We start from the raw sequence: 55,731 nt of genomic DNA on the forward strand, positions 1-55,731 counted from the left end.
GCTGATCAGAGAAGCCACCGCGGCCGACTGGCCGGGCATCTGGCCCTTCTGGCACCGGATCGTCGCCGCCGCCGAGACGTACGGCTGGGACCCCGACACCTCGGAGGCAGCGGCCCGCGCCCTGTGGATGAGCCCGGCGAAACGTGTCTACGTGGCCGAGGACCCCGCCGGCACCGTCGTCGGCTCCGCCTATCTCACACCCAACTACGGAGGGCCCGCGGCCCGGGTGGCCAACGCGGGTTTCATGGTCGACCCCGACCGCGGCGGCCAGGGCATCGGCCGCGCCCTCGCCGAGCACGTCCTCGCCGAGGCCCGGGCGCACGGCTACCGGTCCATGGTCTTCAACGCCGTCGTCGAGACCAACCCCGCCGTCGCCCTGTGGACCTCCCTCGGCTTCACGATCCTCGGCACGGTCCCGCGGGCCTACGACCACCCCGTCCACGGACCTGTGGGCCTGCACATCATGTACCGCGCCCTCTGAACCGGTCGGCGGTCAGCCGAGCGGCGCCGTCCGCCGCCACGGCCGGAGCGTCTCCAACTGCCCGGCCACGTCCAGCAGGACCGCCTCCGAACCCGGCCGCCCCACCAGCTGAACGGCGCACGGGGTGCCCGAGGGCAGGGTGCCTAACGGGACCGTCAGCGCCGGCCAGCCGGTGAGGTTCCAGGCCGGGGTGAACGGCGAGTGGTGGGTGTCGGCCAGGACGTTGCGGAACCAGCCCCGCTCGTGCCACGGCGCCGCCGCGGGGGAGCGGCGGGCCAGCGCCGGGGTGAGCAGCAGGTCGTACTCGGCGAAGAACGGGGCGAGGCGGGCGCGCAGCCGGTCGCGGGAGTCGCTCACCCGCACCCCGCGCAGGAAGCGGCGGCCTATCGCGGCGTGCACCCGGGTCCGCCGCGCCAGCAGCGCGGGGTCCAGGTCCGCCGCGTCCACGGCCGTGCCCGCGGTCCAGTACCGCAGCGCGGTGACCCCGAGGGACGCCGGGTACGGCGGCTCGGCGCGCCGCACCCGGTGCCCGACGCCCGCCAGCAGCCCCGCCGCCTCGGCCACCGCGTTCGTGTACGACCTGCTCACCGTCACCCCGGCCAGCGGACTGCGCCGCGAGACCGCGACCCTCAGCGGCGGCCGCTCACCGGTGCCCGCGAACTCCTGCCCCGCCAGCACAGAGAGCATCAGCCGAGCGTCCTCGACCGTGGTCGCCAGCGGCCCGTTCTCCGACATGCCGAACCAGTCGCCGTGGCCGATCCCGGCGGGTACCACCCCGAACCCCGGCTTGATGGTGACCAGGCCGCAGTTGGCCGCCGGGATGCGCAGCGAGCCCATGCCGTCGTTCCCCACGGCGACCGGCACCAGCCCCGCGGCGACCGCGGCGGCGCTGCCGCCCGAGGAGCCGCCGGCGCTGCGGGTGGTGTCCCACGGGTTGCGGGTGCTGCCGTGGGCCCCCTCGGTCGTGCCGAACACACACAGCTCGGGCACGTGCGTCAGACCCACCACCACGGCGCCCGCCGCCCGCAGCCGGGCCACGGTGACATGGTCGGCCTCGGCGGGCGTGTCCGGTGTCGCCGCCGAACCGTCACGGTGGGCCTCGCCGCACACCGCCAGATTGTCCTTGACGGCCAACGGCACCCCGGCGAGCGGGAGTTCGGCGAGGCCGGCACGGGCCGCGACCTCGTCCGCCTCGGCGAGCGCCGCGTCCGCCCGGACCTTCCGGAAGGCGCCGATCCGTCCGTCGAGCCGTGCGATCCGCTCCAGGTGCCCGGCCACCACCTGCCTGGGGGTGACCCGCTTCTCCCGTACGGCGGCGGCGATCTCGGCGGCGCTCCGGCCGACCCAGTTGGTCACGGGCACTCCCAGGGGTGCGGAAAGGGGCTTGTTCGTCGGTGTGAAACGGCACTCTGCCGCCCCCCGGCCTCCACGTCGAGTCCACTGGCCCCACACCCGCGACCCGGCGGACTAACTCCCCACCTGCGCGCGCAGCCACTCCTCCACCTCCCCCACATGAGCGGCCGCCGCGGCCCTCGCCGCCTCCGGATCCCGGGCGGCGAGGGCCCGGTGGATGGCGGCGTGCTCCCGCCGTGTCCGCGCGAACGCCCCCTCCTCCTCGTAACCCCGCCACACCCGGGCCCGGAACGTCCGCGACGACAGCCCCTCCAGGATGGCGGCCATCGTCCCGTTCCCCGCGGCTCCCGCGATCACCTGGTGGAACGCGAGATCGTGCGCGAGGATCTCCTCGGGATCGTCCGTCGCGTTCATCGCCGCCAGGTGCTCCTCCACCTCGGCCAGCTGATCGGCCGTGATCCGCGCCGCGGCCAGCGCCGTGGCCGTCGACTCCAGGACCCGCCGCACCTCCAGGAGTTCCACCAGCCGCGGCCCGCGGGACAGGTCGGCGACCACCCCGAACGTCTCCAGGAGGTCACCCGCCTCCAGCTGGGTGACGTAGATGCCGGAACCGTGCCGGGCCTCCAGGACGCCCAGCACCGTCAAGGCCCGGATCGCCTCGCGCATGGAGCTGCGGGACATGCCCAGCTGGGCGGCGAGATCCCGCTCCGTGGGCAGCCGTTGGCCGGGCTCCAGACGGCCCTCCGCGATCATCGCCTTGATGCGCTCGATGGCGCGCTGCGTCACCGTGCCCTTCTGGGGCGCCGTCTCGTCCACACCGCTCCTCCTGTTGCCGGTGCGCCGAAGTCTAACCAGCCAGGTGGTCCGACCACTATTGCCCGTACGGCGGGAAAATCGCGTCTGACGGGTGTTGAAACCGTCGAGTGGTCTGATAAGTATGCGGTCATCTGCTCGAACACGCTCGATGAGGAGCTGCCCGATGCACGGCAGAACACTGAGGAAGCGGAACCGGTCCCGGATCATCGGCGCGACGGCGCTGGCCGTCGGTGCCTCGCTCGCGCTCGCCGCGTGCGGCAGCACCAAGGACACCGGCAGCGACAGCGCCCAGGGCGGCGGCACCGGCAAGGTGGGGGTGGTCCTGCCCCTGCTGACCTCGCCGTTCTGGCAGTCGTACAACGACTACGTGCCCAAGATGGCGAAGTCCGAGGGGGTCGAGGCGCTGAAGACGGTCAACTCCAACAGCGACCCCTCGCAGCAGATCACCGACATCAACAACGAACTGAACCAGGGCGTGAAGGGCCTGGTCGTCGCCCCGCTGGACAGCGCCGCCATCGAGGCCGGCCTGGACCAGGCCGAGCGCAAGGGCGTACCGGTGGTCGCCGTGGACGTGGCGCCCGACAAGGGCAAGGTCGCCATGGTGGTGCGCGCCGACAACGTCGCCTACGGCACCAAGGCCTGCGACTACCTCGGGCAGCACGTGACCAGCGGCAAGGTCGTACAGATCATGGGCGACCTCGCCTCGGTCAACGGCCGGGACCGCTCCGAGGCGTTCCGCTCCTGCGTGAAGAAGAAGTACCCGAAGCTCAGGGTCCTGGAGATCCCGGCCAAGTGGGAGTCCGACACGGCCGCCTCCCAACTGGGCACCCTGCTCAACGCCAACCCCGACATCAAGGGCATCTACCTGCAGGCCGGCGGCGTCTACCTCGCGCCCACCCTGCAGACCCTGAAGGCCAAGGGCATGCTCAGGACCGCCGGGCAGAGCGGGCACATAGTGATCGTCTCCAACGACGGCATCCCGCAGGAGTTCGACGCCATCCGCAAGGGCCAGATCGACGCCACCGTCTCCCAGCCCGCCGACGCCTACGCCAAGTACGGCATGTACTACATCAAGGCGGCGATGCAGGGGAAGACGTTCGCGCCGGGCCCGACCGACCACGACTCCACGATCGTCAAGCTGCCGAACGGCATCCTGGAGGACCAGTTGCCCGCGCCCCTGGTCACCAAGGACAACGTGGACGACCCGAAGCTGTGGGGCAACACGGTCAAATGATCACGCCACTTGTTGAGGCTCGGGACATCGTCAAGCGGTACGGCCCCACCGTCGCGCTCGCCGACGGCCGGCTCACCGTGCTGCCCGGCGAGTCCCACGCCCTCGTCGGCCGCAACGGCGCCGGCAAGTCCACCCTGGTCAGCGTCCTCACCGGGCTCCAGGTCCCGGACGAGGGCACGGTCCGCTTCGACGGCGAACCCGCGCCCCCGCCGGCCGACCGGGACGCGTGGCGGCGCAAGGTCGCCTGCGTCTACCAGAAGCCCACCGTCGTCCCCGAGCTGACGGTCGCCGAGAACCTCTTCATCAACCGGCAGCCCCTGCGGCGGGGATTCATCAGCTGGCGACGGCTGCACCACGAGGCCGCGGCGCTCCTCGACACCTGGGACGTCCGGGTCGACCCGGAGGCCCGCACCGCCGACCTCAAGGTCGAGGACCGCCAGATGGTCGAGATCGCCCGGGCGCTCAGCTTCGGAGCCCGGTTCATCGTGCTGGACGAGCCGACCGCCCAGCTCGACAACCGCGAGATCGAGCGGCTGTTCGGCCGGATGCGGGCACTCCAGGACTCCGGCGTGACCTTCCTGTTCATCTCGCACCACCTCCAGGAGGTGTACGAGGTCTGCCAGACCGTCACCGTGCTCCGCGACGCCCGCTGGATCATCACCGCCCCCGTCGCCGACCTGCCCAGGGCCGCCCTGGTGGAGGCGATGGCGGGGGAGGCCGTCACCCGGCAGGACCAGCGGGCCCGGGACGCGGTGCCCGCCGGGGCACCCGTGGTGCTCAGCGCGCGGGGACTCAGCTCCGAGTCGTACGACGGCATCGACCTCACCGTCCGCAGCGGGGAGGTCGTCGGACTCGCCGGCACCAGCGGGAGCGGCAAGATCGAGCTCGCCGAGACCATCGCGGGGCTGCGCACCCCGACCGGCGGCACCGCCCGGGTGGCGGAGCGGCCGCTGCCGTTCGGTGACGTGCGCGCCACGCTCGGGGCCGGGGTCGGCTTCGTGCCCCGCGACCGGCACGACCAGGGCCTGGTCGCCGGGATGAGCATCGGCGACAACGCCACCATGACCGTGCTCGACCGGCTCGGCCGCGGCGGTTTCGTCGGCACCGACCGCAAGCGCGGCTTCGCCACCGGGCTCATCGAACGCCTCGACATCCACGCCGAGGGCCCCGACCAGCCCGTCTCCGACCTGTCCGGAGGCAACGCGCAGAAGGTCGTCATGGCCCGCGCCCTGGCCTCCGACCCCCGGCTCCTGGTCCTCGTCAACCCCACCGCGGGCGTCGACGTGAAGTCCAAGGAGTCCCTGCTGGCCCGCGTGGACGGCGCCCGCGAGGACGGCACCGCCGTGCTGGTCGTCTCCGACGAACTCGACGACCTGCGCCGCTGCGACCGTGTCCTCGTCCTCTTCCACGGCCGGATCGTCGCCGAGCACCCGGCCGGCTGGCACGACCACGAGCTGATCGCCTCCATAGAAGGAGTGGACTCCATGCCCCCGGGAGCTGACTCCCCGTCCGAAGGAGTGGACCATGGCTGAGACCAAGGCCCCGCCGCTCACCCCGGTGCGCTCCCCGGACCCGCGCGCGGCCCGCACCGTCATCCTGCGCCGCGCCCGTGAACTCGCCCTCGTCCCCGCCCTGCTGCTGCTCATGGTGCTCGGCGCGGTGGTCAACGACTCGTTCCTCACCGAACGCAACCTGATCTCCATCCTCGGCGCCTCCGCGGCCCTCGCGATGGTCGTGCTCGCCGAGTCGCTGGTCCTGATCACCGGCAAGTTCGACCTCTCCCTGGAATCGGTCGTCGGTATCGCGCCCGCGGTCGGCGCGCTGCTGGTGCTGCCGTCCGCGGAGTCCGGCTGGGGCACCGGGTTCCCCGCCGCGCTCGCCATGGTGGCGATCCTGGCCGTCGGTGCCGCGGTCGGCGCCTTCAACGGCATCCTGGTCGTGAAGTTCAAGCTGAACGCCTTCATCGTGACGCTCGCGATGCTGATCGTGCTGCGCGGTGTGCTGGTCGGCGCCACCAAGGGCAAGACCCTGTTCGGGATGCCCGACAGCTTCTTCACCCTGGCCACCACCACCTTCCTGAACGTCCCGCTCTCGGTGTGGCTGGCCGCGGTCGCCTTCGCGGTCACCGGACTCGTCCTGAAGTACCACCGTGTCGGGCGCGCCCTGTACGCCATCGGCGGCAACGCCGACGCGGCGCGCGCCGCAGGCATCCGCGTCGACCGGGTGATGCTCGGGGTGTTCGTGGTCGCGGGGGTCCTCGCCTCCGTCGGCGGCATCATGCAGACCGGGTACGTGGGCGCGATCAGCGCCAACCAGGGCAACAACATGATCTTCACGGTGTTCGCCGCGGCGGTGATCGGCGGCATCAGCCTGGACGGCGGCAAGGGCACCATGTTCGGCGCCCTGACCGGCGTCCTCCTGCTGGGTGTCGTACAGAACCTGCTCACCCTGGCGCAGGTGCCGTCGTTCTGGATCCAGGCGATCTACGGCGGCATCATCCTCGTCGCCCTCATGATCGCCCGTGTCACCACGGGACGGGCCCAGGACTGACCGGCCCGCGCCCCGCCCCTCCCCTGACCGAAAGGCAACCCGTGTCCGCGAGTCCCGCCCGCGTCATCGCGGTCGACACCCACGACATCCGTTTCCCCACCTCGCGCGAGCTCGACGGATCCGACGCGATGAACCCGGACCCCGACTACTCGGCGGCCTATGTCGTGCTGCGCACCGACGCCGCCGACGGGCACGAGGGACACGGGTTCACCTTCACCATCGGGCGGGGAAACGACGTCCAGGTCGCCGCGATCGACGCGCTGCGGAACCATGTGCTCGGCCGCTCCGTCGACGAGATCTGCGACGACCCCTCGGCCCTCTACCGGGACCTGATCGGCGACAGCCAGCTGCGCTGGCTCGGACCCGAGAAGGGCGTGATGCACATGGCGATCGGCGCGGTGATCAACGCCGTGTGGGACCTCGCCGCCCGCCGCGCCGGGAAACCGCTGTGGCACCTCCTCGCCGACGCCGAACCGGAGTGGATCGTCCGCCAGATCGACTTCCGCTACCTCACCGACGTCCTGACCCCCGAGGAGGCCCTCGCCATCCTGCGCCGGGGCCGCGAGGGCGCCGGTGAGCGCCGGGCCCGACTCCTGGAGCGCGGCTTCCCCGCCTACACCACCTCGGCCGGCTGGCTCGGCTACGACGACGAGAAGCTCAGCCGGCTCGCCGCCCAGGCGGTCGCCGACGGCTTCCGCCAGATCAAGCTGAAGGTCGGCGCCGACCTCGCCGACGACATCCGCCGCTGCCGGGTCGCCCGCGCGGTCGTGGGGCCGGACATCCGGATGGCCGTCGACGCCAACCAGCGCTGGGACGTCGACGAGGCGATCCGCTGGACCAAGGCCCTCGCCGAGTTCGACCCGTACTGGATCGAGGAGCCCACCAGCCCCGACGACATCCTCGGCCACGCGGCCGTCCGCCGGGCCGTCGCCCCGATCCGGGTCGCCACCGGCGAACACGTCCAGAACCGGATCGTCTTCAAGCAGCTGCTCCAGGCCGGCGCCCTCGACGTCGTCCAGATCGACGCGGCCCGGGTCGGCGGCGTCAACGAGAACCTCGCCGTCCTGCTGCTCGCCGCCAAGTTCGGCGTCCCGGTCTGCCCGCACGCGGGCGGCGTCGGACTGTGCGAACTCGTCCAGCACCTCTCGATGTTCGACTACCTCGCGGTCTCCGGCACCACCGAGGACCGGGTCATCGAGTACGTCGACCACCTGCACGACCACTTCCTCGATCCGGTGGTGATCCGGGAGGGTCACTACACGGCACCCACCGCACCGGGCTTCTCGGCCGCCCTGCGACCGGAGTCCGTCGCGGTGTACACCTATCCCGGCGGCACCTTCTGGGCCGCCGACGCGCAGACCCAGAAAGGACAGGCGGCATGACCGACTTCGCGGGCCTGAAGGCCCTGGTCACCGGCGGCGCCTCCGGGATCGGGCGGGCCACCGCCGAACTCCTCGCCGAGCGCGGCGCCCAGGTCGCCGTCCTCGACCTCGACCCGTCCGCCGTCGAGAAGCCGCTGCTCGGCTTCCAGGCCGACGTCACCGACGACACCTCCGTGCGCGCGGCCGTGACGAGCGCCGTCGAGGCCCTCGGCGGACTCGACGTCCTGGTCAACAACGCGGGGATCGGCGCCCAGGGCACCGTCGAGGACAACGACGACGACGAGTGGCACCGCGTCTTCGACGTCAACGTCCTCGGCATGGTCCGCACCACCCGCGCCGCCCTCCCGCACCTGCGCCGCTCACGGCACGCGGCCGTCGTCAACACCTGCTCCATCGCCGCCACCGCCGGGCTGCCCCAACGCGCCCTGTACAGCGCCACCAAGGGCGCGGTGTACTCCCTCACCCTGGCCATGGCCGCCGACCACGTCCGCGACGGCGTGCGCGTCAACTGCGTCAACCCCGGTACGGCGGACACCCCGTGGATCGGCCGTCTCCTGGACAGGGCTCCCGACCCGGCCGCCGAACGCGCCGCGCTGGAGGCCCGCCAGCCCTCCGGCCGCCTGGTCTCCGCCGCCGAGGTCGCCGGCGCGATCGCCTACCTGGCGAGTCCCCTGTCCGGCGCCACCACCGGCACCTCCCTGGCAGTCGACGGCGGATTGCAGGGCCTGCGGCTCCGCCCGGCGGGACAGTGAGCACCCTCGGCCGAAGCGGCGTCCGGGTCAGCCCCCTCGGCCTCGGCGCCGCCGTGATCGGCAACCTCTACACCGAAGTCCCCGACCAGCAGGCGCACGACACGGTCGCCGCCGCCTGGCAGCGGGGCATCCGCTACTTCGACACCGCCCCGCACTACGGCCTCGGCCTGTCCGAACGGCGCCTGGGAGAGGCGCTGCACGGGTACGACCGGGACTCCTACACGCTGTCCACCAAGGTCGGCCGCCGACTGGAACCGGCCGCCGGCACCGGCGACGACCTCGCGCAGGGCTTCGCCGTCCCCGACACCCACCGCCGGGTCTGGGACTTCACCGGCGACGGCATCCGCCGCACCCTGGAGGCGAGCCTGGACCGGCTCGGCCTCGACCGGGTCGACGTCGTCTACCTCCACGACCCCGACGACCACGCCGAACAGGCCTTCCACGAGGGCTACCCGGCACTGGAGCGACTCCGCTCCGAAGGGGTCGTGGGCGCGATCGGCGCGGGCATGAACCAGACGGCGATGCTCACCCGGTTCGTCCGCGACACCGACGTCGACGTGGTGCTGTGCGCCGGCCGCTACACCCTCCTCGACCAGAGCGCCCTCGCCGACCTGCTGCCGGCCGCCGCGCGGCGCGGTACCTCCGTGGTGATCGGCGGCGCCTTCAACTCCGGTCTGCTGGCCGACCCGAAACCGGACGCGACCTACGACTACGCCCAGGCGCCGGACGACCTGCTGTCCCGCGCCCTGCGTCTCAAGGCACTCGCGGAACGGCACGGCACCACCCTGCGGGCCGCCGCCCTCGCCTTCTGCGCCGCCCACCCGGCCGTGGCGAGCGTCCTGGTCGGCGCCCGCTCGGCGGCCGAGGTCGCGGACGCGGCGGGGCAGTTCGCCGCGCCGGTCCCGGCCGCCTTCTGGCAGGAGCTGCGCGACACCGGGCTGCTGCCCCCCGACGCTCCCGTACCCACCGAGGAACGGCCATGAGGATCGCCCTGCACACCAAGGTCCGCCCCGACCGCGTCGCCGACTACGAGGCCGCCCACCGCGAGGTCCCCATCGAACTCACCGACGCCATCCGCGCCGCCGGTGCCACCTCCTGGACGATCTGGCGCAGCCGCACCGACCTCTTCCACGTCCTGGACCGCGCCGACTACGGCCGCCTCCTCGCCGAACTGGAGAAGCTGCCGGTCAACCTCGCCTGGCAGGCCCGGATGGCCGAACTCCTCGACGTCGTCCACGACTACTCCGAGGCGGGTGCGCAGGCCGGCCTGCCCGTCGTGTGGGAGCTGCCGTGACCGTCGACGCCCACCACCACGTCTGGGACCTCTCGGTACGGGACCAGGACTGGCTCACCGGGCCCGAACTCCAGCCGCTCAGGCGGAACTTCACGGTCGCGGACCTCGAACCCGAGGCGCGCGCGGCGGGCGTCACCCGCACCGTCCTCGTCCAGACGGTCACCGTGCCCGAGGAGACCCCCGAGTTCCTGGTCCTCGCCGACACCCACGACCTGGTCGCCGGAGTCGTCGGCTGGACCGACCTGACCCGCCCGGACGTCGCCGACGAACTCGCCCGCCTCCGCGAGCTCCCCGGCGGTCGCCACCTGAAGGGTGTCCGCCACCAGGTCCAGGGCGAGCCCGACCCGCGGTGGCTGCTGCGCCCCGACGTCCACCGGGGACTCGCCGCCGTCGCCGACGCGGGCCTCGTCTACGACCTCGTGGTGCTGCCCCACCAGCTCCCGGCCGCCGCCGAGGCCGCGCGGTCGCACCCGCGGCTCACCTTCGTCCTCGACCACCTGGGCAAACCCCCCATCGCCGCGGGCACCACGGAACCGTGGGCCACCGCGGTACGCGCCCTCGCCGCCCTGCCCAACACCGTCTGCAAGCTCTCCGGCATGGTCACCGAGGTCGACCCCGCCTCCTGGACCCTGGACGACCTGCGCCCGTACGCCGAGACCGTGCTGGACGCCTTCGGCCCGGACCGGCTGATGGCCGGTTCGGACTGGCCGGTGTGCACCCTGGCCGGGAGCTACGCCGAGGTCCTCGACGCCGCACGCCGGCTGATCCCCCCGGCCGCACACACCGCCGTCTTCGAAACCACCGCCACCCGCGTGTACGGCCTGTGAACCGACCGGCCGCGGGGGAGGCTACGGCCGTCGTGCCGTCCCCGCCAGGCGGGTCGGTGGCATGAACTCCCGTACATGGGTGCGTTCCCAGCACGCGCCCGTCTCCCGCAGCTCCCGCCAGGTCGTGTAGCGGTAGCGGAAGAGACGGGCCCGGACGAAGCGCGGGGGTTCGCCGGGCGGGAACGGGGAGCGGCGCAGCAGCCGCAGGGTGTCGCGGTCCTCCTCCAGGAGGCGTTCCACCAGGCCGCCGAACCAGTCGCCGGCGTAGGCGGGGGACAGGGCGGCGAACCACATCAGCCAGTCCAGGCGGAGGTGGTAGGGCGCGAACTGGCGCGGCCAGTGCCGGGGATCGCCCGGCTTGCCCTTGAACTCGTACTCCCGCCAGTCGGAGTCCTCGCGCGGGGTGCCGTCCCGGGTGCCCTCCACCACCACCTCGTACCGGATCCGGCTGACGCTGCCGAAGGCGCCGTAGGTGTTGACCAGGTGGAGCGGGTCGAAGGACCGGTTCATGACCTGGCGGCGGGAGACCATGTTCACCACGGGACGGTGGCTCAGGAACAGGATGAGCGCGGTCACGGCGAGGACGACGACCTCGAACCAGAGCGGGGCCGGGGGAGCGGTCGTGCGCTCCGTGGGCAGCCGCAGCGCCGACAGGGCCACGACGACGGTGATCCAGTTCAGCCAGGAGAAGTTGCCGGACGCCACCAGCCACAGCTGGGTGAGGATCATCAGGGACGCGGCGGCCGTCGCGATCGGCTGCGGGGTGAACAGCAGGAAGGGGACGACCAGTTGGGTGACGTGGTTCGCGGCCACCTCCGCCTTGTGCACCGGTCCCGGCAGGTGGTGGAAGAACCAGCTCAGCGGACCCGGCATCGGCTGGGTCTCGTGGTGGTAGTGCAGACAGGTCAGCTTGCGCCAGCAGGCGTCCCCGCGCATCTTGATCAGGCCCGCCCCGAACTCCACCCGGAACAGGACCCAGCGCAGCAGGAAGAGGACCACGACCGGCGGGGCCACCTCGTCGTTGCCGAGGAACACGGCCAGGAAGCCGACCTCCAGGAGCAGTGACTCCCAGCCGAACGCGTACCACGTCTGGCCGACGTTCACGATCGACAGGTACAGCGCCCAGGGCACCAGCCACAGCAGCATCCCGGCCCAGAGCGGGAGTTCGGAGTCGGCGCCCGCCAGCAGCGCCACCGCCACCGCACAGCCCGTCCAGGCGCAGCCCGCGAAGAGGCGGTCCGAGTACCGCAGGTGGAAGAGGCTCGGTGCGCGCCGGAAGGGGACCCGCGCCACGAACCTCGGGATCGGCAGCATCCCGCGTTCGCCGAGCAGGGCCCGGAACTGGAGCGCCGCCGTCAGGAACGCGAAGAGGTACACGCCGGCCAGGGCCCGCTGGAAGACCAGCCGGCTCAGCCAGTACCCGGGTGCGGTGAACCAGTCCACGGCCGTGCGCTCCTGCCTGTGCCCCGTGTCGGGAAGGGGCCCGTCACCCTGTGTACCTCGCGTCCGCGCTTGTGTAACCCGGGCGAGTGAAGAAGACAATAGGGATGAATTGCCCGTCCTGGGTTCCCCTGGCATGGTGGCCCCATGGCTGATCGGGGAGCGAGCGCTCCGTCACTCCCGGACGACTGGCCCGCCCACCCGGACCACCCGATCCTGGCACTCAACGGCCTGGGCACCTTCGACTGGGACCTGGACGCCGGTCTGTTCCACCTGGACGCCCAGGCGTACGAGGTGTTCGACCTGCTCCCCGAGGAGTACGACGGTCGTCCCGAGGGCCTCGGGGTGCGGGTGCCCCTGTCGGAGGGCAGCCGCCTGGACGCGGTGGTGTCCCAGGCCATCAAGGACGGCAGCGAGAACTACGGGGCGTACTTCCGGATCCGCCGCCGCGACGGCACGCTGCGCTGGACCCACACCCAGGGCTACATCCGGCGCGACGGGACGGGCCGCCCGCGCCGGGTCGTGGGCGTCGTCCGGGACGCCACCCGGGAACTGGAGGACAGCGAGGCGCACAGTCCGCGCGCCGCCCAGGACGAGGCGCTGCGGCAGCAGAGCAACGTCGTCCAGGTCATCACCGCCGCGCTCGCGCACGCCCGCAGCGTCCAGGACGTCATCGACGCCCTCAAGGACGCCCGCATCCCCAACCTGGGCGCGACCAGCCTGGTGATGGGCCTGGTGGAGGCCGGCCGGATCCGGCTGGTGGCGGAGGGGCCGGTGGGCAGCTTCGTGCCCGGCACCCGGATCACCCGCGTGGAGGAGCCCTACCCGATGAGCGAGGTGGTGCGCACCCTCACCCCGCGCTTCATCGAGTCGGCCGAGGACTTCGCCGCGAGCTACCCGATCCTGTGGCCGCACATCACCGGCCTGCGCATCACCTCGGCCGCCTACCTGCCGCTGATCGCCCAGGCCCGCCCGATCGGCGCCATGGGCCTGCTCTACAACGACCGGCACGGCTTCTCCGACGAGGAACGAGCCGTCCTGGTCGCCCTCGGCAGCAGCATCGCGCAGAGCCTCCAGCGGGCCATGCTCTACGAGCAGGAGAAGGACCTCGCCCAGGGTCTCCAGCAGGCGATGCTGCCGCGCACCATTCCGAGCGTGCGCGGCGCCGACGTCGCGGTCCGCTACCGCTCGGCGAGCGCGGGCGGCTCCCTGGGCCGGGACATCGGCGGCGACTGGTACGACCTGATTCCGCTGCCCGGGGGGCGGGTCGGCGCGGTCATCGGCGACGTCCAGGGCCACGACACGCACGCCGCGGCCGTCATGGGCCAGCTGCGCATCGTGCTGCGCGCCTACGCCGCCGAGGGGCACGCCCCGGCCACCGTGATGGCCCGCGCCTCGGTCTTCCTGGACGAACTGGACACCGACCGCTTCGCCACCTGCCTGTACGCCGAGGCCGACCTCGCCACCGGCGTCGTCCAGGTGGTCCGCGCCGGGCACATCGACCCGCTGGTCCGCGGCGCCGACGGCGGCTGCCGCCGGGTGCCCGTCGAGGGCGGGCTGCCGCTCGGCCTGTCCGCCGAGTTCGGGAGCCTGGAGTACCCGGTGTCCACCCTGGAGCTGGATCCCGGCGAGACCCTCCTGCTGTGCACCGACGGGCTCGTCGAGACGCCCGGCACCGACCTCGGCGACGGGATGCGGGCCCTGTCCGAGCAGGTCGCCGCCGGACCCGGGGACGTACGGGAGCTCGCCGACCGGCTGATCGAGATCGCCGAGGAGCGCGGCGGCGACGACGACGTGGCCCTGCTCCTGCTGCGCCGCCGCGGCCAGGACAGCACCCAGGCCGTCGGCCGCCTCCAGCAGCACGTGGCCTCCGGTGACCCCGAGGCGCTCAGCCTGGCCCGGCACATGATCCGCGCAGCCGTCCGGGCCTGGGGCGCCGAGGACCGCGCCGACGAGATCGAACTCGTCGCCGACGAGCTGATCACGAACGCCCTGATGCACACCGAGGGCTCCGCGATCGTCACCCTCAGGGTCCTCGGCGGCAGCGAACGCCGGCTGCGCGTCGAGGTCGAGGACTCCTCCAGCGCCCTGCCGCGCCGCCGTGAGGCGGGCGAGAACGGCGTGTCCGGGCGCGGGCTGCTGCTGGTCGACATGATGACCGACGCCTGGGGCGTGGAGGCACGGGGCGGCGGCAAGGCGGTGTGGTGCGAGTTCCGGATGCCGAAGCCGAAGAGGACGGACGCGGCCTGACCCCGTCGGCCCCGGGTGGCACTCTGGACACATGCCCGAACTGCCCGAGGTGGAAGCGCTCAGGGACTTCCTGACCGAGAACCTGATCGGCCACGAGGTCATCCGCGTGCTGCCGGTCGCCGTCAGCGTCCTGAAGACGTACGACCCGCCCGTCGGCGCCTTCGAGGGCAGCGAGGTCGTCGCCGTGCGCCGGCACGGCAAGTTCCTGGACATCGAGGGCGACGGCGGCCTGCGGTTCGTCACCCACCTGGCCCGCGCGGGCTGGCTCCAGTGGAAGGACCGGCTCCCGGACGGGCCGCCCCGGCCCGGCAAGGGCCCCCTCGCCCTGCGGGTGGCCCTGGAGACCGGTGCGGGCTTCGACCTCACCGAGGCCGGCACCCAGAAGAAGCTCGCCGTGTACATCGTCCGCGACCCGCGGGAGGTTCCCGGCATCGCCCGGCTCGGCCCCGACCCGCTCGCCGACGGCTTCGACGAGGCCCGGCTCGCCGCCCTGCTCACGGGCGAGCGGCGGCAGCTCAAGGGCGCCCTGCGCGACCAGAGCCTGATCGCCGGGGTGGGCAACGCCTACAGTGACGAGATCCTGCACGCGGCGCGGATGTCACCGTTCAAGCTGGCCGCGTCCCTGACACCGGAGGAGGTCCACGGCCTCTACGAGGCGCTGCGCGGCACCCTCGGCGAGGCGGTGGAGCGCTCCCACGGCCTGGCGGCGGGCCGGCTCAAGGCGGAGAAGAAGAGCGGGCTGCGTGTCCACGGCCGGACCGGCGAGCCCTGCCCGGTGTGCGGCGACACCATCCGCGAGGTCTCCTTCAGCGACTCCTCGCTGCAGTACTGCCCGACCTGCCAGACGGGCGGCAAGCCGCTCGCGGACCGCAGGCTGTCCCGGCTGATCAAGTGACCGGCGGTCATTTGGGGTCGACGGTCACGAGGCGGTGTCCGTCCGCGCTGCGCACCTCGTAGTGGTCGATCTCGTCGGGGTGCATCGAGGAGCCGCCCGCCATGGTGCTCACGCGGCCGTCGTGGTCCCGTTCCGCCCAGGTGGTGACGATCTGCTCGGAGCCGTCGTTGCCCACGGCGATCAGGCGGCAGGAGCGCGGCCCGTTCGCGTCCTTCACCTTCAGCTCGACCTCGGTGCCCGAGTCCGTGTCCGCCTCCTTCACCTGCGCCCACACGCCCGACTGCGCGTCGGTGGTGGCGGCGACCTGCACGGTCGGGACGGTCTCGTGCCCCGCGTAGGCCATGATGCCGGGGCCCGCGACCGCGAACACCACCGAGGCGGCGAGGCCGTACAGCAGCCTGCGGCGCTTGGCGCGGTGCCGGGTGGCGACCTCGGCGAGCAGTTTGTCCAGCAACCGGGGACCGGGCTGGGCCATGGGGTGCACGAAGCGCGGCGTGGCCCTGCGGTAGAGCATCAGCTGCCGTGCGGCGGGGCCGAACTCTGTCACGTGGGCCGCGCAGCGGGCGCACTCCATGAGGTGGTCCTCGAAGCGGAAGGCCTCCGCCTCGTCCAGCACGCCGAGCGCGTACGCGCCGACGTCGCGATGCCTTTCCAGGGACCTCATGCCGAATCCTCGTGCCGAAGGGTGGGGTGGGGTTACTCGTTGCTCCTTGCTCCCACCCGTACGCAGTCGGCAGAGGATTCACTCAAGGCACGTACAGAATCGTAACCAACGGATTCGGAGCGGCCGGGCCCGCGGATTGGTCCTGAATCAAAAAAGATGGATGGCGAGGTGTCCGAGGGGCAGACCGAGCCGCCAGGCGGCGGTCCACACCTTCGGTCCGTCGTCCTCGCCGAGCACGGAACCGCCGCCCGGCACCGCGTCCAGGTCTGGCGCGAGCAGCTCCGTCTCCTCCAGCCAGCGCCAGGCGGCCGCGGCCAGCTCCAGGTCCGGTGCCGGACCGCCCGACCGGGCCGACTCGGCGGCCACCGCGGCCATGCGTGCGCGAACCCACTCCTGCCACGGCTGGTCGTACGCCGTGAGCGAAAGCCAGGTCTCCAACTGGGACACGACCCGGATGCCCGACAGTTCGCCGTCCGTGTCGGAGAGGAAGATGGTCAGCGCCAGCGCGTCACGGCCGGCTCTGAACTCGAAGGACGTCGGTGGCATGAGATCGCCGGTGCGCAGCAGCTCGTCGGCGATGTACTCGGCGTACAACCAGGCCATCGGGACCGCCAGTTCCCCGCTACCGGCCCCGCCCGTGCTCTCTTGACCTCTGTGCAGCATCCCGTCCTGCCTTCCTCCGGTGCGCGCGTGGCCCCGACCCCGGGTCCGTCCCTCTCCCAGTGCGGAACACGGATGAAGACAGCTGATTGCTCAAACACGGTCCGCAGCAAGGCGCTTTGCGAAGGCTTTGCCTGGCTTGCGGTTTCAGCGCAGGTCGGGTGCGTAACCGGGAAGGACCCGGCGCAGGGCGCGCAGCGCGTAGTACGCCCGCGACTTCACGGTACCGGGCGGGATCCCGAGCGCCTGGGCGGCCTCCGCCACACTCGCCCCCTGGAAATACACCAGCACCAGGACGTCACGGTGTTCCGGAGTGAGAGTCTTCACAGCCTCGCGGACGTCCAGCGTCGCGACCGCGCGGTCGGCGTGGTCGCCGACCGCCCGGGTGTTCTCCAGGACGGCGTCGTGCACCTCGGGCGGCCGGGCCTGTCGCGCCCGGCGCGCGTCGATGGCGAGCCGTCGGCCGACGGTGAGCAGCCAGGGCAGCACGGAGTCGAACTCGTCGGCGCGCAGCGCCTCGGGGTGCTGCCAGGCGCGTACCAGGGTCTCCTGGACCAGGTCCTCGGCGCGCTGCCGGTCCCCGTCGCTGAGCCGCAGCAGCAGCGCGAAGAGGGGGCGGCCGTGCTCGCGCTGGAGCGCGGCGAGCTCGTGCTCGGCGGTCGTCGTCCCGGCGTGCCGCCCGTCGGGAAGCCCGTGGGGAAGGGTGGTTCCGGCCGTCATGGCCGTATGGCATCGCAGGGCCGGGCCCCGGGACAGGGGGCGCACCGGGATCTGCGACGGACGGTCGATCGCGTCGGCGAACGGTGCGACGAACGGTCCCTCGCCCCCCCCGTACCCGACCCGGATGGGTCAATCGGGGCGCCTGAGTTGTTTGGGGCTCCGCCCACCTTCGTACCCATTGATCTGTAAATAGGACAAGGCTTGCGACTCTGGGGTGCTCCTGATGATCAATCGCAGACGCCAGGCGGCCCTGGCCCTGACCGCCCTCCTCGCCACCGCGGCCGCCTGCACGAACCACGAACGGCAGGAGCGGGCGACGCCCTCGGGCCGGCCTGCTCCCACCGCCGCCGCCGGGGCGTTCACCCTCGTCGCCTCCGGTGACGTCATGCCGCAGAAGTCCGCGATCGAGCACGCGAACTTCGACGCGGGCACCAGCGGCTACGACTTCCGCCCGATGCTCGCCGGGGTGGCGCCGGTGGTCTCCCGCGCCGATCTGGCGCTCTGCCACCTGGCGACGGTCACCGCCGCCGACGGCGGCCCCACCGGCCTGACCTCCCCGCCGCAGCTCCTCCAGGGCCTCGCCGCCGCGGGGTACGACGGCTGCTCCACCGCCTCCGACCGCGCCCTGGACGACGGCGCCGCCGGTGTCCGCCGCACCCTCGACGTCATGGACCAGGTGGGCCTGCGGCACGCCGGCACCGCCCGCACCGAGGCCGAGGCCGGCACGCTCACCCTGCTGAAGGCCGGCCGTGCCAAGGTCGCCCAGCTCTCCTACACCTACGACGTCAACGGCAACGAGCTGCCGCCCGGCCAGCCCTGGGCGGTCGGCCTCCTGGACGAGAACCGCATCCTCGCCGACGCCCGCGCCGCCCGGCGGGCCGGCGCCGACGTGGTCGTGGTCTCCGTGCACTGGGGCACCGACGGGCAGGACGCCCCCGACGAACAGCAGCTCGCCCTCGCCGGCCGGCTCACCGCGGCGCGGACCGGCGGCCGCCCCGACATCGACCTCATCCTCGGCACCCACGCCCACATCCCGCAGGCCTACGAGAAGGTCAACGGCACCTGGGTCGTCTACAGCCTCGGCGACCAGCTCGCCGGTGAGCTCAGCAACAGCCAGGGCCGGCCGGACCCGCGCGGCAACGAGTCCACCATCGCCCGCTTCACCTTCACCCCGCCCGCCCGGCCGGGCGGGCGCTGGGAGGTGGCCAGGGCGGAGTTCATCCCGCAGCTGTACGACCTCGACGCCGGCCGGGTCGTCGACCTCGACGCGGCCATCGCCAGGGGTGCCGACTACACCGCCGCCCGGGACGCCATCCGGGACGTGGTGCTCAGCCGCGGGGCCGCCAAGGACGGGCTGGTCATGGGGGAGTAGCGGCGCGCGGCGGTGCCCGTCACTCCACGTCGACGTGGTCGAAGGCCGCCAGCAGCTGCTTGAGCACGCGTACGCACGCCGTGATCTCGGCGCCGGTCAGATCGCCGCCGACCTGCCGGTTCAGGGCGTGCTCGCGGGCGAGGACCGCGGTGATGGTCGCCCGGCCCTCCTCCGTGAGGCGGATCAGCGAGGAGCGCTGGTGCGCCGGGTTGGGCGTGACCTCGGCCCAGCCGCGGGCCGCCGCGTCGTTCACCATGCGCTGCACGAACTGCCGGCTCAGCGCCATGATCCGGCCCATCTGGGGCACCGTCATGGGTCCGTACCGGCGCAGCAGGTCCAGCACCGAGCGCACCCCGACGGAGGCCCCCTCGATCCCCTCGCCCTGTTCGAGCTTGCGGAAGGCGCGCCGGTACAGCGGGCCGATCAGATCGAACACCTCGGTGATGCGCTCGCCCAGCTCGTCGGGGGCGAGGGGCTTGTCGATGTCGTTCACCCGGCCATGATGCACCCCGATCGACATGACAACCCAGTTGTCAAAATCCCGCGATGATGACACCTTGGTTGTCATGAACGATATTGCGGACGTCCGCTTCTTCCCGTCCTCCGACGGCGACCTCGCCTACCTCGACACCGGCTCCGGCGACCCGGTGGTGCTGCTCCACTCCGGGTTCGTCGACCACCGCTTCTGGTACCGGCAGGTCCCGGCGCTCGCCGCCGAGTACCGGGTCGTCGCACCGGACGTGCGCGGTCACGGCTTCTCCGCCAACGCGAGCAGGCCGTTCCGCTGGGCCGACGACCTCGCGGAGCTGCTGCGCCACCTCGACGCGGGGCCCGCCGTCCTGGTCGGCGTCTCGATGGGCGGGGTGATCGCCACCGACACCGTGCTGGAACACCCGGAGCTGGTCCGCGCGGTGGTCACCTGCGGGGCCGCCACCGGCGATTTCCGGTACACGGACCCCTGGCACACCGGCCTCCAGGCCGAGTACGCCCGCACCCTGGCCGCCGGTGACATCGACGGCTGGCTCGACGCCTTCGTCCGCGTCGTGGCCGGCGAGCACCGCACCCTGGCCGACGTGGACCCGGAGATCCCGCGCAGGCTGCGGGAACTGGCCCTGGGCACCCTCTCCAAGCACACGCCCGACGAACCGGACCGGCTCGTGCCCGTCACCGGCTCCTGGCCCCGGGTACCGAAGATCGACGTCCCGGTGCTCACGATCAACGGCGGCCTCGAACCCGCCGACCTGCTCGCCGCCGCCGAGCGCCTGGCCCGCGAGGTCCCCGACGGCCGCGCCGAAGTCGTCGAGGGCGCCGACCACTATCCCAACCTGGAGAAACCGCAGGAGTTCAACGCCCTCCTGCTCGACTTCCTCCGGTCGCTCTAGGCCCTGTCGTCACATTCCTGTCGTCGCCCGTAGGGCGGCCCTGCGGCGTCAGGTGCGTGCTCTGGGGGTCCACTTGGGTCTGGGCCCGGTGCGGCGAGTGGGGTCCCCCCGGCCGGAGGCTGGGGGAGCGTGCATGGCGTCGCGGGGCAGGCGGGAATGTGACGACAGGGCCTAACGCCCGGCCAGCCGTGACCTCTTGTACGAGTAGCCGAAGTAGATCACGCACCCGACCACGAACCAGACCGCGAACCGCACCCAGGTCTGCCACTTCAGGAAGGTGATCAGCCAGAGCGAGAAGAGCACACCCAGCGCGGGCACGAACGGCATCCACGGCGTACGGAAGCCGCGCGGCAGGTCCGGCTGCCGGTAGCGCAGCACGATCACCGCCACGCACACCACCACGAACGCCAGCAGGATGCCGATGTTGGTGAGCTCGGCCGCCTCGCCGATCGGCACGAACCCGGCGAGCAGGGCGGAGGCCACCCCGACGATCCAGGTCACCCGGGTCGGTACGTGCCGCGTCGGGTGCGTCTTCGCGAACCAGGCGGGCAGCAGGCCGTCCCGGGACATCGAGAACCAGACCCGGGTGACACCGAGCATGAACGTGAACATCACCGTGAGGATGCCGATGATCGCGCCCACCGCGATCACGTCCGCGAGCCCGCTCAGCCCCACCGACTTGAACGCCGTCGAGAAGCCGCTCTCCGGGTCGATGTCCTTGTAGTTCTGCATGCCCGTCAGGACCAGACAGGCCGCCACGTACAGCACCATAGAGATAGCCAGCGAGTAGATGATCGCCTTCGGCATGTGCCGTTGCGCGTCCTTCGACTCCTCCGCCGCCGTCGACATCGCGTCGTACCCGAAGACGGCGAAGAACACGGTGGCCGCGCCCGTGAACGCCCCGGTGACACCGAACGGGAAGAACGGGTGGTAGTTGGCCGTGGTGATGTGGAACACGCCGACACCGACCACCAGCAGCACCACCAGCACCTTCAGGACGACCACGAACGTCTCGAAGCGGGCCGCGCTGCGGATGCCCTGGTTGAGCAGGTAGGCGATCAGAAGACACAGCACGGCGGCGAACAGGTCGACGCGATGCCCGGCGCCGGTCCCGGGGGCGCCGAGCATCCAGTGCGGCAGGTTCGCGCCCATCTGCTCGACCAGGAAACTGAAGTAGCCCGAGATGCCGATCGCCACCACCGCCACGATCGCCGTGTACTCGAGCAGCAGGTCCCAGCCGATGAACCAGCCCGCGAACTCGCCGAGCACCGCGTAGCCGTACGTGTACGCCGACCCCGCCTTGGGGATCAGCCCGGCGAACTCGGCGTACGAGAGCGCCGCGCAGGCGCTCGCCACACCGGCGATCAGGAACGAGACCAGCACCGCCGGCCCCGCCGTCTCGTTGGCGACCGTGCCGGCCAGGGTGAAGATGCCCGCGCCGATGATGCCGCCCACGCCGATCGCGGTCAGCTGCAGCAGCCCGAGCGACCGGTCGAGCCGCGCCCCCTCGGTGACCTCCGTCTCCTCGATGTGTTCGATGGGTTTGCGACGGAGAATTCCTTCGCCCATGCGGAGCTTGGCCATGTGCCTCACCTCTTCGCCGATCGCGAACGGCTGACGGCCGATCATGATGGCTCAGCGGCGTCACGGACGGAAGACGCCACGCACGGTCTCGGCCCAGCCGGGCGTCCAGGTCCGGGCCGCGGCGCCCGGCGGCCGGGTGGCCGTGAGATGGGCGCGCAGCGCGACCAGCCCCGGGTGCGGGTTGGCGGTGGTCCACACCAGGGAGTGCGGGTAGACGGGAGTCGGGTCGGTCAGCGGGATGCGGCGCAGTCCGTGCCCGTCCGGCCAGGCCAGCTCGGTGCGCTCGCTGACGAGGGTCGCCAGGCTGCCGGAGCCGGCGAGCGCGTCCTGCAGCGCCCCGGAGAAGTTGGGGCCCGAGGCGTCGATGGTGAGCCCGAACTCGGCGGCGAGGGACGCGTAGTACGCGGCCCACTCGGTCCCCTCCACGATGCCCGGCATCCAGATCCGGTGCCCGGCCAGCTCCCCGGGGGTGACCGAGCGGCGGCCGGCCAGGGCGTGCCCGGGGCCGGTGAGCAACTGGACCGGCTCGTCGTACACCCGGACGGACTCGACGCCCCGGGGCAGCGGGCGGCCCGGCATGGCGACGGCACGGAAGGACGCGTCCACCGAACCGGAGCGCAGCGCGGTGAGCGCCGAGTCCACGTCGAACAGGGTGACGACGTCCAGGGGGATCTCCGGGTGCGCCTCGTGGAACCCGCGCAGCAGCGCCGCGGGGGCCAGCCGCGCTCCGATCACGTCGACCCGCAGCGCGCGCCGCCCCGGCCGTACGGAGGCCGCCGCCCGTTCCGCGGCGAGCAACAGCTCACGGGCGTGCGGCAGGAAGGTCAGGCCGTCCACGGTCAGGTCGGCACCCCGGGCGGTACGGGTGAACAGCCGCACACCCAGCTCCCGCTCCAGGGCGGCGATCCGCTTGGAGACGGCCTGCTGGGTGACCGCCAGCACCGCCGCGGCCTCCTGGAACTGCCCCGACTCGGCCACCGAGACGAAGGTGCGCACCGCTGTCAGGTCCACCCCCACACCGTACAACCGTTGGTTGTGGCAGCTCGGCCGCGGGTTGTTTGATTCGGCGGCCACCTGCACGTTTTCATGTTCCCGGTCAACGGGAGGTTGTGCATGGGACGGCGGTTCGGGTGGCTGTGGGCCGCTTACTCGGTGAGTGCGCTCGGCACCTACCTGGCCTTCGACGCGTTCTCCGTGATCGCCGTCGTCGCCCTGCACGCGGGCTCCGCCGAGGTGGCGCTGCTCGCCGCCTCCGGACCCGCCGTGGGCGCGCTCGCGGCGGTGCCGCTCGGACCCTGGGTGGAGTTCCGGCGCAAGCGGCCGGTGATGATGGCGATGGACCTGGTCAGGTTCGGCGCCCTGCTGACCGTGCCCGCCGCCTACGCGCTCGGTCTCCTCGGACTCGGTCAGCTGCTGCTCGTGTCCGTCGTCACGGCGGCCGCCGACATCACGTTCAACGCGGCCTCCGGCGCCTTCCTGAAAGGACTGGTGCCCGCCGACCGGCTGCTCACCGCGAACGCCCGCTTCGAGTCCACCAACTGGACCGCGCTGGTCCTCGGACCACCCCTCGGCGGCGCCGCGATCGGCCTGTTCGGACCCGTCACCACGGTGACGGCGAACGCCGTCAGCTTCCTGCTCTCCGCGCTCGGCATCCGGGCCGTCGGCGCCGGCGAGCCCCGCCCCGGCCCGACCGGCGGGGACCGCCTGCGCACCGCCGACCTGCTGCACGGCTGGCGGCACATCCTCGGCAGTCCCGCCCTGCGGCCCCTGTTCTTCAACAACCTCGCGGGCAACGCCCTGATCATGGTCGCCGTCCCACCGCTCGCCGTCCTCATGCTCGGCCGGCTCGGCTTCACCCCCTGGCAGTACGGCCTCGCCTTCGCCGCGCCCTGCCTCGGCGGCCTCCTCGGCGCCCGGCTGGCCCGCCCGCTGGTCGCCCGCCACGGACAGCTGCGCGTGCTCCGCGCCGCCGCCACCCTGCGCGCCGTCTGGCCGGTCGGGCTGGCCCTCGTCCGCCCCGGAGCGGCCGGACTGCTCCTCGTGATGGTCCTGGAGTTCGGGGTGATCACCTGCTCGGCCGTCTACAGCCCCGTGTACGCCACCCGCCGTCTCGAGCACATCCCGAACGACCGGATCGCCCGCACCCTGTCCGCCTGGTCGATCACCGGCAAGGCCACCACGGCCGCCCTGACGGCCCTGTGGGGCCTGCTGGCGAGCGTCACCGGACCCCGTACCGCCATCGCACTCGCGGGCGTGCTGCTGCTGGCGACCCCCCTGCTGCTGCCCCGGGAACCCGCTACGGAACGACCGTCACCGGCCACCGTCCCGCCTTCACCAGACGGATCGCCACAGAGCCGATGAACCGGTGCCCCGCCTGCTCGGACGAGCCCACCACGACCGCGTCCGCCTTCAGCTCGTCGGCCGCCTTCACCATCCCGTTGTAGGCGTCGCCGCGGAACGTGTGGAACTCCCAGCGCACCTCGAATATCCCCCTGACCCGCTCGGCCGCGTCCCTGATCTGCTGCATCAGGTCCTCCGCGATCTCGTCGGTGGTCTCCGCCACCGGCGCCCCGAGCACCGCCCCCGCCGCGAGCACCGGCTGCACGTACACCACGGCCAGCAGCGCGCCCTGCCGCCGGGCCAGACCGCCGGCGTAGGAGAGCGCGCGCAGTGAGGAGTCGGAGCCGTCCACGCCGACCACGATGACCTTGGGACCGTCCGTGCCCCGCTCGAACTGGTGTTGTTCCGCCACGGCCAGAGGCTATCGGAATCCGCAGGTCCGGCAAGCGGCCCGGGGTGCCCGACGGGCGCTCCGGGCGCGCCCTTCCTACAGTCGGAACATGAGCGTGGCCGTGCAGCCCGCCACGGGCAGGGACCCGGCGGGCCGGATACCCCCGCCCGCCGCCGGGCGGACGCACTGGGTGCCGGAGGCCTTCGGGTCCTTCTTCGGCGCCCTGGCCCTGCTGTGCGCCCTGCTCTCCTTCGTCGCCCCGCTGCGCGTCCTGCTCCGTCCCGTCGTGCACTTCGTCGACGCCGTCGTGGTGCCGGTCAGCCCCAACCTCGCCTACGCCGTCTTCCTGTTCCTGCTCGGCGGCGCCACCGCGGCCCGCAAGAAGGTCGCCTGGTGGCTGCTGGTGGTCTACCTCGGCCTGCTGGTACTGGCCGACGTCCTGATCGTCGCGTTCGCCTTCGACTGGTACTCGTTCAGCTCACTGCTGGTCTGCGGGCTCGCCCTCGCCCTGCTGATCGCGGCCAGGGGGGAGTTCTACGCCGCCTCCCGCCGGGCCGCGGTCCGCCGCGCCCTCGCCGTCCTCCTCGTCGGCCTGCTGGTGGCGATCCTGGCCGGCTGGGGCCTCGTCTCGCTCTTCCCCGGCTCACTTCCGCACGGCCAGCACCTGGCCTACGCCGCCGACCGGGTCTGCGGCGGCCTGGTGCCCGGCTACAGCTACGGCGGCCGTCCGCCCCGCTTCGTCGCCTTCCTGCTCGGCCTCTTCGGCGCCCTGGCCCTGCTCAACGCCGCGGCCACCCTGTTCCGTTCCCAGCGCCTGGAAGCGGCTCTGCACGGCGACGAGGAGAGCCGCATCCGCGTCCTCCTCAAGGACTACGGCGACCGGGACTCCCTCGGCTACTTCGCCACCCGCCGTGACAAGGCCGTGGTCTTCTCCCCGAGCGGCAAGGCCGCCGTCACCCACCGCGTCGAGGCCGGCGTCTGCCTGGCCAGCGGCGACCCCGTCGGCGACCCGGAGGCCTGGCCGCACGCCATCGCCGCCTGGCTGGACGTGGCCCGCCGGCACGCCTGGGTGCCCGCGGTGATGGGTGCCTCCGAGGACGGCGCCAAGGCCTACGTACGCGCCGGGCTCGGCGCCCTGCAACTCGGCGACGAGGCCATCCTGCACGTCGCCGACTTCGACCTGGGCGGCCGGGAGATGCGGGTCACCCGACAGGCCGTCAACCGGGTCCGCCGGACCGGCGCCACCACCCGGATCCGCCGCCACGCCGCACTCACCGAGAGCGAGATGGAGGAGATCGTCGACAGGGCCGACGCCTGGCGCGACACCGAGACCGAACGCGGCTTCTCCATGGCCCTGGACCGGCTCGGCGACCCCGCCGACGGCGACTGCCTGCTCGTCGAGGCGCTCGGCGAGGACGGCCGGCTGCTCGCCCTGCTCTCCTTCGTGCCCTGGGGCGGCGACGGCATCTCCCTCGACCTGATGCGCCGGGACCGTGCCGCCCCCAACGGGGTCATGGAGTTCATGGTCGCCGACCTGTGCGCCGCCGCGCCCCGACTGGGCGTGCGCCGGATCTCGCTGAACTTCGCGGTCTTCCGCTCCGTCTTCGAGGAGGGCGCCCGCATCGGCGCCGGACCGGTGCTGCGGCTGTGGCGTCGGCTGCTGCTGTTCTTCTCCCGCTGGTGGCAGCTGGAGGCCCTGTACCGCTCCAACGCCAAGTACCGCCCCGAGTGGTACCCGCGCTTCCTCTGCTACGGCGACGCCGGCTCGCTGGCCCGCGTCGGCCTCGCCTCCGGCATCGCCGAAGGCTTCGTCCCCGTCCCGTCCCTGCGCAAACTCTGGGGAAAAGGGCACCCGAAGGCCGGACCGCGTCCCGTCGAGGGGCCGCGGTCCGCGCCGGTGCCCGGTCCCGACGGAGGGGGCGAGGCCGGGCCCGGCGCCCGGGACACCGCTCTGCCGGACCAGTTCCGGATGCGGCGCCGCAAGCTGGAGCGGCTGCGGGCGGCCGGTGTCGACCCCTACCCGGTGGCGTCCGGTCCGCCGGTCCGCGCCCTCGCCGAGGTCCGCGACGGCGAGACGGCCACCGTCGCCGGGCGGATCATGCTGGTCCGCGACTTCGGCGGCATCGTCTTCGCCGTGCTGCGCGACTGGTCCGGCGACCGCCAACTCGCCCTCACCCGCGACACCTCCGGTCCCGCCCTCGACCGGTTCCGCGCCGACACCGACATCGGCGACGTGATCACCGCCACCGGCCGCGCCGGCCGCAGCGACCGGGGCGAGCCGACCGTCTTCGTCACCGACTGGCAGCTCACCGCCAAGTGCCTGCGCCCGCTGCCCGACAAGCACCGCGGACTGGCCGACCCCGAGGCGAAGGTCCGCCGCCGCTACCTCGACCTCGCCACCAGCCCGGCCGCCCGGTCCGTGCTCCGCGTCCGCTGCGCCGCCGTGCAGGCACTGCGCCAGGGCCTCCTCGACCGTGGCTACCTGGAGGTCGAGACCCCGATGCTCCAGCAGACCCACGGCGGCGCCCACGCCCGCCCCTTCACCACCCACATCAACGCCTACGACCTCGACCTCCATCTGCGCATCGCCCCCGAGCTGTACCTGAAACGGCTGTGCGTCGGCGGCCTGGAGAAGGTCTTCGAACTCGGCCGCACCTTCCGCAACGAGGGCGTCTCCCACAAGCACAACCCCGAGTTCACCATGCTGGAGGCCTACCAGGCGCACGCCGACTACGACGTGATGCTCGACCTCGCCCGCGAACTGATCCAGGGCGCCGCCACCGCCGCCCACGGCTCCCCGGTGGTGCGCAGGGACGGCCGGGAGTACGACATCTCGGGGACCTGGCCGGTAAGGACCGTGCACGAGGCCGTCTCCGAGGCGCTGGGCGAGGAGATCGGCCCCGGCACCGAACTGCTGCGTCTGCACCGGCACTGCGACCGCACCGGGGTGCCGTACACCGCCGACGACGGCCCCGCGGACGTCGTACTGGAGATGTACGAGCGCCTGGTCGAGGAGCGCACCGAGCTGCCCACCTTCTACAAGGACTTCCCGACCGGCGTCTGTCCGCTCACCCGGCAGCACCGCGCCGACCCGCGGCTCGCCGAACGCTGGGACCTGGTCGCCTTCGGCACCGAACTCGGCACCGCCTACTCCGAACTGACCGATCCCGTCGAACAGCGCCGCCGGCTCACCGCGCAGTCGCTGCTCGCCGCCGGCGGGGACCTCGAGGCGATGGAACTCGACGAGGACTTCCTCGCCGCCCTCGAATACGCCATGCCGCCCACCGGCGGGCTCGGCATCGGCGTCGACCGGGTGGTCATGTTCCTCACCGGTCTGACCATCCGGGAGACGCTGCCCTTCCCGCTGGTCCGCCGCCGCTGAGGGCCGCGCCGTCCGGCGACGCGCCGTCCCGCACCCTGCTTGACCGTTTCTTTCCGAAACCTCCGTCCGCTGGTCCGTGCGGGTGTTTTCACCCCGCCGCACCGGTGTCGAAGTGGTGGGCCGCAGCGCTGCCGGGCGACTGATGGATCATGCAGAAGGATCAGTTGTTCACCCGGCGCCGGCTGCTGCTCGCCGGCGCCGCCGCCCTGGGAGCCGCGGGCACCGCCGGGATCGTCGTGGCGGGCGGCGGCGAGGGGACGGCCCATGAGGCCGCCGCCCCGGCCGCCGGGCCCGAGGCCCGCGAGGCGCTCGGGCCGTCCGCCTTCCGGCTCCAGCCGCTCACCGGCTACGGGCCGCCGCGCACCAAGCCGCGCAAGCTCAAGGTGCGCAAGGAACCCATCCTGAAGATCTCCGAACAGGGCCGGCAGATGATGCTGACCTTCGACGACGGCCCCAACCCGAACTACACCCCGCACATCCTGGACACGCTCGCCAAGTACGACGTGCGGGCGATGTTCTTCCTGTGCGGCGAGTGCGTCGTGGAGAACCGGGAACTGGTGGCACGGATGGCCGAGGAGGGGCATGTCGTGGGCAACCACACCTGGACGCATCCGCTGCTCACCACCCTGGACCGCGCCGAGATCCGCGACGAGATGGAGAGCACGAGCGACGCCATCCAGGACACCTACGGCGAGCGCCCGCAGTGGTTCCGCGCGCCCTACGGCGCCTGGAACAAGGCGGCCTTCCAACTCGGCGCCAAGATGGGCATGGAGCCGATGGCCTGGACGGTCGACAGCACCGACTGGACGACCCCGGGCACCCGCACCATCGTCGACATCATCGAGAGCGGCGCTGCCCCCGGTGTCGTCGTCCTCTCCCACGACGCCGGAGGCGACCGCTCGCAGAGCGTCAGCGCGCTGCGCGAGTACCTGCCCTACCTGCTGGACGAGGGCTACCGCCTGACCGTGCCGCGCCGGCGCACCTGAACGGGCCGCCGCCCGCCCGGTCGTCTGTCCTCAGCGGACCTCGACCAGGCGGGCGAAGACCACCACGTTCCCGTCGTAGCCGTTCTGCTTGGAGAAACCGCCGCCACAGGTGATCACCCGCAACTCCGGGGTGCCCTTGGACCCGTAGACCCGGTCGCCGGGGAAACTGGCCTTCGCGAACACCTCGATGCCGTAGATCTCGAACACCGCGGTGCTGCCGTCGACCCGGCCGACCTCGACCCGGTTCCCCTTCTTCAGGGACCCCAGACCGTAGAAGACCGCCGGGCCCTTGGTGTTGTCGACATGGCCGACGATCACGGACGTGCCCTTCTCGCCGGGCGAGACACCCCCGGTGAACCAGCCGGCCAGGTTCGGGTCGTCCGGCGGCGGGGCCGCGACCCAGCCGTCCGTGTCCAGACCCACCGCCATCACGGGCGCGTCCACCCGGATCGCGGGGATCCTGATCCGGTTCGCCGCCGAGAACGGCATGGGCGAGGGCGCTGTGGCGAAGGTGCCCGGGATCGTGGTACGGCTGTCCGGGGCGGCGGCCGAGGCCGGCTGCGGGGGACCGGCGTCGAACTCTCCCGAACCGTTCCGGATGAGCGCCAGTCCGGTCAGCAGAACCAGCGCTATCACGCCCCAGGGGGCACGCTTCCGCCGCCGCTCCTCCTCTTCTGCCACCTCGGAGAGTTCGGACGCAGACATTCGCCATCCCCTTTCGACGCGGCCGTCGCCACGTCCGTATCGCGCATGGGAAAACGCTAAGTCCCGCGCGCGCGGGCGGCGACGGGGCGACGGGCGAACGGGTGGCCCGGGGCGGTGGTGGTGCGCCATCCGAGTTGCCGTTCGCAGGTTTTTTCTGACGGTCCGTGACCTGCGGCAATATCCGATTGTGTGGTGTTCCGTCGGCGTGTCTCCTCACCGGTACGGCCCATTCTCGACATGCGGGCGTGTTCCCGGCGTCTGAGGGTCTGATCGGGAGGTGCTTTCTCGCCGATCTACCGGGGACGGTTCCCGGGGCGCCTTCCGCGGAGGAAGAGATGCGAAACTCACGTGCGCTGGCGGCCGCGTGCACCGTGGTCGCCCTTCTCGGGGTCGCCGCCCCCGTGGCCGTCGCCGACGGTATGGGCAACGGCGGCGGACCGGCGAACACCCAGGCCCCCGTGGTCGGCGGAGCCGGTGTGAACCCGGGGGTCGGCGTCGCTCCCGGAGTCGGCGTCGCTCCGGGAGCCGCGGTCCCGGCGATCCCCGCGGTCCCGGGGGTCGTCGTCGGCGGAGTCGGCGGTTTCAACGGCCGGGACAACTTCAACGGCCGGGACAACTTCAATGGCCGGGACAATGGCAACGGCCGCGACAACTTCAACGGACGGGACAACTTCAACGGGAGGGACAATTTCAACGGCCGGGACAACTTCGGTGGCCGGGGCGGGGACGGCCTGGGCGGCCGGGGGTGCGACCGTGTCGAGGGCGGCCGTGGGAACGACGGACTCGGCGACGACTTCGGGGGACGGGGTGACGACGGACTGGACAACGACTTCCGGTGCCGGGGCGGCGAAGGCGTACACAACATCGTCGCGCAGCCCAGGGCGATCGCGAGCGGGGCCCGTCTCACCGTCACCGTCAACGGCTGCCGCGGCGGCGTCATGAGCTCGCGGGCCTTCCGGACGACCTCGCTGTACCCGTTCGGCGGGGAGATGGCGCGCGGCGTCGCCACCATCGACCGGGACGCCCGGCCCGGCCCGTACGACCTCACCGTCCGCTGCGACGGCCGGACCCTGACCAGGCCGGCCGCCTTCGCGGTGCTGGGCGGGGTGCGCGGCGGTCTCGGCGGCAGCACCACCAGCGGGGCCACCCGGGCCGACATGGCCATCGGCGGCGGCCTGGTGGGCGCTGGCGTGCTGGGCGGCTGCGGTTTCTGGCTGCGCCGTCGGCACGAGAAGAGGTTCTGACCGCTCGGGCCCGGGTGCGGTCAGGCGCCGTCCTCGCCGGTGCGGCCCCGCGCGCGGCGGTACGCGGTGCCGACCGTACCCAGCACGAGAGCCGTGCCGAGCCCGATCTCCTTCAGGTCGAACCCGTCGAAGCTGCCGCCCTCACCGGCCCGCACCCCCCGGGAGGGGGGAAGAGGCTGCGGATTGAGCTCCTGGTCGCGAGTGCCGTCACCAGCGCCGTCGCTGTGGCTGTCGCCGGAGCCGGAGCCGGAGCCGGAGCCGGAGCCGTCGCTGTGGCTGTCGCCGTCCGTACGGCCGCCGGTGTCCCCGGCGGTGCGGCCGCCTTCCGAGACGGCGAGTTCGGTCGACCCGCTGATCCCGTCGCAGTCGAACGTCACCCGGTACGAGCCCTGCGAGCGCACGTCCCGGCCGACGGTGGCCGTCCCCGAGTCCTGCCCCGCCGGTATCCGGATCGTGTCGAAGAGGCTGGAGGCGACCGTCGCGGTGCCCCGGCAGCCGTCGCCGCGGTTCAGGTGGAAGCTCACCCGGCCGCCCGCCGCGACCGTGGACGGCGTGACGCGGAAACCGAAGGGCGCGGAGTCACGGCCGCCGTCCCTCCCCTCCTCGCCGCCGCCGTCGTTCGCGAGGATGGCCGGAGCGGACAGGGCGAGGGCGCCGACGCCCAGCAGTGCGGCGGAAGCGACGCGTATCGCACGCATGGTGGTTCCTCCGGTCCCCGAGGGGCAGCACGCGGACCTGTTCCGCCAGTGCCGAAATGCACCCCGGTGATCGGAACGCTAGGAACATCCGCACACGCGCGCGAACTCAGTAGTGCGAACGGGGGAGAAGGGTGGGCCGTCCGGGGGAGCCGGACGGCCCACTGCGCTATCCCCTGGCGTGCGGGAAGAGGTTCAGGAAGGGCTGCACGGTCGCCGTGATGCCACGGCTGTACGGCTCGTCGAAGTCCCAGATCAGGAACAGCATGAAGGCGATCGTCGCGGAGAACAGGCCCGCCAGGACCAGTTCGCGCCGGGTGCGCCTGATCTGCAGCGCGAAGACCATGCCGACGGTGATCACCGCCCCGACCAGCAGCCCGGCCCACACCACGTTCGGCATCGTCGCCCCGGTCGAGTCGGCGCGGGCGTTGCGCGCCTGGTCGAGGGCGGCCACCTGGTCCACCAGCGGCTGGTAGGCCTGGGCCTCGAAGTCGGTCTTCGGCTGATAGTCGGTGACGTCCTGACGGATCGTGGCGAGCAGCTCGGCGCCGCGCTGCGTGAGACGGCCGTGGTCGGACATCTCCTTCCACTCCTTGCCGACGACCTGCCCGGCGTAGGCGTCGACGTCCGCGCGGATCCGGTCGCGGACGTCGGGCGGGTAGACCCGTACCCGCTCATGGATCTCGTGCAGCGCCTGCGCCTCCGCCTGGACGTGGTCCTGGGCGGCGCTGCGGGCCTCCCACACGCCGGCCACGGCCAGGCCCAGGACGATGGCGTAGATGACGCCGATCCACATCGTCATGTACTCGATGACGTCCGGCGTCTCGGAGGGATCCTCGTCCTCCGGCGCCCTCTTGTCCCGGACGAGGGTGATGACGACCACCACGGCACAGGCCGCGAGGATCGCGAGGACGAGAACAAGCCAATCCGGCAACGAAGCCTCCAGGTTTCGGTGGACCGGCCGTCAGCGCGCGCGGAACGCGGCGACGGCGACGATCGCGGGTACGGCGATGAGCAGGACGTAGGTGACCGGAGAGGTGCGGTGCGGGGCCTTCGCGCCGGTCGACTGGACGTGGTACGGCGGGTAGGTCACCGGAGTCGGTGCGGGCCGCGGGGTCGGTTTCGGTGTCGGTGTGGGGGTCGGCGCCGGCCTGGGGGCCGGCGGCCGGACGGGGGGCGGGGTGGGCCTGGGCGCCGGTGCCTGCCTGGGCGGCGGCGGTGGGACCGGGCGCGGGGCCGGCGGGGCGGGACGCGGCGGTTTGGGGGTCGGGGTCGGTCTGGGTTTCGGTGTGGGCCTAGGTGTCGGGGGCGGCGGCGGGGGCGGCGGGGGCGGAGTCGGCGTGGGGCAGGGCGGCGGTGTGGGCGCCGGGCACGGCGGGAGCGAGGGCCAGGAGTCGCCGGCGACGGCCACCGCCTGAATGCCGTCCGGACCGGTCGAGGCGTAGGCGCAGGCGTCGGCCGAGGCCGTGCCGACCGGGCAGCCCACGAGGGTCCACACCAAGGTCACCAGGGCCAACACCCTTGAGGTGGGCGCGAGTCGGATCGCTTCGGGTGCATGCACGACCGAGATCATGAGGTCTCGCGAGCCGTCGCACGCCGTGGTACGGGAGGATTGATCCGAACGGGCTACATGTGGCGTAAACCGGTTTGAATCACACCGGTCGGCGAATGGCTCGAAGCGTACGCCCGTGCGGGACGCGGCCCGAGGGCACAGCGCTCCGAAAGAAATTTGTGCGCCGGTTGAACACTTCGGGCCCCCGGGTCCGTACCTGGTGTCGTGCGGCGGCGCAGAGGCGCTGCGATATCCAGGCGATGATGGGGAGTTGACGATGAAGACCTCGTGGAGGAGTGCCTCTCTGGTGGCCACGGCCGCGGGGGTGATGGTGTTCGCGACGGCGTGCGGTCAGGACAACACGACCACTCCGTCCTCGGCGGCCCAGAACGTCGGAGCCACGGCTCCGGCAGGCATCGGCAGCATCACCAGTCCCACCGCCTCGTCCGGTGCCGGGAACGGCTACGGCGCCGACGGCAACCAGGCCTCCAGCTCCCCGGCCGCGGTGCAGCCCGCCGGCAAGCTGACCGTCGCCAGCAACCCCGACCTGGGCAATGTGCTGACCGACGGCAGCGGCCTCACCCTCTACCGTTTCGACGCGGACACCGCCAATCCCCCCAAGTCGAACTGCGACGGGAACTGCGCGACCACCTGGCCGCCGGTGCCCGCCGACGACGCCACGGCCGGTGCGGGCATCGACAAGGCGCTGCTGGGCGAGGTCACCCGCACCGACGGCACCAAGCAGCTGACCGTCGGCGGCTGGCCGGTGTACCGCTACGCCAAGGACGTCAACGCCGGTGACGTCAACGGCCAGGGCGTGGGCGGCAAGTGGTTCGCGCTGGCCCCCACCGGCAAGAAGGCCACGCTGGCCTCCCTGCCCGGCCTCTCGGTCCGCAAGGACGCCAAGCTCGGCGACATCATCGTCGACAAGAACGGCATGACGGTCTACCGCTTCATCAAGGACAAGGCGTGGCCCAAGGTCGTCTCCAACTGCACCGGCGCCTGCCTGGTGAAGTGGCCGGCCGTCGCGGAGGTCGCCTCCAGTGACACCAAGGGCATCGTGAAGAAGGGCCTGATGGGCTTCTCCCGGCCGGACAACGGCCAGAAGCAGCAGACGGTCAACTGCTGGCCGATCTACACCTTCTCCGGTGACGCGAAGGCCGGGGACACCAACGGACAGGGCGTCGGCGGCACGTGGTACGCCGTCTCGCCCGAAGGAAAGCTGGTCGGCGCGCCGGCCAAGTAGGCCCAACCGCCCCGGGGTTGCCTCCCCGACGACGACACGACGGCGCCCGACCGCCCGCCCCCTCCGCACCGCACGGAGGGGGCGGGCTCCTTCGCGTTCCCGGCAATACCGAACACCCCGGAAACGCAACGCGGAATTACCCGTTCCTGACCGGGAACGGACGGTCAATTTCCGTTTCCGCTCGCCCTGTTCGCAGTCGATCAGTAGCCTCTGCTCGAACACCGGATCGCCCGAGCCTTGGAGAGATACATGGAGCGTCCCGCCTGGGCCCCACGGAGCATCGACATCTCGGTGCCCAGCGTTTCGCGTATCTACGACTACTACCTGGGCGGTTCGCACAATTTCGAGGTCGACCGGGAAGCGGCCCGCAAGGCGATGGCGCACATGCCGGGACTGCCGAAGATCATGCAGGCCAACCGGGCCTTCATGCGCCGTGCCGTCCGCCACGCGGTCGCCACCGGTGTCGAGCAGTTCCTGGACATCGGGTCCGGCATCCCCACCTTCGGCAACGTCCACGAGGTCGCGCAGTCCGCGCACCCCGGCGCACGCGTGGTCTACGTCGACCACGACCCGGTGGCCGTGGCACACAGCGACGCCGTGCTGGCGGGCAACGAGAACGCGGACGTGGTCGCCGCCGACCTCCGCAAGCCGCAGGAAATCCTGTCAAGTCCTCAGGTGGAGCGTCTCATCGACCTGAATCGGCCAGTGGCGCTGCTTCTCGTTGCCATACTGCACTTCGTGGAAGACGCGGACGACCCGTACGGGGCAGTGGCACAGCTGCGCGACGCACTCGCGCCCGGCAGCCTGCTTGTTCTCACGCATGCCTCGTACGAGGGAATCCCCTTGCCGGCAGAGCGGGCCGAGGGTGCGGTGGACGTATACAAGGACATTCGCAACCCGCTGATCATGCGCTCGCGCGACGAGATCGCGCGGTTCTTCGAGGGGTACGACATGGTGGAACCCGGACTGGTGCCGATGCCGTACTGGCGGCCGGAGTCGGCGCCGGAGGACGAGGATCCGTATGCCTTCTCCGGATTCGCCGGCGTGGGGATCGCGGCGTGATCGCGGAGCCGGACGGGCCGGAGGACAGACTGCGCCGGTTCGCGACGATCTGGAGCCGCACGGTCTTCCCGGTGACCTCCACGTCCCTGACGCGGCCGGAGTTCGAGGAACAACTGCTGCCGCTCGCCCGCCGGCTGAGCGAGGTCCTGCTGGCGCACGGCTTCGACGCCGACGAGGCCCGGCAGGTGGGCGCCGCGCTGATCGACGCGCACTGCACCGACCCCGAGGCGCTCACCCGCAGCCTCGACTGCGTCGACGCCTACCTGGTGCTGTACTGCGGCGGGGACGGCCCCCAGGACGAGCTGAGGATGCGCTCCTCACGGATCCAGCACGCGATGGCCGCCGGGTTCGCCCAGGCGCTGCGCGAGCGCACGCTGGCCGAGCAGGAGGCCATCGCCCAGGCCGCGTTGCGGGCCCAGGGCGTGGTCGCGCAGGCGCTGCACGCGAGCGAGGCCCGCTTCCGCGCGGTCTTCGAGGGGGCCGCGATAGGAATCGGCATCGCCGACCTCGAAGGCAACGTCCTCCAGGTCAACGGCGCGCTGCTGCGCATGTTCGGCGGCTCCGAGCAGACCCTGCGCGGCCGCAAGGTCAAGGAATGGGTGCATCCGGAGGACGCGCCCCAGACCTGGCGGCTCTACGAGGAGCTGGTGCGCGGCGAACGCGAGCACTACCACGTGGAGAAAGCCTTCAACCGCTCCGACGGGACGGTCCTGTGGACCAACCTGACCGTCTCCCTCCTCAGGGACGCCGACGGCGAACCGCAGTACCAGCTGGCCCTCATGGAGGACACGACCGAGCGGCGGCTGCTCAACCTCCGGCTGCGCTACGAGGCCACTCACGACGCGCTCACCGGCCTGCCCAACCGCACGCTGTTCTTCGAGCGCCTGGAGAAGGCCCTGTCCGCGGGCGAGGGCCAGCGCTTCGGGCTGTGCTACCTCGATCTGGACGGCTTCAAGACGATCAACGACAGCCTCGGTCACTCGGCCGGCGACCGGCTGCTGGTGGAGGTCGCCGACCGGCTGCAGTCCTGCGCGACCGCGCCCGGCGAGATGGTCGCCCGGCTCGGCGGTGACGAGTTCGTCGCGCTGACCACCGGCCCGGCCACCCAGCGCGAGGTCGACGACCTGGCCGACCGCATCATGAACGCCCTGGTCACCCCGATCAGCATCGACGGCCGCGAACTGCTGGTCCGCGGCTCCATCGGCGTCGTCGAGGGCCCGGCCGGCGAGCGCACCCCGGCAGAGGTGCTGCGCAGCGCCGACATCACCATGTACCGGGCCAAGTCGGCGGGCGGCAACCGGTTCGAGCTGGCCGACCCGGAGGCGGACGCCCGCGCGATCACCCGGCACGGTCTGACCACGGCGCTGCCGGCCGCGCTGGACCGCAATGAGTTCTTCATCGAGTACCAGCCCCTGGTCCACCTCGGCGACGGCAGCGTCCGCGGTGCCGAGGCCCTGGTCCGCTGGCTGCACCCGCAGCACGGCGTGCTCGGCCCGGACCGCTTCATCCCGCTCGCCGAACACACCGGTCTCATCGTCCCGTTGGGCCGCTGGGTACTGGAGGAGTCGATCCGCCAGGCCCGCGAGTGGCGCGAGCGCTACGGCGAGGACACCGCCGCGGGCCCGCTGCGGATCAACGTCAACCTCTCCCCGTGCCAGCTCACCCACCCCGGCCTGGTCCAGGACACGGTGGACATCCTGGAGCGGACCGGGGTGGCCCCCGACGCCCTCTGCCTGGAGGTCACCGAGTCGGCCCTCATCGGCGCCGACGACGACCTCCTCAAACCCCTGCGGCGGCTCGCCGAGATGGGCGTCGACATCGCCCTGGACGACTTCGGCACCGGGTACTCGAACCTCGCCAACCTCCGTCGTCTCCCCGTGAGCATCCTCAAACTGGACCGGTCCTTCACCCAGAGCATGCAGCAGTTCCCCGCGGACCCGGTCGACCTCAAGATCGTGGAGGGCATCGTCACCCTGGCCCACAGCCTGGACCTCGCGGTGACGGTGGAGGGCGTGGAGACGGGCGCCCAGGCCGAGCAGCTCCGCATACTCGGCTGCGACACCGCCCAGGGCTGGTACTACGCCCGCCCGGGCCCACCGGAGAGGCTGCACGATCTCGCGTTGGTGGATGCGACAGGCTGAGTCGCTGGTGCGGGTTGTGGGTGGTTGCTCGCGCAGTTCCTCCCCCGGCCGAAGGCTGGGGGAGGAACTGCGCGACCAGCCACGACGGACCCGCAGAGAACCACGCTCCGTCACCTCTCCAACAGCATTCGCTGCAGCTCCCGGGCGGCCCGCGGCGGCGCCACGTCACTGCGGTGCGCCAGCGCGATGGTCCGATGCAACCCCGGCTTGGCCAACGGAGTGACCCGCAGCCCCCGCCCCGACCGAGCGGCGACCATCCGAGGGACGACAGCCACCCCCAGCCCCGCCCGCACGAACCCCAGCACCGCGTCCATCTCGCCCCCCTCGACCGCGAAACCCGGCTCGAACCCCGCCGAGCGGCACGCGGCCACGGTCAGTTCCCGCAGGTCGTACCCGTGCCGGAACATGACAAGCCGCTCGCCCTCCAGGTCGGCGATCCGTACGCCGCCCCGCCCCCGCCCGGGTACCGTCGCCTCGGGCGCGGACACCACCACCAGGTCCTCCCGCAACAGCTCCACCGTGGTCAGCGCGGGCGACGCCGGCGGCAGCGGCAGCACGATCAGCGCCAGGTCGAGCGCCCCGCGCGCCAGCTCCCGTACGAGATCGTGCGACCCGCTCTCCTCGATCAGCAGCTGGATCCCCGGATACCGGTCGTGGAAGGCGCGCAGCACGTCGGGCAGCAGTCCGGTGCACAGACTCGGCGTCGCCCCCAGGCGCACCCGCCCGGCGCGCAGCTGCGCCAGCTCCTGCACCTCGTGTCGCGCCGTGTCCGCGTCCGCCAGGATCCGCCGGGCCAGCGGCAGCAGCGCCTCGCCCGCGTCGGTCAGGGTGATGTTCCCGCGCGCCCGCAGGAACAGGTCCGCCCCCAGCTCCCGCTCCAGCGCCTTGATCTGCTGGGACAGCGACGGCTGGGCGACGTGCACCAGCTCGGCGGCCCGGGTGAAGTGCCGGGTCTCGGCCACGGCGACGAAGTACTGAAGCTGTTGGAACTGCACGGTGTCATGATAGCTCCTGACTATCGAATCAAGCCGGACCATGTCTTGGACCGATCGGCCCTCGGCGGCCTACCGTCCTGAGCATGGCTCTGGCAACGCGGACGGACCGACGGCCGTCCATGGCACGCACCGTGTGGGACTCCTCCGTCGGCAAGAAGACCGTCATGGCGGTCAGCGGCCTGATCATGCTGCTGTACCTGGTCGTCCACATGATCGGCAACCTGAAGATCTTCTTCGGGGCCGGCGAGTTCAACCACTACGCGCACTGGCTGCGCACCATCGGCGAACCGTTCATGCACTACGAGTGGACGCTCTGGCTCATCCGGATCGTCCTGGTCGTCGCCGTGGTCGCCCATGCCACGTCCGCCTACCAGCTCAGCCGCCGGGACATCAGGGCCCGCCCCAGCACGTACGTGCACAAGAAGCCCCGGGCGTCCTACGCCACCCGCACCATGCGCTGGGGCGGGATCATCCTCGGCCTCTTCATCGTCTGGCACATCCTGGACCTGACCACCGGCACCGTGCACTCCGGCGGCTTCCAGCCCGGCCACCCGTACCAGAACGTCGTGGACACCTTCTCCACCTGGTACGGCAACGTCATCTACATCGTCGCGATGCTCGCCCTCGGCCTGCACGTGCGGCACGGCTTCTGGAGCGCCGCCCAGACGCTCGGCGCCGGCAGCCGCACCCGCGACCGCGCCCTGAAGACCGTCGCGAACGTCCTCGCGCTGCTGCTCACGGCCGGCTTCATCGCCGTACCCGTGGGCGTCATGACCGGAGTGGTGAGCTGACATGACCTACACCGACTACGTCACCGGCGAACCCGTCGCCGACACCAAGGCGCCCTCCGGGCCGGTCCACGAGCGCTGGGACAAGCGCCGCTTCGAGGCCAAGCTGGTCAACCCCGCCAACCGGCGCAAGCACACGGTGATCGTCGTGGGCACCGGCCTCGCGGGTGGCTCCGCCGGCGCGACCCTCGCCGAACAGGGCTACCACGTCGTGCAGTTCTGCTACCAGGACTCCCCGCGCCGCGCCCACTCCATCGCCGCGCAGGGCGGCATCAACGCGGCGAAGAACTACCGCAACGACGGCGACTCCGTGCACCGCCTGTTCTACGACACCGTCAAGGGCGGCGACTTCCGCGCCCGCGAGTCCAACGTCCACCGCCTGGCGCAGATCTCCGTCGAGATCATCGACCAGTGCGTGGCGCAGGGCGTGCCGTTCGCCCGTGAATACGGCGGCCTGCTCGACACCCGGTCGTTCGGCGGTGTCCAGGTGTCCCGGACCTTCTACGCCCGCGGCCAGACGGGCCAGCAGCTGCTCCTCGGGGCGTACCAGGCGCTGAGCCGCCAGATCGCCGCGGGCAACGTGGAGATGCACCCGCGCACCGAGATGCTCGACGTGATCGTCGTCGACGGACGGGCCCGCGGGATCGTGGCCCGGGACCTGGTCACCGGGAAGATCGACACCTACTTCGCCGACGCCGTCGTACTGGCGAGCGGCGGGTACGGCAACGTCTTCTACCTGTCGACGAACGCCATGAACTCCAACGCCACCGCGATCTGGCGGGCCCACCGGCGCGGCGCGTACTTCGCCAACCCGTGCTTCACCCAGATCCACCCCACCTGCATCCCGCGCACCGGCGACCACCAGTCCAAGCTCACCCTGATGAGCGAGTCGCTGCGCAACGACGGCCGGATCTGGGTGCCCAGGGCGAAGGGCGACAGCCGCCCCGCGCACCAGATCCCCGAGGACGAGCGCGACTACTACCTGGAACGCATCTACCCGTCCTTCGGCAACCTGGTCCCGCGCGACATCGCCTCCCGCGCCGCGAAGAACGTCTGCGACGAGGGCCGCGGTGTCGGCCCCGGCGGGCAGGGCGTCTACCTCGACTTCGCCGACGCCATCAAGCGGATGGGACGGGGGGCCGTCGAGGCCAAGTACGGCAACCTCTTCGACATGTACCAGCGGATCACCGACGAGGATCCGTACCAGGTGCCGATGCGGATCTATCCCGCCGTGCACTACACGATGGGCGGGCTGTGGGTCGACTACGACCTCCAGACCACCGTCCCCGGCCTGTTCGCCATCGGCGAGGCCAACTTCTCCGACCACGGAGCCAACCGCCTGGGCGCCTCGGCGCTGATGCAGGGCCTGGCCGACGGCTACTTCGTGCTCCCGGCCACCATCAACGACTACCTCGCCCGCAACCCCCACCAGGAGGCGGTGACGGCCGAACACCCCGTCGTCCAGGAAGTGGTGGCCGAGACGGAGGACCGGCTGAACCTGCTGCTCTCCGTCGACGGCGACCGCACGCCCGACTCCTTCCACCGTGAACTCGGCGAGCTGATGTGGGAGTTCTGCGGCATGGCCCGGACCGACGCGGGGCTGCGCAAGGCACTCGAGCGCATCCCGCAGATCCGCGAGGAGTTCTGGCGGCGGATCAAGGTGCCGGGGACCGGCGAGGAGTTCAACCAGTCCCTGGAGAAGGCCAACCGCATCGTCGACTACCTGGAACTGGCCGAGCTGATGTGCCTCGACGCGCTGCACCGCGCCGAGTCCTGCGGCGGTCACTTCCGGGAGGAGTCACAGACGCCGGACGGCGAGGCCGCCCGCAGGGACGACCAGTTCGCCTACGCGGCGGCCTGGGAGTTCACCGGCACCGGGGACGCCCCGGTGCTGCACAAGGAAGACCTGGTCTTCGAGTACGTCCACCCCACCCAGCGGAGCTACGCATGAAGCTCACCCTGCGCGTCTGGCGGCAGCGCAACGCCGACGCCGACGGCGCGATGTCCACGTACGAGGTGGACGGAATCTCCTCCGACATGTCCTTCCTGGAGATGCTCGACACCCTCAACGAGGAACTCATCCTGCGCGGTGAGGACCCGGTGGCCTTCGACCACGACTGCCGCGAGGGCATCTGCGGCGCGTGCTCCCTGGTGATCAACGGGGACGCGCACGGGCCGGAGCGGACCACCACCTGCCAGCTGCACATGCGGTCCTTCAAGGACGGCGACACGATCGACATCGAGCCGTGGCGGGCGTCCGCGTTCCCGGTGATCAAGGATCTGGTCGTGGACCGGTCCGCGTTCGACCGGATCATCCAGGCCGGCGGCTACGTCACCGCGCCCACCGGCTCGGCGCCGGAGGCCCATGCCACCGCGGTGCCGAAGGCCGACGCCGACTTCGCGTTCGAGCACGCCGAGTGCATCGGGTGCGGGGCGTGCGTCGCCGCCTGCCCGAACGGGGCGGCGATGCTGTTCACGTCCGCCAAGGTGAACCACCTGAACGTCCTGCCGCAGGGGGCGCCCGAGCGGGAGACGCGGGTGCTGGACATGGTGGCGCAGATGGACGCCGAGGGGTTCGGGGGATGCACGTTGGCGGGGGAGTGCGCGACTGCCTGCCCGAAGGGCATTCCCCTGGTGTCGATCACGAGTATGAACAGGGAGTGGTTGCGGGCCACCCGGAAGGTGGGGAAGCGGTAGCGCTGGAAAGTGAAAGACGTTCGCCGAAAGGTGCGGACGGGCGGGGCCGGGGTTGGTGCTCTCCGGCCCCGTCTCGCGTTTCCCGGTGGCCGTCGGGTCTCCCGGCATTCAGCAGTCCCACATCCACGGGCCCCGCGCATGTCACGCCGAGTCCAGCCTGCCACGGAAGAAAGCAGGTGCAGATTTCCTCAGCTACCGCTCGGCGCAGGAGACCTCCATGACCGCCATGCCCGCCTCACCCCCCGCCCTCGCCGCCCCGCCCGGGGGTGCCGGCTATCTGGTGCAGCTCGCCCGTGACGAGGACGACGTCCGGGCCGCACAGCGACTGCGCCACCACGTGTTCGCCGGAGAGATGGGCGCCCGGCTCGACGGGCCGGAGCCGGGCCTGGACGCGGACGCCTTCGACGCGTACTGCGACCACCTCCTCATCCGCGAGGCCCTCACCGGCGAGGTCGTCGGCACCTACCGGCTGCTGCCCCCGGAGCGCGCCGCGGTCGCCGGCCGCCTGTACTCCGACGGTGAGTTCGACCTGTCCCGGCTCGACGGCATCCGCTCCGGTCTGGTCGAGGTCGGCCGTTCCTGTGTGCACCCCGCGCACCGCGACGGCGCCGTCATCGGCCTCATCTGGGCCGGCATAGCCCGCTACATGGTGGACCGCGGCCACGAATGGCTGGCCGGCTGCTGCTCCGTCCCGCTCGCCGACGGCGGCGCCCTCGCCGCCGCCACCTGGGACCGGGTCCAGGCCAAGCACCTCGCCCCGGAGCAGTTCCGGGTACGGCCGCTGCGGCCCTGGGTGCCCGACGGTCCCGCTCCCGAGGGCCGGGCCGAACTTCCCGCGCTGCTGCGCGGCTACCTGAGCCTCGGCGCCTGGGTGTGCGGCGCGCCCGCGCACGACCCCGACTTCGGGGTCGCCGACCTGTACGTGCTGCTGTCGATGCGCCGGGTCAACGCGCGCTACCTGCGGCACTTCCTCTCGCTCGTCCCGGCCTGATGAGCGTCTGGCTGCCCAGCGCGCCCTGCACTCCGGGCGCGTGTGTGGAACGCGCGGGTTCCCTCACGGCCGTACCCCGAGCCGTGCTGCGGTTCGCCGCGGTCGTGGCACTGATGCTGACCGCGATCGCGCTGCTCCCGCTCGGCCGGAGGATCCCCGCCGAGTGGGTGCGGCGGTTCTGCCGGCTGCTGGTGCGGGCCGCGGGCGTCCGGGTCCGGCTCACCGGCAGCGCGCCGGGCACCGGCGGTGTGCTGCTCGTCGCCAACCACATCTCCTGGCTGGACATCCCGCTGCTGGCCGCCGTCCGGCCGGCCCGGATGCTCGCCAAGCAGGAGATCCGCACCTGGCCGGTGGCCGGCGCGCTGGTGGCCGGGGCCGGGGCCCTGTTCATCGACCGCGACCGGCTGCGCGCGCTGCCGGGCACCGTCGCCCGGATCGCGGGGGCGCTGCGGGACGGGGCCGCGGTGGTCGCCTTCCCCGAGGGCAGCACCTGGTGCGGCCGGGCCCAGGGACGCTTCCGCCGGGCCGTGTTCCAGGCGGCGCTGGACGCCGGCGCGCCCGTGCAGCCGGTGCGGCTGCGGTACCGGCTGGCCGCGGGAGGGGCCAGCACCGTGCCCGCCTATGTCGGCCAGGACACACTGCTGGCCTCCCTGTGGCGGGTGGTGTCGACCCGTGGCCTGGTGGCCGAGGTGGACGTACGGCCGTTGATACCGGCCGGCAGTCACCCGGACCGGCGCGCCCTCGCCCGGGCCGCCCAGCCGCCGGCCCACGAGCCGGCCTGGACGCACGCGGCCCTGGTGAACGCCGAGCCGGGTACCACGTGGCCGCTCTCCCCGTTGCGTCTCGGCGGGTCGACGCCGTAGCCACCGCCGTCGCAGCCGGCCGGTTCCGGTGGGCGGGCTCCGGGTCGGCCGCGCCCGCGCCCGCACCTCCGGTACGACCGGACGCGGGTGCGGGGGTCACCGGTCGAGGACGCGGGAGAGATAGGGAGCCGTGACGCTGCCCTCGGCCCGCGCCACCTCGGCCGGCGGACCCGCCGCCACGATCCGGCCACCCTGGTCGCCGCCGCCCGGCCCCAGGTCGATCACCCAGTCGGCGCCCGCGACCACGGACATGTCGTGCTCCACGACCACGACGGTGTGCCCCGCGTCGGCGAGCCCGTGCAGCTGCCGCATCAGCACCTCGACGTCCGCCGGATGCAGTCCCGTCGTCGGCTCGTCCAGGAGATAGAGGGTGTGACCGCGCCGCCCGCGCTGCAACTCGTTGGCCAGTTTGATCCGTTGCGCCTCGCCGCCGGACAGTTCCGTCGCGGGCTGCCCCAGTCGCAGATAGCCGAGCCCCACGTCGAGCAGGGCGGCCAGGCTGCGTGCCACGGCAGGGGTGTCTGCGAAGAACTCCGCGGCGCTCTCCACCGTCAGGTCCAGCACTTCGGCGATGTTCCGGCCCCGGTACGACACCTGGAGCGTCTGCGGGTTGTAGCGGGCCCCGCCGCAGTCCGGGCAGGGCGTGTAGGTGCTCGGCAGGAACAGCAGCTCCACGCTGACGAAGCCCTCGCCCTGGCAGGTCTCGCACCGGCCGCCCGCGACGTTGAAGGAGAACCGGCTCACGCCGTAACCGCGGTGCACCGCCTGGTCGGTGGCGGCGAACACCTTCCGTACGACGTCGAACAGACCGGTGTAGGTGGCCAGGTTGGAGCGCGGGGTGCGGCCGATCGGCTTCTGGTCGACCGACACCAGCCGGCCGACGCCGGCCAGTTCCGCGGTGATCTCGCCGACCAGCGTCGACTTGCCGGACCCGGAGACCCCGGTGACCGCGGTGAGGACGCCGAGCGGGAACTCGGCGGTGACCTCGCGCAGGTTGTGCCGGGTGACCGGCCCGATCCGCAGGGAGCCCCTCGCGGGCCGGGGGCTGCGCGGCGGCACGGGGGACTCGTCGAAGAGGTAGCGTGCCGTGGCCGACCCGGCGACCTTCGCCAGCTCCGCCACCGGCCCGCTGTGCAGCACCTCCCCGCCGTGCTCCCCGGCGCGCGGGCCCACGTCCACCAGCCAGTCGGCGCCGCGCATCACGTCCAGGTGGTGTTCCACCACGAACACCGAGTTCCCGGCCGACTTGAGCCGTTCGAGGACCGTGAGCAGCGCCTCGGTGTCCGCCGGGTGCAGCCCGGCGGACGGCTCGTCCAGGACGTACACGACACCGAAGAGCCCGGAGCGCAGCTGCGTGGCCAGGCGCAGGCGCTGTAGCTCGCCCGCCGAGAGGGTGGGCGTCGCACGGTCCAGGCTGAGATAGCCGAGGCCCAGCTCGACGACCGGGGCGATCCGGGAGGTGAGGTCACCGGTGAGCACCCGGACGGTCTCCGAACCGCCCGCCGAGCCGAGGAGTCCGGCGAGTTCGGTCAGCGGCAACGCGACGAGCTCGGCGATGGTACGGCCGCCGAAGGCCACCGCGAGTGCCTCCGGACGCAGCCTGCTGCCCCCGCACACCGGGCAGGGCGCACTGGTCAGGAACCGCTCCGCCCTCGCCCGCAGGGCCGGGCTCTTGGAGTCCGCGAAGGTCTTCAGCACATACCGGCGGGCGCTCATGTAGGTGCCCTGGTAGGGGCGTTGGATACGGTCGGCGTCCCGGACCGGGTGCACGGTGACCACGGGCTGCTCGTCGGTGAAGAGGATCCACTCCCGCTGCGCGGCGGGCAGTTCGCGCCAGGGCCGGTCCACGTCGTGACCGAGGGCGTCCAGGATGTCCCGCAGGTTCTTGCCCTGCCAGGCGCCCGGCCAGGCGGCGATCGCGCCCTCGCGGATCGACAGCGAGGGATCCGGGACCAGTGACCGTTCGGTCGTACGGTGCACCCGTCCCAGACCCTGGCACTCCGGGCAGGCGCCGACCGCCGTGTTCGGGGAGAACGCGTCGGAGTCGAGCCGTTCGGCGCCCGGCGGATACGCACCGGCGCGGGAGAACAGCATCCGCAGGGAGTTGGAGAGGTTGGTGACCGTGCCGACCGAGGACCGGGAGGTGGGGGCGGAGCGGCGCTGCTGGAGCGAGACCGCCGGCGGCAGCCCGCTGATCTCCGTGACCCTGGGCGCCCCGACCTGGTGGATCAGCCGGCGCGCGTACGGCGCGACCGACTCGAAGTAACGCCGCTGGGCCTCGGCGTAGATCGTGCCGAAGGCCAGGGACGACTTCCCCGAGCCGGACACGCCGGTGAAGACGGCCAGCACGTCCCGTGGCACGTCCACGTCGACGCCCTTCAGGTTGTGCTGACGGGCGCCACGGACGCGGACGAAGGGATCATGAGGGCTCTGCATCGGGCGTGGGACTCCGTGTCGGCGCGGGGCAAACCCGGCGATCGTAGCCCGTGCGTCCCCTACTGCGGCGGCGGGTTGCCCTGGTCACGGCTCCGGTCGAGGTAGTCGTCGGCCTGCTTCTGAGCCATGTCGACCTGGGACTGGTACTTGTTCCCGGTTCGCTGGTCGATCATGTCACCGCCCTTGTCGACGCCCCGTTTGGCCTGGTCCTCGTGACCCTTGAGCATCCCCTTGAGCTTGTCCAGCATGGACATGGCAGCCCTCCTCGCTGTTGCCTACTTCCCCAGCGTCACCGGCCCGGGCCGGGTCCGCATCTCGGCGGGTGTCCCCGTGCGGGCCCGGCATGCCTGTGCCGGTCCGCCCGCTCGGACGGGCCCGCGGCTGTCCAGGAGTGCACGAGCGCGGCCAGCAGCCGGTAGGAGTCCAGGAGGGCCGTGCGGTCGTACGTGCTGGTGGTGACCAGTACCTCGTCCGCGGCGGTCTCCTTCAGGACCGTCTCCAGCTCGTGCCCCACCTGGTCCGCCGTCCCGGCGATGTGGCCGGTGAGCCCGGACTCGTAGAAGCCGCGCTCCCTGGCGGTCATCGGCCGGGCCGCCACGGCGTCGGCCGGGGGCAGCGGGGGGAAGGTGCCGTGGGTACGCGAGTACGCCATCGACCAGGCCTCCGGAATCAGCAGCCGACGGGCGGCCTCGGAGGTGTCGGCGACGGCGACCGTCCCCGAGATCATGACGTACGGCTCGGCGGCCCAGGGGGAGGGGCGGAAGCGGTCGCGGTAGTGGTCGATGCCGCGGCGCATCCTGTCCCGGTCACGCAGGTCGCCGATGACCAGGGGCAGCCCGGTGCGGGCCGCGACGTCCGCGCCCTCGCCCATCGCCAGCACGAACGGCGGCACCCGCAGCCCCTGCGCGGGACGGGCCCGCACACCGGTCGGCGAGGTCCCCTCGAACCAGCCGAGCAGCTCGCCGAGTTGCGCCGCGAAGTCCTCGGCGTCGCCCTTGTCGCGGCCCAGCGCCCTGCGCACCCCGTCGGTGAAGCCCACGGACCGGCCGAGGCCCATGTCGATCCGGCCCGGAAACAGCGACTCCAGCACCCCGAACTGCTCGGCGACGACCAGGGGCCGGTGGTTGGGCAGCATGACGCCGCCGGTCCCCACCCGGACGGTCCGGGTCGCGCCGGCCACGGCGGCGGCCAGCACCGTCGGGGCCGAACCGGCGACCCCGGGCACACCGTGGTGCTCCGACACCCAGAAGCGGTGGTACCCGAGGGCCTCCACCTCCCGGGCCAGCGCCACGGTGTCCCGCAGCGCCTCGCCGGGCGCGTGCCCCTCACGGGTGCGCGAGCGGTCGAGGACGGAGAACCGGGTCCGGGCGATGACTGCGTTCACAGAGGGTTCAACACCCGGGCGGCCGCAGGATTCCCTCTAGGGTTGCCCTGTGACGGAGAGCAGCAAGCGGCCGGTCGCCGTGTTCGACATCGACAACACCCTCGCCGACACCGCGCACCGGCAGCGGTTCCTGGAGCGCAGACCCCGGGACTGGGACGCGTTCTTCGCGGCCGCGCCGCACGATCCGCCGCTCGCCGAGGGGATCGCGCTGGCCGTGGCGAACGCGGCGGAGTGCGAGATCGTCTATCTGACCGGCAGGCCCGAGCGCTGCCGCCGCGACACGCTGGACTGGCTCGCCGCCCACGGGCTGCCCGAGGGCCGGGTGCACATGCGGCGCAACGCCGACCGCAGGCCCGCCCGGCACACCAAGCTGGAGATCCTGCGCCGTCTCGCCGAACGCCGGGAGATCCGGGTCCTGGTCGATGACGACGAGCTGGTGTGCGACGACGCCGAACGGGCCGGGTTCACCGTCGTGCGGGCCCGCTGGGCCGACCGCTCGGCCGCGCTGGAGCAGGCCCAGGAGACAGAGGGGCGGACCTGAGCCGGCCGCGCCTCAGTCCCCGTCGTCGATGCGGAAGCCCACCTTCAGGCCCACCTGGTAGTGCTCGATCTGCCCGTTCTCGATCTGGCCCCTGACCTGCGTCACCTCGAACCAGTCCAGGTTGCGCAGGGTCTGGCCGGCGCGGGCGACACCGTTGCGGATGGCCTGGTCGAGGCCTTCGTGCGAGGTGCCGACGATCTCGGTGACCCGGTAGGTGTGGTTCGTCATCGGGAAGCTCCTCTCGTCGTCACTCCACCGTGCCGCACGCGGAAGCGGAGCGCGAGACATCGGTTCCGAACAGCTGACAGCCCTTGACCCTCCGCATTGGTCCATACCAAAATCCCGTACACACCCGTACGGGCACCTCTGCTCGTTCCCCCACGCCGGGCCCCTTCGCCGTCCACCAAGACCGAACAGGACCCCCGCAGTGAGACGTCGCCGCCCGCTCGCCCTCGTCTGTGTGTCCGCCGCCCTGCTGAGCGCCTGTGGAGTGCTGCCGGGCAGCGGGGGCGGACGGCACACCGTGACGGTGTGGCTGATGCAGAACAGCGCCTCGCAGGACTTCCTGCGCCGGTTCACCGCCGACTTCGAACACACCCACAAGGACATCAGGCTCGACATCCGCGTCCAGCAGTGGACCGGGATCGTCGCCAAGGTCCAGGCCGCGCTGAAGGACGGCTCCGGCGACGGCCCCGACGTCATCGAGGTCGGCAACACGCAGGTCCCCGAGTACGTCGAGGACGGCCGGCTCACCGACCTGACGCTGGAGTCGATGCGCGACTGGGGCAAGGAGCACTGGCTGCCCGGACTCGCCGAACCCGGCAGCGACGACTCCCGCCAGTACGGCATCCCCTGGTACGCCGCGAACCGCGTGGTCATCTACCGCAAGGACCTGTTCGCCAAGGCGGGCATCACCTCCCCGCCGAAGACCCGGGCCCAGTGGCTGGCCGACACCGGAAGACTGAACTCCGGCGGGAACCAGGGGATATACCTGGCCGGACAGGACTGGTACACCCTCTCCGGGTTCGTCTGGGACGAGGGTGGCGACCTCGCCAGGGAGACCGACGGCGACTGGAAGGGGACCCTGGACAGTCCGGCCGCGCTGCGTGGGATGGACTTCTACCGGCGGCTCCAGGCACTCGGCCGGGGCCCCGTCGACGCCGACGAGGAACACCCGCCGCAGGCCTCGGTGTTCGCGGGCGGCAAGGTCGCGCAGATCGTCGCGGTGCCCGGCCTCGTCCAGTCCGTCGTGCAGGAGAACCCCGAACTCAAGGACGAGATCGGTTACTTCCCGGTGCCGGGGCTCACCGCCGCGCACCCCGGTGCCGTCTTCACCGGCGGCTCGGACCTCGTCGTACCGCAGAACACCGACCGGCCCTACGACGCGACCGCCGTCGTCGGCGCGCTGACCGGGGCCAAGTGGGACACCGAACTGGCCCGCACCATGAACTACGTGCCCAACAAGAACACGCTGGCCGGCGCGGTCGCGGGGGAGCCGGGCGTCGCCGCCATGGCGGCGGGGGCCGCGCGGGGACGCGCGACCCCCCACACCCCGGACTGGCCGGCGGTCGAGGCCGACAACCCGATCAAGGGCTACATGACCAGGGTGCTCGACGGCGCGGACCCCACGACCGAGGCCCGCCGCGCCTCCCGGCGGATCACCGAACTGCTCGCACCGGACTTCGGGTGACCGGTCGCCGGCGGTCCGGCAGCGCCCGAAGGGGCGGCACCGCCGGCGCAGCGCACGGCGGCCGACTCAGCGGACGACGCTCAGCGACAGTGCGAAGCGACCCTGCGCGTCGGTCCACCAGTGGGTCAGCTCCAGCCCCGCGGCCGCCAGTTCGGCGCTCACCCCGTCCCGCCGGAACTTCGCCGACACCTCGGTGCGCAGTTCCTCACCCGCCGCGAAGTCGACGGCGAGATCGAGCGCGGGCACCTTCACGGTCTGCGCGACGCGCGAGCGCAGCCGCATCTCGATCCACTCCTGCCCGGCGTCCCACAGGGCGACGTGGTCGAAGGCGTCCGGGTCGAAGTCGGCGTCCAGCTCCCGGTCCACGACGGCCAGCACGTTCTTGTTGAACTCGGCCGTCACCCCGGCCGCGTCGTCGTACGCCCTGACCAGCACGTCCTCGTCCTTGACCAGGTCGGTGCCGAGCAGCAGCGCGTCACCGGGCGCGAGCAGCCCCCGGATCGAGGCCAGGAAGGCGGCCCGCTCGGCGGGCAGCAGATTGCCGATGGTGCCGCCGAGGAACGCCAGCAGCCGCGGCCCCGGCGCCTCGGGCAGCTCCATCCGGCCGGTGAAGTCGGCGATCAGGGCGTGCACGGTCAGGTCCGGCCGCTCCGCGACGAGGGCCTGACCGGCCTGCGTCAACGCGCTCTCGCTGACGTCGACCGGGACGTACACCTCGAGGGCGGTGAGCGCGTCGATGAGCAGCCGGGTCTTCTCGGAGGAGCCCGAGCCCAGCTCGACCAGGGTGCGGGCACCGCTCGCGGCGGCGATCTCGCCCGAGCGGGTGAGCAGGATCTCCCGCTCGGCCCTGGTCGGGTAGTACTCGGGCAACTCGGTTATCCGCTCGAAGAGTTCGCTGCCCCGGGCGTCGTAGAACCACTTCGGCGGCAGCGTCTTGGGGGTGGCGGTGAGGCCGTTCAGGACGTCGGCGCGCAGCGCGGCGTCCGTCGCGTCCTCGGGAAGGGTGCGGGTGACACGGAGGGGACTCACGTACAGGGCTCCTTCGGGGATGCGGAGGCCGGGTCCTCGACCTGGCCGGGCTCCACGGGGGCGGGCTCGACCGGCGCGAGTGCGACGCCGTCGCGGCTCGCGGTGAGCAGCGTGCGGTCGGGGACCTCTCGCCAGTGCGGGTCGTCGTCGTACGGCTCGGAGGCGACGACGGTGCGGTGGCCGGGTTCCGAGAGGTAGAAGAGGCTGTCGCCCCAGGCGGTGGCGGCGATGGTCTCGCCGTCCGTGAGCAGGAGGTTGAGGCGGGCGGCGGGCGCGGCCCCGGCCACCTGGAGAACCGTTTCGGCAAGGGCCGGGCCCGGCTCCGTGCCGGACCGCAGCCGGTGCAGGGCCAGCGCCCAGACGAACGCCGAGTCGGTCCGCGCCTCCAGCGCCAGCAGGTCGGCCGGGGGCAGCAGCGGGACAAGGGGGGCCAGGGACCGCGGCCAGCCCGGGACCGCTCCGTTGTGGCTGAACAGCCAGCGGCCCGCGGCGAACGGCGCCGCCGCGGCCTCCGCGTCGGCACCGGCCAGGGTCGCGTCCCGGACCGCGGCGAGCAGCGCGCCGGCGCGCACCACCCTGGCCAGGTCGGCGAAGGACTGGTCGGCCCAGATCGGGCCGGCCCGCCGGTAGCGGGCCGGCTGCGGATCCTCCGGGGCGTACCAGCCCACCCCGAAACCGTCGGCGTTGACCGTCCCGTACCGCTGCCGCCGCGGTGCCCACGACTGGCGGTACAGGGAGTGCGCGGGCTCCACGAGGAGCCGGCCGAGCGGCTCCTCGGGTCCCAGACAGGCGAGGTGACGGCACATCAGGCTGTTTCCGCGGTGCGGGCGGTGCGGAAACCGGAGAAGATCTGCCGCCGGATCGGGTAGTCCCAGTTGCGGAACGTGCCCCGGCAGGCCACCTGGTCCACGGCGAACGAACCGCCGCGCAGCACCTTGTACTCGGGCCCGAAGAACACCTCCGAGTACTCCTTGTACGGGAAGGCGCTGAAGCCGGGGTAGGGGAGCAGGTCGCTCGACGTCCACTCCCACACGTCGCCGATCAACTGACGTACGCCCAGCGGCGACTCCCCCTCGGGGTAGCTGCCCGCCGGAGCGGGCCGCAGATGCCGTTGGCCCAGGTTGGCGTGGACCGGGGTGGGGTCGGCGTCGCCCCACGGGTAGCGGCGGGAACGGTTCTCGACCGGGTCGTACCGGGCCGCCTTCTCCCACTCGGCCTCGGTGGGCAGCCGGCGGCCGGCCCAACGGGCGTAGGCGTCCGCCTCGTACCAGCTCACGTGCAGCACCGGCTCCTCGGGCGGCACGAGTTCCGTGACCCCGAACCGGCGGCGCAGCCACCGGCCGTCCTCGCGCCGCCAGAACAGCGGGGCGTGGATGCCGTGTTCCCGGACGTGCGCCCAGCCCTCGGGGGTCCACCAGCGCTCGTGCTCGTAGCCGCCGTCCTCGATGAACGCCAGGTACTGGGCGTTGGTGGTGGGGGTGGTGTCGATCCAGAAGGGCGCCACCTCCCGCCGGTGCGCAGGGCGTTCGTTGTCCAGCGCCCAGGGCTCGGTGGAGGTGCCCATGGTGAACGGACCGCCGGGAACCAGGACTTCGGCCGGGCCCGTGAACGGCGGCACCGGGTCGGGGTCGGGCGCGGTCAGGGCCGGTGGGCCCTTGCGGAGCTGATGCGTGATCAGCATGGTCTCGTCGTGCTGCTGTTCGTGCTGCGCGATCATCCCGAAGGCGAAGCCCGCCTCGGTCAGCCGGCTGTCACCGAACGCCGCCCGCTCCAGCAGGTCGAGCGCCCGGCCGCGCACCTCCGCCGCGTACCGCCGGGCCTCGTCGGGCGGGAGCAGCGGCAGCGAGGGCCGCTCGGAGCGCGGATGCTCGAAGGCGTCGTACAGGCGGTCGATCTCGGGGCGCATCGCCTCCCGGCCGCCGACGTTGCGCAGCAGCCAGAGCTCCTCCTGGTTGCCGATGTGCGCGAGGTCCCAGACCAGCGGGGACATCAACGGGGAGTGCTGGGCGGTGAGGTCGGGTTCCTCGACGCAGTCGGTGAGGAGCGAGGTGCGGGCCCGGGCCGTGGTCAGGGACTGCAGCGCCCGGTCCCGCAGGGTCTCGATATCGATGTCGGTCTCGGTCTCGGTCATGCGCTGATTTCCCTCTCGTGGGCGCGAGTCGCCGTGCCGCGCAGTCGGTCCAGCAGGTCGTCGGCCGGGCAGCGGCCCCGCAGGACGTACCGGTCCCGGTGCTCCTGGACGGCGGCCACGACCTCGGGGGTCGCGCCCAGCCGCGGGAGGGCCCGCAGCGCCGCCGTGAAGCAGGCGACGGCCGCCTCCCGCAGCTCCGGATCGCCGAGCCCGGTGCGGGCCGCGTCCAGCCACAGCGGGTTGTGCGGTGCCGGGCGCGACCGGGCCCGCTCGGCCAGCGGCTTCACCGTCCGGTACGCGGTCTCGGCGGCCTCGGGGTCGTCGAACAGCGCCGCCGTCACCGCCAGCGGCACGATCCACCCGTCGTCGCCGGGTTGCGCGTCGATCATCCGCAGCTCCAGGTGGCCGCGCGGTCTCACCGGCGGGAACAGCGTCGTCAGGTGGTACGCGAGATCCTCCCTGGTGGGCGTCCCCGACCGGGTCCACGCCCGGAAGGTGAGGCCCTCGGGCACCTCCCACGGGCCGCCGTCCCGTCGTACGCACATCACCGGCGCGTCGAGGACGTGCCGGGCCCACGCCGCTCGCGGATCACCGTCCAGCGGGGGCGCGCCCGCGCGGCCCGCGCCGATCTCCATCCACAGCAGCTGCCGGGTGGAGACCCAGCCGGTGGGCCGGTGCCCGACCAGCGGACTGTTGGCGAACGCGGCGACCAGCACGGGACCCAGCTGATGGGCCAGCCACCAGCGGCGCGCGTGGCCCAGCGGGCCGGGCTCCTCGTGGCCGGCGTCCAGGCAGACCTGTACGGAGGCCGAGGCGCACATCATGTGGCGGCCCGCCGTGCCGGTGCGGTCCAGGCAGGCCTCCATCGCGTCGTAGCGCGGTTCGCGCAGGAAGCGGCGGGGAGTGTGCCAGGGATCGTGACCGACGCCCACCAGGCCGAGGCCCTGGCGGGCCAGGACCGCTCGGACGGCGTCCAGGTCGGCGGAGACGGTACCGATGCACTCCATCAGGGAGGCGGCGGGCGGCGAGCTCAGCTCCAGCTGGCCGCCGGGTTCGACGGTGAGCGCCGAGCCCAGGGGTACCGTGCGCAGTGCGGCGTAGGCCGCTTCGAGTCGTTCGGGTGTCACCGGGAGCTGCGGCTGCCGCAGCTCGTGGACCAGCCATTCCACTTCGACCCCGAGGGTGCGGGGCGGACCCGTCTTGAAGCAGATGCCCTTGACCAGGGCCTCCACCTCGGCCTCGGTGACAGCGGTGCGGTCGTCCGAGAAGTCGGTCCTCACCGAGCCGCCGGTACAGTCGCCGCCGTCGGATATTGAGTCGGACATGTCGGGATCCTCCTGAGATTCCACCATGCCACCGGCCCGGCCGTGGGTGGCTCGGGACGGCATTGCCCGTCCCACCCAAGACCTCCGCGCCGATTCGCACAAGGGTGCCAAACGGCAGGTTCGAGATCGGTAACCTCCGTTTCATCCAGTGTTTCCGGCCGTTTCCGGCTGTTTCAGGCCCGGAAAACTCCGTTGCACGGCATCCCCAGGATCACCCAGGATGCGGTGATGAGCACGACGGGGGAGACCGCGCGGGTCGCGGTCATGGCGTCCACGGGGGTGGCGCCATGAGCGCGCGCCTGCGCGGGATCGCGCGGGAGACCGAGGGGATCGTGGCGGCCGGGGCCTACCGGGCGCCGGACGGCCGGGAGGTCCTGCTGGCGGCCGACATCGCGGCCGCACGGGCCGGGACGCGTCTGTACGGCCCGGAGCCCGTGCCGGTCGTCGCCGCCGACGACACGGACACCGTCTTCGAGGTCACCGGCGAGAGCAGCCTGGAGGCCGCCCGCCGGCTGGCCGACGCCCCGGTGGCCGTCCTGAACTTCGCCTCGGCCCGCAATCCGGGCGGCGGTTACCTGAACGGCGCGCAGGCGCAGGAGGAGGCTCTGTGCCGTGCCTCCGCGCTGTACGCCTGCCAGTTGCACGCCCGCGCCTTCTACGACCACCACCGCGCCCACCGCGATCCGTTCTACTCGGACCGGGTGATCCACTCCCCGGCCGTCCCGGTCTTCCGCGACGACCGCGGCGCGCTGCTCGCCGAGCCCTACCGGGCGGGATTCCTCACGGCCGCCGCGCCCAACGCGGGGGTGATCCGCCGTACCGCCCCGGAGCGCGTCGGCGAGGTGCCCGGCGCCCTCGCCGCCCGCGCCGAGCGGGTGCTGGAGGTGGCCGCCGCGCAGGGCTACCGGCGACTGGTCCTCGGCGCCTGGGGCTGCGGGGTCTTCCAGAACGACCCCGCGCAGGTCGCGGGAGCCTTCCGGGAGCTGCTGGGCCCCGGCGGACGGTTCGCGCGCCATTTCAAGCACGTGGTGTTCGGGATCCTGGACCGCACGCCGGGATCCCTGGTCCGGGCCGCCTTCGCCGAGGCGTTCCGCGGGGCCACCCCCGGCGCCTGAGAGCGGCCCGGCGGCTCAGCTCCAGCCGTAGCGCTCGTGCAGCCGGTTGCGTACGAGGTTGAAGCGGCCCCGGTCCAGGGCGCAGGCCTCCCGGCGCATCCCGTCCTCGTGCAGCCGCAGCACGCGGTCCACGGCCACCCAGGAGTCGCGGCCGGAGCGGTCCCAGGGGCCGCTGCCGATCGCCACCCACTCGCGGTCGTCGTCGTGCCGCTTGCTGGACAGCTGCACGGCGAGCAGCGTGCCGCCCGCCTCCCGGGCGACGACCAGGACCGGCCGGTCCTTGCCCCGGCCGTCGTTCTCCTCGAAGGGCACCCAGGTCCACACGATCTCACCCGGGTCGGGGTCG

At 72.4% G+C, this 55,731-nt stretch carries 52 protein-coding genes (2 of these 52 cut by a window edge); 28 read left to right on the top strand and 24 right to left on the bottom strand.

Annotation, left to right across the window (positions count from 1 at the left end; translation table 11 throughout):
• A protein-coding gene (locus tag ACZ3KP_RS01565; RefSeq protein WP_467495466.1) for a GNAT family N-acetyltransferase crosses the window boundary here: on the top strand, nucleotides 1–481 show its 3' portion. The gene continues 2 nt to the left of window position 1, outside the view; only the last 481 of its 483 coding nucleotides appear in the window; the start codon is cut by the window's left edge — 1 of its three bases falls inside, at nucleotide 1; it ends in the stop codon at nucleotides 479–481.
• A 12-nt stretch (nucleotides 482–493) separates the two neighbouring features.
• On the opposite strand, the gene ACZ3KP_RS01570 is transcribed toward ACZ3KP_RS01565, so the two are convergent.
• Nucleotides 494–1,837, bottom strand: coding sequence for an amidase (locus ACZ3KP_RS01570; protein WP_467495468.1), 1,344 nt, complete (start codon nucleotides 1,835–1,837; stop codon nucleotides 494–496).
• 111 nt (nucleotides 1,838–1,948) lie between these two features.
• Entirely contained in the window at nucleotides 1,949–2,650 is a 702-nt protein-coding gene (locus tag ACZ3KP_RS01575) for a FadR/GntR family transcriptional regulator (protein WP_467495470.1), read from the bottom strand.
• A 163-nt stretch (nucleotides 2,651–2,813) separates the two neighbouring features.
• Between ACZ3KP_RS01575 and ACZ3KP_RS01580 the strand changes: the two genes are divergently transcribed.
• The 8 genes from ACZ3KP_RS01580 to ACZ3KP_RS01615 are packed head-to-tail and all read left to right on the top strand — an operon-like array spanning nucleotide 2,814 to nucleotide 10,689.
• A complete protein-coding gene (locus ACZ3KP_RS01580; protein ID WP_358982973.1) occupies nucleotides 2,814–3,884 on the top strand; it encodes a sugar ABC transporter substrate-binding protein in 1,071 nt (356 codons plus the stop codon).
• Nucleotides 3,881–5,416 (top strand): sugar ABC transporter ATP-binding protein, encoded by a 1,536-nt coding sequence (locus ACZ3KP_RS01585; protein WP_467495472.1) that lies wholly within the window; start codon nucleotides 3,881–3,883, stop codon nucleotides 5,414–5,416. The genes ACZ3KP_RS01580 and ACZ3KP_RS01585 overlap by 4 nt, the downstream gene beginning before the upstream one ends.
• The gene (locus tag ACZ3KP_RS01590) at nucleotides 5,409–6,434 is read left to right on the top strand and encodes an ABC transporter permease (protein ID WP_467495474.1); all 1,026 of its coding nucleotides are present in this window, start codon (nucleotides 5,409–5,411) and stop codon (nucleotides 6,432–6,434) included. Before ACZ3KP_RS01585 ends, ACZ3KP_RS01590 begins: the two co-directional genes overlap by 8 nt.
• A 41-nt stretch (nucleotides 6,435–6,475) precedes the next feature.
• Nucleotides 6,476–7,816 (top strand): L-fuconate dehydratase, encoded by a 1,341-nt coding sequence (locus tag ACZ3KP_RS01595; protein WP_467495476.1) that lies wholly within the window; start codon nucleotides 6,476–6,478, stop codon nucleotides 7,814–7,816.
• The gene (locus ACZ3KP_RS01600) at nucleotides 7,813–8,568 is read left to right on the top strand and encodes an SDR family NAD(P)-dependent oxidoreductase (protein WP_467495478.1); all 756 of its coding nucleotides are present in this window, start codon (nucleotides 7,813–7,815) and stop codon (nucleotides 8,566–8,568) included. Before ACZ3KP_RS01595 ends, ACZ3KP_RS01600 begins: the two co-directional genes overlap by 4 nt.
• A complete protein-coding gene (locus ACZ3KP_RS01605; RefSeq protein WP_467495480.1) occupies nucleotides 8,565–9,551 on the top strand; it encodes an aldo/keto reductase in 987 nt (328 codons plus the stop codon). Before ACZ3KP_RS01600 ends, ACZ3KP_RS01605 begins: the two co-directional genes overlap by 4 nt.
• The gene (locus ACZ3KP_RS01610; protein WP_467495482.1) at nucleotides 9,548–9,862 is read left to right on the top strand and encodes an L-rhamnose mutarotase; all 315 of its coding nucleotides are present in this window, start codon (nucleotides 9,548–9,550) and stop codon (nucleotides 9,860–9,862) included. The genes ACZ3KP_RS01605 and ACZ3KP_RS01610 overlap by 4 nt, the downstream gene beginning before the upstream one ends.
• Nucleotides 9,859–10,689, top strand: coding sequence for an amidohydrolase family protein (locus ACZ3KP_RS01615; RefSeq protein WP_467495484.1), 831 nt, complete (start codon nucleotides 9,859–9,861; stop codon nucleotides 10,687–10,689). Before ACZ3KP_RS01610 ends, ACZ3KP_RS01615 begins: the two co-directional genes overlap by 4 nt.
• Before the next feature lie 21 nt (nucleotides 10,690–10,710).
• Here the strand turns inward: ACZ3KP_RS01615 and ACZ3KP_RS01620 are convergent, their stop codons facing one another.
• Nucleotides 10,711–12,132 carry a lipase maturation factor family protein gene (locus tag ACZ3KP_RS01620; RefSeq protein ID WP_467495486.1) on the bottom strand — a complete coding sequence of 474 codons (1,422 nt, stop codon included), beginning with the start codon at nucleotides 12,130–12,132 and terminating at the stop codon, nucleotides 10,711–10,713.
• A 144-nt stretch (nucleotides 12,133–12,276) separates the two neighbouring features.
• Here ACZ3KP_RS01620 and ACZ3KP_RS01625 point away from each other — a divergent pair, with 144 nt between their 5' ends.
• Both ACZ3KP_RS01625 and ACZ3KP_RS01630 read left to right on the top strand, forming a co-directional pair.
• Nucleotides 12,277–14,379, top strand: coding sequence for a SpoIIE family protein phosphatase (locus tag ACZ3KP_RS01625; protein ID WP_467495488.1), 2,103 nt, complete (start codon nucleotides 12,277–12,279; stop codon nucleotides 14,377–14,379).
• A 31-nt stretch (nucleotides 14,380–14,410) separates the two neighbouring features.
• Nucleotides 14,411–15,274, top strand: coding sequence for an Fpg/Nei family DNA glycosylase (locus tag ACZ3KP_RS01630; protein ID WP_467495490.1), 864 nt, complete (start codon nucleotides 14,411–14,413; stop codon nucleotides 15,272–15,274).
• A gap of 7 nt (nucleotides 15,275–15,281) precedes the next feature.
• Here the strand turns inward: ACZ3KP_RS01630 and ACZ3KP_RS01635 are convergent, their stop codons facing one another.
• From ACZ3KP_RS01635 to ACZ3KP_RS01645, 3 genes are all read right to left on the bottom strand, one after another.
• A complete protein-coding gene (locus ACZ3KP_RS01635; protein ID WP_467495492.1) occupies nucleotides 15,282–15,938 on the bottom strand; it encodes a zf-HC2 domain-containing protein in 657 nt (218 codons plus the stop codon).
• 147 nt (nucleotides 15,939–16,085) lie between these two features.
• Nucleotides 16,086–16,601, bottom strand: a complete 516-nt coding sequence (locus tag ACZ3KP_RS01640) for a hypothetical protein (protein ID WP_467495494.1) — start codon at nucleotides 16,599–16,601, stop codon at nucleotides 16,086–16,088.
• Between the two features lie 144 nt (nucleotides 16,602–16,745).
• Nucleotides 16,746–17,318, bottom strand: a complete 573-nt coding sequence (locus ACZ3KP_RS01645; protein ID WP_358982990.1) for a sigma-70 family RNA polymerase sigma factor — start codon at nucleotides 17,316–17,318, stop codon at nucleotides 16,746–16,748.
• A gap of 223 nt (nucleotides 17,319–17,541) precedes the next feature.
• Between ACZ3KP_RS01645 and ACZ3KP_RS01650 the strand changes: the two genes are divergently transcribed.
• Nucleotides 17,542–18,690: a CapA family protein gene (locus ACZ3KP_RS01650; protein WP_467495497.1), complete on the top strand. Its 1,149-nt coding sequence runs from the start codon at nucleotides 17,542–17,544 to the stop codon at nucleotides 18,688–18,690.
• A gap of 19 nt (nucleotides 18,691–18,709) precedes the next feature.
• Here the strand turns inward: ACZ3KP_RS01650 and ACZ3KP_RS01655 are convergent, their stop codons facing one another.
• Nucleotides 18,710–19,183 carry a MarR family winged helix-turn-helix transcriptional regulator gene (locus ACZ3KP_RS01655; RefSeq protein WP_467495499.1) on the bottom strand — a complete coding sequence of 158 codons (474 nt, stop codon included), beginning with the start codon at nucleotides 19,181–19,183 and terminating at the stop codon, nucleotides 18,710–18,712.
• A 73-nt stretch (nucleotides 19,184–19,256) separates the two neighbouring features.
• On the opposite strand from ACZ3KP_RS01655, the gene ACZ3KP_RS01660 reads away from it, so the two are divergent.
• Nucleotides 19,257–20,072 (top strand): alpha/beta fold hydrolase, encoded by an 816-nt coding sequence (locus ACZ3KP_RS01660; RefSeq protein ID WP_467495501.1) that lies wholly within the window; start codon nucleotides 19,257–19,259, stop codon nucleotides 20,070–20,072.
• Nucleotides 20,073–20,243: 171 nt separating this feature from the next.
• On the opposite strand, the gene ACZ3KP_RS01665 is transcribed toward ACZ3KP_RS01660, so the two are convergent.
• Both ACZ3KP_RS01665 and ACZ3KP_RS01670 read right to left on the bottom strand, forming a co-directional pair.
• Nucleotides 20,244–21,656 (bottom strand): amino acid permease, encoded by a 1,413-nt coding sequence (locus ACZ3KP_RS01665; RefSeq protein ID WP_467495503.1) that lies wholly within the window; start codon nucleotides 21,654–21,656, stop codon nucleotides 20,244–20,246.
• 60 nt (nucleotides 21,657–21,716) lie between these two features.
• Entirely contained in the window at nucleotides 21,717–22,667 is a 951-nt protein-coding gene (locus ACZ3KP_RS01670) for a LysR family transcriptional regulator (RefSeq protein WP_467495505.1), read from the bottom strand.
• A gap of 102 nt (nucleotides 22,668–22,769) precedes the next feature.
• Here ACZ3KP_RS01670 and ACZ3KP_RS01675 point away from each other — a divergent pair, with 102 nt between their 5' ends.
• Nucleotides 22,770–24,017: an MFS transporter gene (locus ACZ3KP_RS01675; RefSeq protein WP_467495507.1), complete on the top strand. Its 1,248-nt coding sequence runs from the start codon at nucleotides 22,770–22,772 to the stop codon at nucleotides 24,015–24,017.
• Here the strand turns inward: ACZ3KP_RS01675 and ACZ3KP_RS01680 are convergent.
• Entirely contained in the window at nucleotides 23,953–24,408 is a 456-nt protein-coding gene (locus tag ACZ3KP_RS01680) for a universal stress protein (RefSeq protein WP_358983003.1), read from the bottom strand. The two genes, ACZ3KP_RS01675 and ACZ3KP_RS01680, sit on opposite strands and share 65 nt — an antisense overlap.
• 88 nt (nucleotides 24,409–24,496) lie before the next feature.
• On the opposite strand from ACZ3KP_RS01680, the gene lysX reads away from it, so the two are divergent.
• Entirely contained in the window at nucleotides 24,497–27,769 is a 3,273-nt protein-coding gene (lysX, locus tag ACZ3KP_RS01685; RefSeq protein ID WP_467495509.1) for a bifunctional lysylphosphatidylglycerol synthetase/lysine--tRNA ligase LysX, read from the top strand.
• Between the two features lie 149 nt (nucleotides 27,770–27,918).
• Nucleotides 27,919–28,755, top strand: coding sequence for a polysaccharide deacetylase family protein (locus ACZ3KP_RS01690; protein WP_467495511.1), 837 nt, complete (start codon nucleotides 27,919–27,921; stop codon nucleotides 28,753–28,755).
• Nucleotides 28,756–28,785: 30 nt separating this feature from the next.
• On the opposite strand, the gene ACZ3KP_RS01695 is transcribed toward ACZ3KP_RS01690, so the two are convergent.
• On the bottom strand, nucleotides 28,786–29,460 hold the full coding sequence (locus ACZ3KP_RS01695) for a class F sortase (RefSeq protein WP_467495513.1): 675 nt from the start codon (nucleotides 29,458–29,460) through the stop codon (nucleotides 28,786–28,788).
• Nucleotides 29,461–29,795: 335 nt separating this feature from the next.
• On the opposite strand from ACZ3KP_RS01695, the gene ACZ3KP_RS01700 reads away from it, so the two are divergent.
• On the top strand, nucleotides 29,796–30,704 hold the full coding sequence (locus ACZ3KP_RS01700; RefSeq protein WP_467495515.1) for a hypothetical protein: 909 nt from the start codon (nucleotides 29,796–29,798) through the stop codon (nucleotides 30,702–30,704).
• Between the two features lie 20 nt (nucleotides 30,705–30,724).
• On the opposite strand, the gene ACZ3KP_RS01705 is transcribed toward ACZ3KP_RS01700, so the two are convergent.
• From ACZ3KP_RS01705 to ACZ3KP_RS01715, 3 genes are all read right to left on the bottom strand, one after another.
• Nucleotides 30,725–31,402 carry a hypothetical protein gene (locus ACZ3KP_RS01705; protein ID WP_467495516.1) on the bottom strand — a complete coding sequence of 226 codons (678 nt, stop codon included), beginning with the start codon at nucleotides 31,400–31,402 and terminating at the stop codon, nucleotides 30,725–30,727.
• Nucleotides 31,403–31,568: 166 nt separating this feature from the next.
• Nucleotides 31,569–32,333, bottom strand: coding sequence for a bestrophin-like domain (locus ACZ3KP_RS01710; protein WP_467495518.1), 765 nt, complete (start codon nucleotides 32,331–32,333; stop codon nucleotides 31,569–31,571).
• Between the two features lie 30 nt (nucleotides 32,334–32,363).
• Nucleotides 32,364–32,492: a hypothetical protein gene (locus tag ACZ3KP_RS01715; RefSeq protein ID WP_358983017.1), complete on the bottom strand. Its 129-nt coding sequence runs from the start codon at nucleotides 32,490–32,492 to the stop codon at nucleotides 32,364–32,366.
• A gap of 736 nt (nucleotides 32,493–33,228) precedes the next feature.
• On the opposite strand from ACZ3KP_RS01715, the gene ACZ3KP_RS01720 reads away from it, so the two are divergent.
• From ACZ3KP_RS01720 to ACZ3KP_RS01730, 3 genes are all read left to right on the top strand, one after another.
• Entirely contained in the window at nucleotides 33,229–34,197 is a 969-nt protein-coding gene (locus tag ACZ3KP_RS01720; RefSeq protein WP_467495520.1) for an SCO0930 family lipoprotein, read from the top strand.
• Nucleotides 34,198–34,446: 249 nt separating this feature from the next.
• Nucleotides 34,447–35,259, top strand: a complete 813-nt coding sequence (locus ACZ3KP_RS01725; RefSeq protein ID WP_467495522.1) for an SAM-dependent methyltransferase — start codon at nucleotides 34,447–34,449, stop codon at nucleotides 35,257–35,259.
• On the top strand, nucleotides 35,256–37,400 hold the full coding sequence (locus tag ACZ3KP_RS01730) for a putative bifunctional diguanylate cyclase/phosphodiesterase (RefSeq protein ID WP_467495524.1): 2,145 nt from the start codon (nucleotides 35,256–35,258) through the stop codon (nucleotides 37,398–37,400). Before ACZ3KP_RS01725 ends, ACZ3KP_RS01730 begins: the two co-directional genes overlap by 4 nt.
• Nucleotides 37,401–37,510: 110 nt before the next feature.
• Here the strand turns inward: ACZ3KP_RS01730 and ACZ3KP_RS01735 are convergent, their stop codons facing one another.
• The gene (locus ACZ3KP_RS01735; RefSeq protein ID WP_358985738.1) at nucleotides 37,511–38,395 is read right to left on the bottom strand and encodes a LysR family transcriptional regulator; all 885 of its coding nucleotides are present in this window, start codon (nucleotides 38,393–38,395) and stop codon (nucleotides 37,511–37,513) included.
• Nucleotides 38,396–38,514: 119 nt separating this feature from the next.
• On the opposite strand from ACZ3KP_RS01735, the gene ACZ3KP_RS01740 reads away from it, so the two are divergent.
• The 5 genes from ACZ3KP_RS01740 (at nucleotide 38,515) to ACZ3KP_RS01760 (ending at nucleotide 43,734) form a co-directional block, all read left to right on the top strand.
• Entirely contained in the window at nucleotides 38,515–39,186 is a 672-nt protein-coding gene (locus tag ACZ3KP_RS01740) for a succinate dehydrogenase (RefSeq protein ID WP_358985745.1), read from the top strand.
• A gap of 1 nt (nucleotide 39,187) precedes the next feature.
• A complete protein-coding gene (locus ACZ3KP_RS01745) occupies nucleotides 39,188–41,134 on the top strand; it encodes a fumarate reductase/succinate dehydrogenase flavoprotein subunit (protein WP_358985735.1) in 1,947 nt (648 codons plus the stop codon).
• Nucleotides 41,131–41,880, top strand: a complete 750-nt coding sequence (locus ACZ3KP_RS01750; RefSeq protein WP_358985732.1) for a succinate dehydrogenase/fumarate reductase iron-sulfur subunit — start codon at nucleotides 41,131–41,133, stop codon at nucleotides 41,878–41,880. The genes ACZ3KP_RS01745 and ACZ3KP_RS01750 overlap by 4 nt, the downstream gene beginning before the upstream one ends.
• A 217-nt stretch (nucleotides 41,881–42,097) precedes the next feature.
• Complete coding sequence (locus ACZ3KP_RS01755) at nucleotides 42,098–42,871, top strand: GNAT family N-acetyltransferase (RefSeq protein WP_467495527.1); 774 nt, start codon at nucleotides 42,098–42,100, stop codon at nucleotides 42,869–42,871.
• A complete protein-coding gene (locus ACZ3KP_RS01760) occupies nucleotides 42,871–43,734 on the top strand; it encodes a lysophospholipid acyltransferase family protein (protein WP_467495529.1) in 864 nt (287 codons plus the stop codon). The genes ACZ3KP_RS01755 and ACZ3KP_RS01760 overlap by 1 nt, the downstream gene beginning before the upstream one ends.
• A gap of 96 nt (nucleotides 43,735–43,830) precedes the next feature.
• Here ACZ3KP_RS01760 and ACZ3KP_RS01765 read toward each other — a convergent pair whose 3' ends face one another.
• From ACZ3KP_RS01765 to ACZ3KP_RS01775, 3 genes are read right to left on the bottom strand one after another with little or no spacing between them, the layout of a single operon-like run.
• Nucleotides 43,831–46,170: an ATP-binding cassette domain-containing protein gene (locus tag ACZ3KP_RS01765; protein WP_467495531.1), complete on the bottom strand. Its 2,340-nt coding sequence runs from the start codon at nucleotides 46,168–46,170 to the stop codon at nucleotides 43,831–43,833.
• 59 nt (nucleotides 46,171–46,229) lie between these two features.
• A complete protein-coding gene (locus ACZ3KP_RS01770; RefSeq protein WP_132888011.1) occupies nucleotides 46,230–46,424 on the bottom strand; it encodes an antitoxin in 195 nt (64 codons plus the stop codon).
• 35 nt (nucleotides 46,425–46,459) lie between these two features.
• Nucleotides 46,460–47,554: an LLM class flavin-dependent oxidoreductase gene (locus ACZ3KP_RS01775; RefSeq protein ID WP_467495533.1), complete on the bottom strand. Its 1,095-nt coding sequence runs from the start codon at nucleotides 47,552–47,554 to the stop codon at nucleotides 46,460–46,462.
• Between the two features lie 49 nt (nucleotides 47,555–47,603).
• Here ACZ3KP_RS01775 and ACZ3KP_RS01780 point away from each other — a divergent pair, with 49 nt between their 5' ends.
• The gene (locus tag ACZ3KP_RS01780; RefSeq protein WP_467495535.1) at nucleotides 47,604–48,095 is read left to right on the top strand and encodes a phosphatase domain-containing protein; all 492 of its coding nucleotides are present in this window, start codon (nucleotides 47,604–47,606) and stop codon (nucleotides 48,093–48,095) included.
• Between the two features lie 12 nt (nucleotides 48,096–48,107).
• On the opposite strand, the gene ACZ3KP_RS01785 is transcribed toward ACZ3KP_RS01780, so the two are convergent.
• Nucleotides 48,108–48,323: a dodecin gene (locus tag ACZ3KP_RS01785; protein WP_132888014.1), complete on the bottom strand. Its 216-nt coding sequence runs from the start codon at nucleotides 48,321–48,323 to the stop codon at nucleotides 48,108–48,110.
• A gap of 199 nt (nucleotides 48,324–48,522) precedes the next feature.
• Between ACZ3KP_RS01785 and ACZ3KP_RS01790 the strand changes: the two genes are divergently transcribed.
• Nucleotides 48,523–49,785 carry an extracellular solute-binding protein gene (locus ACZ3KP_RS01790; RefSeq protein WP_467495537.1) on the top strand — a complete coding sequence of 421 codons (1,263 nt, stop codon included), beginning with the start codon at nucleotides 48,523–48,525 and terminating at the stop codon, nucleotides 49,783–49,785.
• A 66-nt stretch (nucleotides 49,786–49,851) separates the two neighbouring features.
• On the opposite strand, the gene egtD is transcribed toward ACZ3KP_RS01790, so the two are convergent.
• Genes egtD through egtA form a run of 4 tightly spaced genes read right to left on the bottom strand, consistent with a single transcriptional unit; the run spans nucleotide 49,852 to nucleotide 54,270 of the window.
• Nucleotides 49,852–50,814, bottom strand: coding sequence for an L-histidine N(alpha)-methyltransferase (gene egtD / locus ACZ3KP_RS01795; RefSeq protein ID WP_467495539.1), 963 nt, complete (start codon nucleotides 50,812–50,814; stop codon nucleotides 49,852–49,854).
• Nucleotides 50,811–51,620 carry an ergothioneine biosynthesis protein EgtC gene (gene egtC / locus ACZ3KP_RS01800; protein WP_467495540.1) on the bottom strand — a complete coding sequence of 270 codons (810 nt, stop codon included), beginning with the start codon at nucleotides 51,618–51,620 and terminating at the stop codon, nucleotides 50,811–50,813. Before egtC ends, egtD begins: the two co-directional genes overlap by 4 nt.
• Nucleotides 51,620–52,945, bottom strand: a complete 1,326-nt coding sequence (gene egtB / locus ACZ3KP_RS01805; protein ID WP_358985706.1) for an ergothioneine biosynthesis protein EgtB — start codon at nucleotides 52,943–52,945, stop codon at nucleotides 51,620–51,622. Before egtB ends, egtC begins: the two co-directional genes overlap by 1 nt.
• Complete coding sequence (gene egtA, locus ACZ3KP_RS01810) at nucleotides 52,942–54,270, bottom strand: ergothioneine biosynthesis glutamate--cysteine ligase EgtA (RefSeq protein WP_467495543.1); 1,329 nt, start codon at nucleotides 54,268–54,270, stop codon at nucleotides 52,942–52,944. The genes egtB and egtA overlap by 4 nt, the downstream gene beginning before the upstream one ends.
• Nucleotides 54,271–54,557: 287 nt before the next feature.
• Here egtA and ACZ3KP_RS01815 point away from each other — a divergent pair, with 287 nt between their 5' ends.
• A complete protein-coding gene (locus tag ACZ3KP_RS01815; RefSeq protein ID WP_467495544.1) occupies nucleotides 54,558–55,385 on the top strand; it encodes a TIGR02452 family protein in 828 nt (275 codons plus the stop codon).
• A gap of 15 nt (nucleotides 55,386–55,400) precedes the next feature.
• On the opposite strand, the gene ACZ3KP_RS01820 is transcribed toward ACZ3KP_RS01815, so the two are convergent.
• Nucleotides 55,401–55,731, bottom strand: the 3' portion of a protein-coding gene (locus ACZ3KP_RS01820) for a type II toxin-antitoxin system PemK/MazF family toxin (protein ID WP_467495546.1). Its footprint extends 119 nt past the window's final position; 331 of the gene's 450 nt are visible here — the last part of the coding sequence; its start codon lies beyond the right edge, outside the window — the gene reads right to left on this strand; it ends in the stop codon at nucleotides 55,401–55,403.

This window comes from Streptomyces sp. NPDC020958 (assembly GCF_055562175.1).

Excerpts from the sequence above, each read along its gene's own strand:
- ACZ3KP_RS01765 (WP_467495531.1), bottom strand. The coding sequence starts at position 46,170 with ATGCAGAGCCCTCATGATCCCTTCGTCCGCGTCCGTGGCGCCCGTCAG.
- ACZ3KP_RS01585 (WP_467495472.1), top strand. The coding sequence starts at position 3,881 with ATGATCACGCCACTTGTTGAGGCTCGGGACATCGTCAAGCGGTACGGC.
- ACZ3KP_RS01625 (WP_467495488.1), top strand. The coding sequence starts at position 12,277 with ATGGCTGATCGGGGAGCGAGCGCTCCGTCACTCCCGGACGACTGGCCC.
- ACZ3KP_RS01745 (WP_358985735.1), top strand. The coding sequence starts at position 39,188 with ATGACCTACACCGACTACGTCACCGGCGAACCCGTCGCCGACACCAAG.
- ACZ3KP_RS01785 (WP_132888014.1), bottom strand. The coding sequence starts at position 48,323 with ATGACGAACCACACCTACCGGGTCACCGAGATCGTCGGCACCTCGCAC.
- ACZ3KP_RS01690 (WP_467495511.1), top strand. The coding sequence starts at position 27,919 with ATGCAGAAGGATCAGTTGTTCACCCGGCGCCGGCTGCTGCTCGCCGGC.
- ACZ3KP_RS01725 (WP_467495522.1), top strand. The coding sequence starts at position 34,447 with ATGGAGCGTCCCGCCTGGGCCCCACGGAGCATCGACATCTCGGTGCCC.
- ACZ3KP_RS01650 (WP_467495497.1), top strand. The coding sequence starts at position 17,542 with ATGATCAATCGCAGACGCCAGGCGGCCCTGGCCCTGACCGCCCTCCTC.
- ACZ3KP_RS01815 (WP_467495544.1), top strand. The coding sequence starts at position 54,558 with ATGAGCGCGCGCCTGCGCGGGATCGCGCGGGAGACCGAGGGGATCGTG.
- lysX (WP_467495509.1), top strand. The coding sequence starts at position 24,497 with ATGAGCGTGGCCGTGCAGCCCGCCACGGGCAGGGACCCGGCGGGCCGG.
- ACZ3KP_RS01610 (WP_467495482.1), top strand. The coding sequence starts at position 9,548 with ATGAGGATCGCCCTGCACACCAAGGTCCGCCCCGACCGCGTCGCCGAC.
- ACZ3KP_RS01630 (WP_467495490.1), top strand. The coding sequence starts at position 14,411 with ATGCCCGAACTGCCCGAGGTGGAAGCGCTCAGGGACTTCCTGACCGAG.
- ACZ3KP_RS01660 (WP_467495501.1), top strand. The coding sequence starts at position 19,257 with ATGAACGATATTGCGGACGTCCGCTTCTTCCCGTCCTCCGACGGCGAC.
- ACZ3KP_RS01695 (WP_467495513.1), bottom strand. The coding sequence starts at position 29,460 with ATGTCTGCGTCCGAACTCTCCGAGGTGGCAGAAGAGGAGGAGCGGCGG.
- ACZ3KP_RS01740 (WP_358985745.1), top strand. The coding sequence starts at position 38,515 with ATGGCACGCACCGTGTGGGACTCCTCCGTCGGCAAGAAGACCGTCATG.
- ACZ3KP_RS01590 (WP_467495474.1), top strand. The coding sequence starts at position 5,409 with ATGGCTGAGACCAAGGCCCCGCCGCTCACCCCGGTGCGCTCCCCGGAC.
- ACZ3KP_RS01750 (WP_358985732.1), top strand. The coding sequence starts at position 41,131 with ATGAAGCTCACCCTGCGCGTCTGGCGGCAGCGCAACGCCGACGCCGAC.
- ACZ3KP_RS01700 (WP_467495515.1), top strand. The coding sequence starts at position 29,796 with ATGCGAAACTCACGTGCGCTGGCGGCCGCGTGCACCGTGGTCGCCCTT.
- ACZ3KP_RS01600 (WP_467495478.1), top strand. The coding sequence starts at position 7,813 with ATGACCGACTTCGCGGGCCTGAAGGCCCTGGTCACCGGCGGCGCCTCC.
- ACZ3KP_RS01580 (WP_358982973.1), top strand. The coding sequence starts at position 2,814 with ATGCACGGCAGAACACTGAGGAAGCGGAACCGGTCCCGGATCATCGGC.
- ACZ3KP_RS01645 (WP_358982990.1), bottom strand. The coding sequence starts at position 17,318 with ATGACGGCCGGAACCACCCTTCCCCACGGGCTTCCCGACGGGCGGCAC.
- ACZ3KP_RS01675 (WP_467495507.1), top strand. The coding sequence starts at position 22,770 with ATGGGACGGCGGTTCGGGTGGCTGTGGGCCGCTTACTCGGTGAGTGCG.
- ACZ3KP_RS01640 (WP_467495494.1), bottom strand. The coding sequence starts at position 16,601 with ATGCTGCACAGAGGTCAAGAGAGCACGGGCGGGGCCGGTAGCGGGGAA.
- ACZ3KP_RS01705 (WP_467495516.1), bottom strand. The coding sequence starts at position 31,402 with ATGCGTGCGATACGCGTCGCTTCCGCCGCACTGCTGGGCGTCGGCGCC.
- ACZ3KP_RS01760 (WP_467495529.1), top strand. The coding sequence starts at position 42,871 with ATGAGCGTCTGGCTGCCCAGCGCGCCCTGCACTCCGGGCGCGTGTGTG.
- egtA (WP_467495543.1), bottom strand. The coding sequence starts at position 54,270 with ATGTCCGACTCAATATCCGACGGCGGCGACTGTACCGGCGGCTCGGTG.
- ACZ3KP_RS01770 (WP_132888011.1), bottom strand. The coding sequence starts at position 46,424 with ATGTCCATGCTGGACAAGCTCAAGGGGATGCTCAAGGGTCACGAGGAC.
- ACZ3KP_RS01665 (WP_467495503.1), bottom strand. The coding sequence starts at position 21,656 with ATGGCCAAGCTCCGCATGGGCGAAGGAATTCTCCGTCGCAAACCCATC.
- egtC (WP_467495540.1), bottom strand. The coding sequence starts at position 51,620 with ATGTGCCGTCACCTCGCCTGTCTGGGACCCGAGGAGCCGCTCGGCCGG.
- ACZ3KP_RS01755 (WP_467495527.1), top strand. The coding sequence starts at position 42,098 with ATGACCGCCATGCCCGCCTCACCCCCCGCCCTCGCCGCCCCGCCCGGG.
- ACZ3KP_RS01720 (WP_467495520.1), top strand. The coding sequence starts at position 33,229 with ATGAAGACCTCGTGGAGGAGTGCCTCTCTGGTGGCCACGGCCGCGGGG.
- egtB (WP_358985706.1), bottom strand. The coding sequence starts at position 52,945 with ATGACCGAGACCGAGACCGACATCGATATCGAGACCCTGCGGGACCGG.
- ACZ3KP_RS01635 (WP_467495492.1), bottom strand. The coding sequence starts at position 15,938 with ATGAGGTCCCTGGAAAGGCATCGCGACGTCGGCGCGTACGCGCTCGGC.